Origin of the sequence: Arthrobacter sp. NPDC080082 (genome assembly GCF_040686595.1) — a bacterium.
Taxonomy (GTDB): domain Bacteria; phylum Actinomycetota; class Actinomycetes; order Actinomycetales; family Micrococcaceae; genus Arthrobacter.
This window is the reverse complement of sequence record NZ_JBFBKQ010000004.1, coordinates 397,947-442,238: the sequence shown is the minus strand read 5'-3', so window position 1 is coordinate 442,238 and position 44,292 is coordinate 397,947. Positions and strand designations below refer to the sequence as shown.

Here is a 44,292-nt window from a genome sequence, read left to right as displayed (position 1 = left end):
AGGAGTCATATCCGGTATTAGACCCAGTTTCCCAGGCTTATCCCAGAGTTAAGGGCAGGTTACTCACGTGTTACTCACCCGTTCGCCACTAATCCCCGGTGCAAGCACCGGATCATCGTTCGACTTGCATGTGTTAAGCACGCCGCCAGCGTTCATCCTGAGCCAGGATCAAACTCTCCGTTGAAAACAAACAGACACAACCAACAACCCCGGGAAAACGAGGAAAGAAGGCTGCACAAAATTTGAAACCAGCTAAAACACCAAACCACACCACAGGGGCGGCACGATTCGGCAATTTCAACCAATCAATAAAACAATCGGTATCAACAAACTTGGCACACTATTGAGTTCTCAAACAACAGAAGCATTCGAATACTTTTTGAAACAATTTCTTTTGTTTCGCATTTCTTCGCTGCGATGTTTACAGCTTATTTCATTCATTTCTACTTTGCAAATCCGTATTTTCATCCGGAATTCATCTGTAAAAGTGAATCCGCCCAGCAAAGGAGGATCAATTTCGATTCCCAGCGTTCAGCGCCGGAAGAATTGCTTCTCAGTGTTGGGGGTTGGTCGCCACTCAGCGGCGGCGACTCAGAAAACACTACACGCTCCCCTCCGGACGTGCAAATCCCGCGGGGGACGGACGTCTGGAGAGGAGCGTGCAGGAGGAAACGGCGGCCGTAGCGGCTAGCGGGAAACCTCCACCGTGGCGAGGTTCTTCTTGCCGCGGCGCAGCAGCAGGTAGCGGCCGTGGAGCAGTTCGGCTTCGGACACCACGGCGTCGGGATCGGTGACCTTGACGTTGTTCACGTAGGCGCCGCCCTCCCCCACGGTGCGCCGGGCCGCCGACTTGCTCTCGGCCAGTCCGGTGGCGACCAGCAGGTCGATGATGCCCAAGTCCGAGGCCGGCACGGTGGCGGACGGGAGTTCGGCCGTCGCCGCGCGCAGGGTGTCGGCGTCGAGCCCGGCCAGCTCGCCGCCGCCGAAGACGGCGGCGGAGGCGGCGATGACCTTTTCGGTCGCCTCGACGCCGTGCACCAGGGAGGTCACCTCGTAGGCGAGCTTCCGCTGGCCCTCCCGGGCGAACGGACGCTCGGCCACGGAAGCCTCCAGCGCCTCGATCTCGGCGCGGCTGAGGAATGTGAAGACCTTGAGCCGTGCGGCGACGTCGGCGTCGGCCGTGTTGAGCCAGAACTGGTAGAAGGCGTACGGGCTGCACATCTCCGCATCCAGCCAGATGGCGTTGCCCTCGCTCTTACCGAATTTGGTGCCGTCGGAGTTGGTGATCAGCGGCGTGCCGAGGGCGTGGACGTGCTTGCCCTCCACCTTGCGGATCAGTTCCGTGCCGCTGGTGAGGTTGCCCCACTGGTCCGAGCCGCCGGTCTGCAGCATGCAGCCGTAGTCGCGGAACAGTTGGAGGTAGTCCATGCCCTGCAGGATCTGGTAGCTGAACTCGGTGTAGCTGATGCCCTCTTCCGAGTTCAGCCGGGTGGCGACAATGTCCTTCTTGATCATCGTGCCGACGCGGAAGTGCTTGCCGATGCCGCGGAGGAAGTCGATCGCGCTCAAGGGCGCGGTCCAGTCGAGGTTGTTCACCATCCGGGCGGCGTTCTCCCCCTCGAAGCTGAGGAAGCGCTGCACCTGGCCCTGCAGCCGGCCGACCCATTCGGCGACGGTTTCCGGGGTGTTGAGCACCCGTTCCGCGGTCTGCCGCGGGTCGCCGATCAGGCCGGTGGAGCCGCCCACCAGGCCCAGCGGCTTGTGTCCGGCCAGCTGGAGCCGGCGCATCACCAGCAGCTGGACCAGGTTCCCCAGGTGCAGGCTTGGCGCGGTGGGATCGAAGCCGCAGTAGTACGTAATCGGATCGCCGGCGAGGAGCTTCTCCAGCTCAGTCTCGTCGGTCGAGACGTGGACGAGGCCGCGCCAGGTGAGCTCCTGCCAGATGTTGGCGAAACCCGGGTCGTTCTGCTGGGACTGAAGATCAATTTGCTGGGACACGGAATCAAAGGTAGCAGGGGCGCGCCCCTGCCTACTCCTCGATACCGGCGGGAACCCCGGCGGCGGCGATCAGCCGCAGCCGCTGCGTGGGCCGGGTCATGGCGACGTAGAGGTCCCCCACCCGGCCGTGCTCGTGGTTGAGCATCGCCGAGGGCTCCAGCACCACGACACCGTCGAACTCCAGGCCCTTGGCCTCACGGGGGCTGATCACCACGATGTCCTGCTCGTAGCTGCCCGCCCCGGTGCCGATCCGGCGGCCGTAGACGGACCGCAGCGCCGCCGTCGCCTCGCCGAGCAGCGCGCCGTCGGCGATAACCGCCAGCAGGCCGCCTTCGAGGGCGTCGATCTCCTCGGGCAGGACCTCCACCAGCCGCTCCACGACGGCACCCGGGGCGACCTGGTCAATCACCGGGGCCCAGCGGCCCTCGCGGACGGCCTTTGGCGCGGATACGACCAGACCGGCGGCGTTGGCCATCCTGGCCGCGGCCTCGGCGATCTGGGCCGGGGTGCGGTAGTTGACCGTGAGCTCCTCGAGCTGCCAGCGCTCCCCGAACAGGGGTGCCAGTGCGCTCTGCCAGGACTTGGCCCCGGCGACGGAGCTGGTCTGGGCGATGTCGCCGACGATCGTGAAGGACTTCAGCGGGCAGCGGCGGACCAGCAGCCGCCACTGCATGGGCGAGAGTTCCTGCGCCTCGTCCACCACGATGTGCCCGAAGGCCCAGGTGCGGTCGGTGGTGGCGCGCTCGGCCGCGGTGAGCCGGGCCTCGCGTTCCTGGTTCTGGTCGGCCAGCTCCTCGGCGGTGAACAGGGCGTCCACGCCGGCCGCCTCCATGTTGACCAGGGTCTGCTTGGCGTTGGCCAGGTCCCGGGCCCGGTCGTGCTCCTGCTGGGCCAGTCCGCGTCCGGCCGCCGGGTCGAGTTCGCCGAGGAGCTCGGCGGCCTCGTCCAGCAGCGGCACGTCGGCCTCGGTCCAGGGCGCGTCCGCGGGGCGGAGCAGCAGGGCCCGCTCCTCAGCGGTGAGGTGGGGGGTGCAGGCCTCGAGGATGGCCGGCTTGGAGAAGAGTTCGCTGACGAGCTTCTCCGGCGTCATCGGCATCCAGCACAGGTTCAGGGCCACGCGCACGTCGCGGGCGGAGCGGACGTCCTCGGCCAGGTATGAGCGGTCCGCGTTGTTGCCGATGCTGCCGGCTTCGACCAGCTCGGTCATCTGCTCGGTCAGCTCGCGCAGCAGGATTTTGACGAACGTCACGCGCGCCTCGTTGTGCGGCTTGCCGGTGGCGCGGGCCTTGTCCCGGGCGCGGCGGACCTGCCGCGGGGTGAGCACGAGCTTGCGGCCGTCCACCTCGAGGGTGCGGTTGGCGGGGACGATCCGCTGCCGGTTGGCGACCGCGTTCGCGATCACCCCGGCCATGTCCAGGCGGCCCTTAAGCGCGGCGACGTCGGAATCCTCTTCCGCGACGGCGTGGATGCCGGGCATCAGCCGGCCCAGGCTCGCCATCACGACGCCGGTCTCGCCCAGGGAGGGCAGCACGCGTTCGATGTAGTTCATGAACGACGACGACGGGCCGACCAGCAGCACGCCTGCGGTCTTCAGCCGGTCCCGGTGCGTATAGAGCAGGTAGGCGGCGCGGTGGAGGGCGACGGCGGTCTTGCCGGTGCCGGGACCGCCCTGGACCACGAGGGCGCCCGAGATCGAGGAGCGGATGATGCGGTCCTGCTCGGACTGGATGGTGCTGACGATGTCGGACATCCGGCCGGTGCGCTTGGAGTTCAGCGCCGCAAGCAACGCGCCCTCCCCCTGGAGCGAGTCGTCGTCGGCGAGCATGTCGGCGTCGAGGACGTCATCCTCGATCGCCTTGACCTCCCGGCCCTGCAGGATCAGGTGCCGGCGGCGGCGGACGCCCTGCCGGTCGAACGCGGTGGCCTGGTAGAAGTGGCCGGCCTCGGGGGCACGCCAGTCGACCATCAGCCGCTGCAGGTCCTCGGTGGTCAGGCCGATGCGGCCGATGTATTGCTCCTCGCCGGAGTCGAGGTCGAGGCGGCCGAAGACCAGCCGGTCGTCGACGGCGTCAAGCTGGGCGAGGCGGTCCTCGTACAGGGCGGCGAACGCGTCGCGCTCGGAGACGTTCTGCATGGTGCCGACGGCGCCCGCGCGCCGGACCTGGGCCAGCTGGGCCCGCTTTTCCGCCCGCAGTTCATCCAACCGGGCGTACAGGCCGGCCACGTAGTCGCGCTCGTGGGCCAAATCAGCGTCGTGCATGGAACGTTCCCCTATCGAAAAAGACAGACCAACCATTCTACGGCAATTTCGGCAATCTCTCCCGAAATATGTCGGTTTTCTTCCGGCCGGACTTTGCAGGCATTCTACCGACGCGGCCGCGCCCGTCCAGTGACCCGGGCGGCTCCCCCTGCGGCGTGGCTAGAGCCGCAGCAGGGAGTGGATCTGCTGCTGTCCCAGCGCGGCCCGGCCGGCCAGGTCCTCGAGCTCCATCACGACGCCGACGCCGGCGACGGTGATGCCGCAGCGTTCGAACAGCCGCGCCGCGGCGCCAAGGGTCCCGCCGGTTGCCAGCACGTCATCGAGGATGAGGACGCGGCTGCCAGGTGCAAGGTCGGTGGTGTGCAGTTCGAGGGTGGCGGAGCCGTATTCCAGCGCGTAGTCCTCCGAGACCACGGCGCGGGGCAGTTTCCCGGCCTTGCGGACGGTGATGACGCCGGTGCCGGTGGCGTACGCGGCGGCGGCGGCCAGCAGGAATCCGCGGGCTTCGACGCCGGCGACGGCGTCGAAGGTGCCAAGGAATGGCCGGACCAGGGCATCGACGACGGCCTTGAACGCGGCGGGGTCGGCGAAGACGGGGGTCAGGTCCTTGAAGGTGATGCCGGGCTTGGGATAGTCCGGCACGGTGGCGCAGAGGCTGTCGATCAGGTGCTCGACGGCGGGGCCGGTCTCGGTCGTGCCGTCGACGGCGGGGCCGGTCTCGGCGGTGCCGGTTGCGCTGGCGCCGGTGGACGTACTGGTGTGCTGCTCGGTGGAATTCACCGAATAATTCTACCGGCCGGTAGCCGAGCCGCGGGGCCGGGGTTTCGCGGCCTTGTAGCGGGAGACGGTCGGGTCCCCGCTGAGCCAGAACCGCCACGGATAGTCGCTGGTGCCGCCCGCCCCGGAGACGCCGACGCGCGGCCCGGAGCTGATGCCCGCGGCCGGACCGGCGGGCAGTTCGAGACGGAAGGGCTCGGCCAGCGCGTCCCGGCCGCTGTCCGCCGTCGTCAGTCCCAGCGCCGTGGCGAGCCGGGCGGGTCCGCTGGCCAGGTCCGCGGGGCTCTTCGACGTCGGCCGCCGCGAACGGGCCAGCTCCTCCCCCGTAACCACCTCGCCGGCGCGCAGCAGCAGGGCGGACGCCGTGCCCTCGGGGCCGCAGACGATGTTCGTGCAGTGGTGCATGCCGTAGGTGAAGTAGACGTAGAGGTGACCGGCCGGGCCGAACATCGGGGCGTTGCGCCGGGTCTGTCCCCGGAACGTGTGCGAACCCGGGTCCGGGTGCAGTGAGTCCTCCGGGCCGAGGTAGGCCTCCACCTCAGTGATCCGAACGGCCACGTGCCCGGCATGGCTCTCGTGGGTCAGGACGGCGCCGAGCAGCAGCGGCGCGACGGTCCGGGCGTCCCCGGACAACAGGGCGCGCACGGCCGCGGGCGTCAGCGAGGAGTCCATGCTCAGACCGTAGCAAACACGTCCCCGGGCCGGGTCTGCCGGACGGCCCCGGCCGGACACTGCCGGGAGGCCTCACGCCCGTGTCCGATTTCCGCTAGCTTGGCCGTCCGGCGGCTGGCAGGATGGAGGAATGGATTTTTGGCAGCGCTACAGGGCGATTGACGCGCGGGACACCCGGTTCGACGGGCAGTTCTACACGGCGGTCCGCACCACGGGCATCTACTGCCGTCCATCGTGCCCTGCCCGGACGCCGAAGGCTGGCAACGTCACCTTCTACGAGACGTCCGCGGCCGCCCACGAGGCGGGCTACCGCGCCTGCAAGCGCTGCCTCCCCGAGGCGGTCCCGGGCACCCCGGCCTGGAACGTGCGCACCGACGTCGCCGCCCGCGCGATGCGGCTGATCAACGACGGCGTGATCGACCGCGACGGCGTCGAGGGCCTCGCCGCCCGGCTGGGCTACTCGGCCCGGCAGCTGAACCGGATCCTCAGCCACGAACTCGGCGCCGGCCCGCTGGCCCTGGCCCGGGCCAGCCGCGCGCAGACGGCCAGGACGCTGCTGGTCTCGACGCCGATGAAGGCCACCGACGTCGCGTTCGCCGCCGGTTTCAGCAGCGTCCGGCAGTTCAACGACACCATCGCGGAGGTGTTCGCCATGACGCCGTCCGCGCTGCGCGCCACCGCTTGCCACCACGGCCCTGCCCGCCCGGCACCGGGCTCGACGGCCCTGACCCTGAGCCTGCCGTACCGGGCGCCGTTCGACCCCGGGGTTTTCGGTTTCCTGGCCGTCCGTGCCCTCCCCGGGATCGAGGAGGGCACGGACCGGTCCTACGCCCGCACCCTGCGGCTGGCCCACGGGGACGCCCGGTTCCGGGTGGAGTACGCCGCAGAAGAGGCGGCCCGGCCACTCCGGCTCACCATCGGGGCGGTGGACCTGCGGGACCTGCCGGCCCTGCTCAGCCGTGTCCGCCGGCTGCTGGATCTCGACGCGGACCCGTCGGCGATCGACGCCGCCCTGGGGGCGGACCCCCGGCTGCGGGGCTCGGTGGCCGAGGCGCCGGGGATGCGGATGCCGGGCGCGATCGATCCGCAGGAACTGCTGGTCCGCGCCATGATCGGCCAGCAGATCACCGTCGCGGCGGCCCGCACCGCCCTGGCGCAACTGTCCGCCTGTGGGCAGGACAGCACAGTCCCCGCGGACGGGCTGGACCGGATGTTTCCCACCGCGGCGGAGATCGCCGGGGGCGGCCGGGAGCTGCTGCGCGGACCGCGGCGGCGGATCGACTCGATCCTCGGGGCCGCGGCGGCCATGGCGGACGGCAGCCTGGACTTCGGCTACGGCGACAACCCGGAGAGCCTGCGCTCGAAGCTCCTGCCGCTGGCCGGCGTCGGCCCCTGGACGGTGGGGTACGTGTCCATGCGCGTGCTCGGCGCCCCGGACGTGTTCCTGGCCAACGACGCCGCCGTCCGCAACGGCGTCCGGTCGCTCGCCGCGGCCGCCGGTTCCGTGGCAGGGTCCTCGCCCGACCCCGGCACCGGCACCGGCTCCGGCTCCGTCCCGGGCTCCCCCACCCTGTCCCCCGATTTCAGCGAGGTCAGCCCGTGGCGTTCCTACGCCACCATGCACCTCTGGCGCGCGGCGGCAGCGGCGCAGGCCGCAGCCCGAACCTCCACCAAGCCACGAAAGAAAGCAACGACATGACGGCCCAGCTCCTGACCCTGTCCACCCCGGACGGTCCCTTCACCATCATTGCCCGCGACGGCGCCGTCCTGGCCTCGGGCTGGACGGCGGAACCGGGCGCCCTGACCGGCCAGATCCACCCCACGCTACGGCCCACCGAGTACCAGGATGTGTCCGGCCTGGGTGCCATCTCGGCGGCGGTCGAGGAGTTCTACGCCGGCAGCCCGGAGGCTGCCATGGCGGTGCCGGTGCTGCAGAAATCGGGCCCGTTCCGTGCCCACGCCTGGGACATGCTTCGGACCGTCGCCGCCGGACACCCGGTGACCTATACCGAGTACGCGGAACTCGCCGGCAACGCCAAGGCGGTCCGGGCCGCGGCCAGCGCCTGCGCGTTCAATGCCGCCGCGCTCTTCGTCCCCTGCCACCGGGTCATCCGCACCGACGGGACCCTGGGGGGCTTCCGCTGGGGCCTGCCCGTCAAGGAAAGCCTGCTGGCCCGCGAGGCCGGGCAGGCGCCCCGGGGTTAGGTGCCCCGGGCTCCGCCTGCTACTTCGTGACGGGGACTCCCGCCGGCCAGGGCAGCAGGGCCGGAAGGTCGACGCCGTCGGCCGCCGCGGTGGCGCGCAGGCTGCCCAGGGTGGGGGTTCGCCCGGCGAGCCAGGCCGCGATGTCGGTCAGCATCCCGTTGATGGCGGTAGAGCGGCCGCCCGGCGCGCCGATGGCCACCGAGGGCAGGCCGAGCGGCTGCAGCACGAACCGCTGCCCCTCGGGCACCCGCGCGGCCAGGAAGTCGAAGAGGTGCTCGCAGAACGGCCGGCTCCAGGTCTCCGGGCCGCGGCCCGTCCCAAGGTCCGTGGCGTGGATGGTCAGCTCGCGCCAGAGCGCCAGGCCGCCGTCGAGGACGACGCCGTCCCGGAACGTGATGGGCGCCCGCCAGCCCGCCTCGTCGAGCGAACCGAAGGCGGCCAGCGCCCGATCGATGGCCGTGCCCACGGCGGCGCGGTGCTGGTCCGCGCCGTGGCCGGCGGCCAGTTCAATGGCCCGGTTGCGGCCTTCGAAGCCGCCGTCGTAAAGCTCGACGCGTTCCCCGCGGGTGGCGTGCTCCACCTGCCGGGCCATGGCGGTGGCAATCCCGTTGATGTGGGCCAGGACGTGGCCGCGGGTCCAGCCGGGCAGTTCCGACGGCGCGGACACCGCGGCGTCGTCCAGTCCGGCGGCGACTCCGGTCACGACGTCGGCGGCGCGGCGGAGTTCTGCCAGGAGGTTTTCGGGGGTGATGGAAGTCATGGCGCCCATCCTAACGGAGCACTTTGATTAATCCGGATTAACCGGTGTCCTGCGTCGCGGACGGGATTCGCGCCGGCTAGAACGGGCCGTAGCGGTGCCGGATGTGCCGCCGGTCGTGGCGGGCCTGCCAGAATTCGAGCTCCCTGGGTCGCAGTGCGTACAGCTGCCAGGCAGGGTTGGTGCTGCCGTCGGCTCCGGGCCGGGCGTCCCAGTCGGCGGCGGAGGCCTCGGCGGAGAGTTCCAGGACCTCGCCGGCGACGCGGACCTGGCGTCCCAGCGGCTGCCAGAAGAAGTTGAGCGCGGCGTTGGGGTTTTCGGCCAGTTCCCGGCCCTTGCGGGACTCACGGGAGGTGGCGAAGTGCCAGCCGGCGTCGTCGATGTCCTTGAGGATCAGCATCCTGGCCGAGGGGCGGCCCTGCGCGTCGGCGGTGGCCAGGCTGCAGGCATTGGGCTGCGGCACCCCGGCGGCCAGGGCATCGTCGAACCACTGCCGGAACAGCTGCTCCGGGTCCTCCGGGGCCAGCTCCGGATCGAAGTCGGGAAGCTCGGCCGGGAAGTCTGGCAGGGCGCGCAGCATGCGCCGGAAGGATTCGCTCATTCCGCCATGCTAGAGCGGGAAGCTCCGGCGGCCAACGCAGAACGCTCCCTCACCTTTGGCAGGAAATCCACCGACGCTCCTGCAACGGGTGCAGGAGCGTCGGTGGAAACGCTGCCAGAAGTGAGGGAGCGTCCGGAGGGGCTAGCCGGCGTAGGCGCGCACGCCTTCCAGCTCGGCCTCGAGCGCCTGCAGCTGGCGTTCGACCGCGGCCGGAGCGGTGCCGCCCTGGGAGTTGCGGCTGTTCAGCGACCCCTCCGTGGACAGGACCGTGCGGACCTCCGGCGTGAGGTGCTCCGAGATGGCCGCGTATTCCTCGTCGGTCAGGTCCCAGAGTTCGACGCCGCGGCTTTCGGCCTGCTTGACGGCGGCACCGGAGAGCTCGTGCGCCTCGCGGAACGGCACGCCCTGGCGGACCAGCCATTCGGCGATGTCGGTGGCCAGCGCGAAGCCCTGGGGTGCCAGGGACTCCATCCGCTCGGTGTTGAACGTCAGGGTCGCGATCATGCCGGAGACGGCCGGGAGCAGCAGCTCCAGGGTGTCGGCGGCGTCGAAGACCGGTTCCTTGTCCTCCTGCAGGTCCCGGTTGTACGCCAGCGGCAGGCCCTTCAGGGTGGCCAGCAGCCCGGTCAGGTCGCCAATCAGGCGGCCGGCCTTGCCGCGGGCCAGCTCGGCCACGTCCGGGTTCTTCTTCTGCGGCATGATCGAGGAGCCGGTGGAGTAGGAATCATCCAGGGTCACGAAGGAGAACTCCTTGGTGGCCCAGAGGATCACTTCCTCCGAGACCCGGGACAGGTCCACCCCGATCATGGCGGAGACCCAGGCGAACTCGGCGAAGACGTCGCGCGCTGCGGTGCCATCGATCGAGTTGTGCGCCGCGGAGAAGAAGCCCAGGTCCGCGGCGACGGCCTCAGGATCCAGGCCCAGCGAGGACCCGGCCAAGGCGCCGGAGCCGTAGGGCGAGACGCCGGCGCGCTTGTCCCAGTCGGCGAGCCGCTGCACGTCGCGCAGCAGCGCCCAGGCGTGGGCCAGCAGGTGGTGGCTGAGCAGCACCGGCTGGGCGTGCTGGAGGTGCGTCCGTCCCGGCATCGCCACGCCGTGGTGGGCCTTGGCCTGGTCCACCAGCGCGTCGATCGTGGCGAGCACGCCGCGGGCGATGATCCGGGCGTGGTCGCGCAGGAACATCCGGCCCAGGGTGGCCACCTGGTCGTTGCGGGACCGGCCGGCGCGGAGCTTGCCGCCCAGCTGGGGCCCGGCCCGCTCGATCAGGCCGCGTTCGAGCGAACCGTGCACGTCCTCGTCGGATTCGGCCGGGGTGTACGCGCCGGAGGCGACGTCCGCGTCCAGCCGGTCCAGGGCGTCCAGCATGCCGGCCAGCTCGCCGTCGTCGAGCAGCCCGGCCTTGTGCAGCACGCGGGCGTGCGCCTTGGACCCGGCGATGTCGTAGCGGGCCAGCCGCCAGTCGAAGTGCGTGGACTTGCTCAGGGCCGCGAGGGCGTCCGCGGGGCCGCCGGCGAACCGGCCGCCCCACAGCGCGCCGGTGTTCGTGGCTTCGGACTTATGCTCAGCCACGCGGGCTACTTTCCGGCGACGCGGATGTCGCGGCCGGAGGCGACCTTGGCGGACATGCCCCACAGCTCGATGAAGCCGCGCGCCATGGACTGGTCGAAGGTGTCGCCGGTGTCGTAGGTGGCGAGGTCGAAGTCGTACAGCGAGGTGTCCGAGCGGCGGCCGGTGACGACGGCCTGCCCGCCGTGCAGGGTCATGCGGATGTCGCCGGAGACGTACTTCTGGGTGTCCTCGATGAAGGCGTCCAGGGAGCGCTTGAGCGGGGAGAACCACTGGCCGTCGTAGACCAGCTCGGACCAGCGCTGGCCGACCGTGGCCTTGAAGCGGGCCTGCTCGCGCTCGATCGTGACGTCCTCGAGGTGCTTGTGCGCGGTGATCAGCGCCATGGCGCCGGGGGCCTCATAGATCTCGCGCGACTTGATGCCGACGAGGCGGTCCTCGACGACGTCGATGCGGCCCACGCCCTGGGCGCCGGCGCGGCGGTTCAGTTCCTGGATGGCCTGCAGCGGGGTGACCTTGACGCCGTCGATCGCGACCGGGATGCCGGCTTCGAAGGAGATGATGACCTCATCCGGGGCCGGGGGGAACTCCGGGGTGGCGGTGTAGTCGTAGATGTCCTTGGTGGGACCGTTCCAGATGTCCTCGAGGTAGCCGGTCTCGACGGCGCGGCCCCAGACGTTCTGGTCGATCGAGTACGGGTTCTTCTTGGTGGTCTCGATCGGCAGGCCCTTTTCCTCGGCGAAGGCGATGGCCTTGTCGCGGGTGAGCGCCAGGTCGCGGACCGGGGCGATGCACTTCAGGTCGGGGCCGAGGGTCTGGATGCCGACCTCGAAGCGGACCTGGTCGTTGCCCTTGCCGGTGCAGCCGTGGGCCACCGTGGTGGCGCCGAATTCGCGGGCGGCCTTAACCAGGTGCTTGACGATCACCGGGCGGGAGATCGCGGAGACCAGCGGGTAGTGGCCCTGGTACAGGGCGTTGGCCTTGAGGGTGGGCATGCAGTATTCGTTGGCGAACTCGTCGGAGGCGTCGGCCACGTAGGCCTCGACGGCGCCGCAGCCGAGGGCGCGCTGGCGAATGGTCTCCAGCGACTCGCCGCCCTGTCCGACGTCGACCGCCACGGCGATGACCTCGGCGCCGGTCGCTTCACCGATCCAGCCGATGGCCACGGAAGTATCGAGGCCACCGGAGTAGGCCAGCACAATACGCTCAGTCACTTCAAATGCTCCTTATGTTGGGGAATTCTGTTGGGTCGTTGGTACAAGTGTGCGCCACGGACGGCCGGTCTATTGGCCGGTTTCGTCGGCCATGGCGAGGAAGCGGGCGGCGACGTCGGCCCCGCCGGCCGGGTCGCGGGTGACCAGCAGGACGGTGTCGTCCCCGGCGATGGTGCCCAGGATGGACGGCATCACCGAGTGGTCGATCGCCAGGGCCAGGAAGTTCGCCGCGCCCGGCGGGGTCCGGAGCACCACGAGGTTTCCGGAGGCCTCGGCGGTGACCAGCAGTTCGCCGCAGAGCCGGGCGAGGCGCGCGTCCAGGATTTCCTGGGTGACGCCGCTCTTGGCGCCGCGTTCGCCGCCCTCGCCGGGGACCGCGTAGACCAGGACACCTTCCTTGCCGCGGACCCGGACGGCGCCGAGTTCCACTAGGTCCCGGGACAGGGTGGCCTGGGTGACCTGCACGCCGTCGTCCGCCAGCAGGGCCGCCAGCTCGGCCTGGGAGCGGACGGATTCGCCGGTCAGGATCGCGGCGATCCGGGCCTGGCGGGCCGTCTTGGTGGCCGGGCTGGCGCCCTGCGCGGCGGGCTGGACGGACATCAGTCCGCCCCGTCGACCGGTGCCAGGCCCTCGACGACGGCGAGGCCGGAATGGTGCATCAGCCAGGCCATCAGGGCCTTCTGCGCATGCAGCCGGTTTTCGGCCTCGTCCCAGACCACGGACTGCGGGCCGTCGATCACGCCGGCGGAGATCTCGTAGCCGCGGTAGGCGGGCAGGCAGTGCAGCACGACGGCGTCGGGCGCGGCGAGGGTCATGGCGTCCTCGTCGACGGAGTAGTCCCGGAACAGCTGCATCCGGGCTTCCTTCTCGTCCTCCTGGCCCATGGAGACCCAGGTGTCGGTGGCGACGACGTCGGCGCCGCGCAGGGCCTCGGCGGCGTCGGCCGTGATGAGAACGGAGCCGCCGGTCCCGGCGGCGCGTTCCTCGGCGGCGGCGACGATCTCCGGCGCCGGCAGGTAGCCCTCCGGGCCGCTGATCCGAACGTGCATGCCGGCGGTGACGCCGGCCAGCAGGTAGGAGTTGGCCATGTTGTTGGCCGCGTCGCCGAGGTAGCTCATGGTCAGGCCGGCGAGGGAGCCCTTGTGCTCCTTGATGGTCAGCAGGTCGGCCAGGAGCTGGCACGGGTGGTAGTCATCGCACAGGGCGTTGATGACGGGGACGGCGGAGTTCGCGGCCATGGCGACCAGTCCCTGGTGCGCTCCGGTGCGCCATACGATCGTGGAGACCATGCGTTCGAGGACCTTTGCGGTGTCCTCGACGGATTCCTTGTGGCCGATCTGGGCCTCGCCGGGGTTGATGATCAGCGCGTTGCCACCCATGTCCGCGACGCCGGTGGCGAAGGAAACCCGGGTACGGGTGGAGGTCTTGTCGAAGATGACGGCGACGGTCTTCCGGCCGCTGGCCTCGGCGGCGTAGGGCTGCACGCTGTACGGGGCGGCCTTCATCCGGACGGCCAGGTCCAGCACCTCGGCCTGCTCGGCCGGGGTCAGGTCCGTGTCCTTGAGGAAGTGGCGGGTCTTCGGCTTTGACATGGCAGTCGCAGTCACTGGGCGTCCTTTGCGGTCTGGAGGAGGGCCGGCAGTGCGGCCAGGAAGCTGTCCGCCTGCGCCTCGGTGAGGATCAGTGGCGGGGCCAGGCGGATGGTGTGCGGGCCGGGGCTGTTGATGATGAACCCGGCGTCCAGGGCGGCGGCGACGACGGCGGGAGCGACATCGGCGTCTAGGTCGAAGCCGATGAGCAGCCCTTCGCCGCGGACCTCGATGACGCCGTCGATCCCGGCGAGGCCGGCGCGCAGGTGCTCCCCCACCTCCCGGACGTGGGCGAGCACCTGCTGGTTCTCCAGCACGTGCAGCGTGGCCAGGGCGGCCGCCGTGGCCACGGGGTTTCCGCCAAAGGTGGTGCCGTGTTGGCCGGCGGTGAGCAGCGCCGAGACCTCCGGGCCGTAGGTGATGAGGGCCCCGATCGGGAAGCCGCCGCCGAGTCCCTTAGCGAGGGTCACGGCGTCGGGCACAATCCCGGCGTCCTCGCTGGCGAGCCACTTGCCGGTCCGGCCGATGCCGGTCTGGACCTCATCGAGGATCAGCAGAGCGCCGGTGGCGGTGGTGGCCTCGCGGGCGGCCTTGAGGTAGCCGGCCGGCAGGGGCCGGACGCCGGCCTCACCCTGGATGGGTTCGAGGATGACGGCAGCCGTGGTCTCGTCGATCTCGGCCAGCAGGGCGTCGATGTCGCCGAACGGGACGTGGACGACGCCGCCGGGCAGGGGCGCGAAGGGTGCCCGGTAGGCCTCCTTGTAGGTGAGAGCCAGCGCGCCCATGGTCCGGCCGTGGAAGGCGCCCTCCAGCGCGATGATCTTGGTGCGCGGGGCCTCTCCATTGTCCGGGCCGGCGCCCGTGTTGCGGCGGGCGAGCTTGAACGCGGCCTCGACTGCCTCGGTGCCGGAGTTCGCGAAGAAGACCTTGGACCCGGCGGGGGCCTTGGCGGTCTCCAGCAGCTTCTCGGCCAGGGCCACCTGGGTGGGGCTGGTGAAGAAGTTGGAGACGTGGCCCAGGGTGGAGAGCTGGCTGGAAATCACCGAGGTGACGAAGGGGTGGGCGTGGCCGAGGGCGTTGACGGCGATGCCGCCGAGCAGGTCCAGGTATTCCTTGCCGTCGGCGTCCCAGACCAGGCAGCCCGCGCCGCGCACCAGCACCCGCTGCGGCGCCCCGAAGACCCCCAGCAGCGAGGAAGAGTAGCGGGAAAGCCACTGCGCACCACTACCCTCTCCGGTCATGACGGCCGCTGAGGGCGCCGGAGCCGAGCCGGCGATGGGGCCCCGGGTGTGGTCGGGCACCGCGATGGGGCCACGGTTTCCGGGGTCCTCGCCCGAGCTTGCGAGGTCGGGGTAAAACTGGGGACGGGCGGGGGCCCCATCGCCGGTCGGCGCCGCGTTCAGGGGTTCGTTCATGAGTTCACTTCCTCATCGGGGACGACCTGGGTGCCGATGCCGGCGGTCGTAAAGGTTTCCAGGAGCATCGAGTGGGCCAGCCGACCGTCGACGATGTGGGCGCGCTCGACGCCGTCGTCGACCGCCTTTAGGCAGGCCGCCATCTTCGGGATCATGCCGGACTCCAGGCGCGGCAGCATCCCGCGCAGCTCGGAGGCGGTCAGCGAGGAGATCAGCGAGGACTTGTCCGGCCAGTTGGCGTAGAGACCCTCCACGTCGGTGAGGATGACCAGCTTGGAGGCACCCAGGGCGGAGGCGACGGCCGCGGCAGCGGTGTCCGCGTTGACGTTAAGGACCTGCCCGGTGGTGGAACCGTCCTCCTCGATTTCGGGGGCAACGGTGGAGATCACGGGAATCCGGCCCGCGGCGATGATGTCCAGGATGCCCTCGGGGTTCACGCCGACGACCTCGCCCACCAGGCCCAGGTCCACGTCCTCGCCGTCGACCACGGTGCCGGTCCGGACGGCCTGCAGCAGGCCGCCGTCCTCGCCGGACATGCCGACGGCGTAGGGGCCGTGGGAGTTGATCAGGCCCACGAGTTCGCGGCCCACCTGGCCGGTGAGGACCATCCGGACCACGTCCATGGCCTCGGGCGTGGTGACGCGCAGGCCGCCCTTGAACTCGGATTCGATGCCGAGCCGGCCGAGCATGGCGTTGATCTGGGGGCCGCCGCCGTGCACCACCACGGGGTGGATGCCGACGTGGTGCAGGAAGACCACGTCCTCGGCGAAGGCGCGGCGCAGCTCGTCGTTGACCATGGCGTTGCCGCCGTATTTGATCACCATGGTGGTGCCGGCGAAGCGCTGGATCCAGGGCAGCGCCTCGATCAGCGTGCCGGCCTTGTCCTGCGCGTCCGCCATGGAGGTGGTCTCGCGGGCTTCGGTGTTCATGGGCGGTGGTCCCTTCCGGGTGGTGGGGTGTCCGTCAGTATGTCCGGCGGCCGGTCAGCTGGAGTAGGCGCTGTTCTCGTGGACGTAGTCGTGGGTCAGGTCGTTGGTCCAGATGGTGGCCTCGGCCTCGCCGGCCCGCAGGTCGATCTCGACCAGGACCTCGCGCGGTTCCAGGTCCACCAAGGATCGGTCCTCCCCGATGCTGCCGTTGCGGCAGATCTGCACACCGTTCATCGCGACGTTGAGCTGGTCCGGTTCGAAGGCGGCGTCCGTGGTGCCGACGGCCGAGAGCACGCGGCCCCAGTTGGGATCCTTGCCGAAGATCGCGGTCTTGAAGAGGTTGGAGCGGGCGACGGCGCGGCTGACCACCTCGGCGTCGCGTTCGTTCGCGGCGTTGAAGGTGCGGATGGCGATGTCGTGGCTGGAGCCCTCGGCGTCGCCGATGAGCTGGCGGGCGAGGTCCGCGCAGACTTGGGTCAGGCCGGCGCCGAACGCCGCGGCGGAGGGGACGGCGCCGGAGGCGCCGGAGGCCAGCAGCACCACGGTGTCGTTGGTGGACATGCAACCGTCCGAGTCGGTCCGGTCGAAGGTGACGCTGGTGGCGTCGCGCAGCACGACGTCGAGCAGTTCGGGCTGGACCTCGGCGTCGGTGGTGAGGACCACGAGCATGGTGGCCAGGCCCGGGGCCAGCATGCCGGCGCCCTTGGCCATGCCGCCGATGGTGAACTGCCGGCCCTCGGCGTCGGTGCCGGTGAAGAGAGCCTGCTTGGAGACCGAGTCGGTGGTCATGATGGCGGCGGCGGCGGCCGGGCCGCCGTCGGCGCTCAATTCGGCGGCGGCGGTGCCGATCGCGGGGACCAGCTTGTCCATCGGCAGCTGTTCGCCGATCAGGCCGGTGGAGCAGACGAAAACGTCCGTCGCCGAGGCGCCGAGGGCCTCGGCGGTCTTTTCGGCGGTGGTGTGGGTGTTCTGGAAGCCCTGCGGGCCGGTGCAGGCGTTGGCGCCACCGGAGTTGAGGATGACGGCGTCCACGCGGCCGTCCTTGATGACCTCGCGGGACCAGTGCACGGGGGCGGCGGCGACGCGGTTGGAGGTGAAGACCGCGGCGGCGGCCTTGGCCGGGCCGTCGTTGACCACCAGGGCCAGGTCCGGGTTGCCGGAGGCCTTGAGGCCCGCCTTGACGCCGGCGGCGCGGAAACCCTTCGGTGCGGTGATGCTCACGGTGCGACTCCCTGCAGGTTGAGGCCGGCGGTTTCCGCCAGGCCGAGGGCGATGTTCATGGACTGGACGGCGCCGCCGGCGGTGCCCTTGGTGAGGTTGTCGATGGCGCAGGTGACGATCACGCGGCCGATCCGCTCGTCGAAGGCCAGCTGCATGGCGGCGTGGTTGGAGCCCTGGACGGACTTGGTGGTGGGCCACTGGCCCTCGGGCAGCAGGTGGACGAAGGGCTCCTCGTCGTAGGCCGCGGCCCAGGCCCGGCGGAGCTCCTCGGCCGTGACGCCCGGCCGCACCTTGGCGGTGGCGGTGGTGAGGATGCCCCGGCTCATCGGCGCGAGGGTGGGAGTGAAGGACACCGTCACGGGCGAGTTCAGCGCGTTGGAGAGGCCCTGCTCGATCTCGGGTGTGTGGCGGTGGCCGCCGCCCACGCCGTAGGGGCTCATCGAGCCCATGACCTCGGAGCCGATCAGGTTCACCTTGGCGGCCTTGCCGGCCCCCGAGGTTCCCGAGGCGGCGACGATGACGACGTCGTCGGCCGCCAGCAGGTGGTTGCTGAAGCCGGGCGTCAACGCCAGCAGCGCCGACGTCGGGTAGCAGCCGGGCACGGCGATGCGGGTCGCGCCGCGCAGGGCCTCCCGCTGGCCCGGCAGCTCGGGCAGGCCGTAGGGCCAGGTGCCGGCGTGCGGGGAGCCGTAGAACTTTTCCCATGCCGCCGCGTCCTGGAGCCGATGGTCGGCGCCGGCGTCGATTACGACCGTGCCCGCGGGCAGCTGCGCTGCGATCGCGGCGGAGGCGCCGTGCGGCAGGGCGAGGAAGACGACGTCGTGCCCGGCGAGGTTCTCCACCGTGGTGTCTTCGAGGATCCGGTCCGCCAAACCATGGAGATGCGGCTGGAGTTCGCCTAGTCTGGAACCGGCGTTGCTGTGCGCCGTGATAGCCCCGATGGTGACGTCCGGGTGGCCGGCAAGCAGCCTGAGCACCTCGCCGCCGGCGTAACCGCTGGCCCCGGAGACGGCAACAGAAATAGTCATAGCCCCCAGCATACAGCAAGACTATGCATCGCTGCTGATATTTATGCATGCTCTCGCGGGCTGACGTCTGGACCCTACCGTGCCCTCTTCCCCGTCATGGATGCTGGGCGGAGCCCGGGCCGGTCCCTAGGATGGTCACAGCACCCCGGGCACGGACCGCCCTGCCCGGAAGGCCCACACGAAGGAGTCACATGACGCACGCTATTGTCGCCCGGCAGGCCGGCGGCCCGGAAGTCCTTGAGCTCTCCCCCATCGACCGGCCCGTCCCCGGCCCCGGCCAGCTGCTGATCAAGGTTGCCGCGGTCGGGGTGAACTTCATCGACACCTACAAGCGCAGCGGCGTCTACAAGGTGGACTACCCCTTCATCCCCGGCTCCGAGGCCTCCGGCACCGTCGAGGAAACCGGCGACGGCGTGACCGGATTCTCCGCGGGCGACCGCGTCGCCACCGCCGAGGGCGTCGCCTGCTACGCCGGGTACGCGCTGGTGGACGCGGACAAGGCGCTGCCGGTGCCCGACGGCGTCGACGACTTCACCGCCGCCGCCCTGCCGCTCCAGGGCATCACCGCTCACTACCTGATCAACTCGACCTTCGAGGTGAAGGCCGGCCAGACGGTGTTGCTGCACGCCGGCGCCGGCGGCGTGGGCCTGCTGCTGATCCAGCTGCTCAAGGCCAAGGGCGCGCGGGTCATCACCACCGTTTCCACCGACGAGAAGGAGGCCCTGGCCCGCGAAGCCGGCGCAGACCATGTGCTGCGGTACGAGGGGTTCGGGGCTAAGGTGCGGGAACTCACCAACGGCGAAGGCGTGCACGTGGTGTACGACGGCGTCGGCAAGGACACCTTCGACGATTCGCTCGCGGCGCTCAGGGTCCGCGGCACCCTGGTGCTCTTCGGCGCCGCCTCCGGCCCGGTACCGGCGGTGGATCCGCAGCGGCTGAACTCCGGCGGCTCGCTCTACCTCACCCGGCCCACCATCGTCCACTACCTGCGGGACGCGAAGGAACGCCGTTGGCGCTCGGACGAGCTCTTCGCCGCCGTCGCCGACGGCAGCCTCAAGGTGCGGATCGGCGCGAAGTACGACCTGGCCGACGCGGCGTCCGCGCACACGGACCTGGAACATCGGCGCACCACCGGCAAGGTCCTGCTGGTCCCATAACGCCCAGCGTCACGTCCGCAACGAGAAAAGCTCCCCGCAACCGGCAGGTTGCGGGGAGCTTATTCGTGGTGCCGGTTTGTACCGACGGATCCTGTTAGCCCTGGCCCCCTTTAGCGCTGCGCCTTGTTACCGCTGGACGGCGCCGAAGCGTTCGTGTGCGGCGGCCACGGCCAGATCACGGGCGGCTGAGGCCTCGTCCGCGGTCAGGGTGCGGTCGTCTGCGCGGAAGCGCAGGTTGAAGGCCAGGGACTTCTTGCCGTCCTCGATGCCCTTACCGGCGTAGACGTCGAACAGGGACACCTCTTCCAGCAGATCGCCGGCGCCCTCGCGGAGCGCCTCCAGCACGTCCCCGGCGGGCACATCGGCCGCCACCACGAGGGCGACGTCCTGGGTGGCCACCGGGTAGCCGGAGATGGGCCGGGCGACGATCACGTCGGCGGCCGCCTCGAACAGGGCGTCCGCGTTCAGTTCCAGCGCCACCGAGCGGGCGGGCATGTCGTGCGCCGCGAGCAGCTTGGGGTGCAGTTCGCCGGCGTAGCCGATCACCTCGCCGGTGCGCAGCGCCAGCTGCGCGGCCCGGCCGGGGTGGAATGCCTGGTGGCTGCCCTGGCTGACGACCAGTTCGACGCCGAGCACGTCGCCGGCCAGCCGGGCGATGTCCAGCGCGTCGGCGTAGTCCCAGGCCCGCGGGGTGTGGGCCGGGGCGGCCGGGCTGTCGTGGCCGGTCAGCACGGCCGCCAGGTGCAGCGGCTGGTCCGGGACGCCGTCGAACAGTCCGTCCAGGACCTCCTCGGCGGGGCGGGCGCCGAGCGGCGGGATCGAGGCGGTGCCGAGGGTCTCCCCCGGCAGGAAGACCAGGCCGGTCTCGAAGAGGGCCAGGTCGCGGAAGCCGCGGGAGTGGTTCCGCTTCGCCACCTCGATCAGGCCGGGCAGGATCGAGGTGCGCAGGAAGCCCTGTTCCTCGCTGATCGGGTTGGCCAGCTTGAGCGCCTTCCGGTCCGCCCCGGCAACCGGGGTCCCGAAGGTGTCGTTGGCGGCCTTGGAGACGAACGGGTAGGCCAGCACCTCGGTGAGGCCGGCGTCGGCGAGGGCCTGGACCAGGCGGCGGCGCTGCTGCTGCACGCGGGTCAGGCCGCGGCCCGGCGGGGCCACCGGCAGCGTGGCGGGGATCTTGTCGTATCCCACCAGCCGCGCGATTTCCTCGGACAGGTCTTCCTTGGTCTCCAGGTCCGTCCGCCAGCTCGGGGCCGTGACGGCGTACCCGGCGTCGGTGGTGCGGACGTCGGCGCCCAGGTCCCGGAGCGAGGTGAGGATCTGCTCCTCGGTGAAGTCGATGCCGATCCGCTCCGAGGCGAAGGTTGCCGGGAGGTCCACGGTGACGGCGTCCGGCGCGGTGCCGACGTCGGTGCCCTCGGCGTCGGCCGTTCCGCCGGCGAGCTCCACCAGCAGGTCGACCACGCGCTGGGCGGCCACCGGGGCGACGTACCAGTCGACGCCGCGCTCGAAGCGCTTGGACGCCTCTGACGGGAGCTTGTGGCGGCGGCGGGACCGGGCGATCGAGACCTCGTCGAAGTGTGCGGACTCGACCAGGATGTTGGTGGTGGCGTCGGAGACCTCGGTCGCCGCGCCGCCCATCACGCCGGCGATGCCGATCGCGCCGGAACCGTCCGTGATCAGCAGGTCCTCGGCGTCGAGCGTGCGCTCCTTGTCGTCGAGGGTGGTGATCTTCTCGCCCTGGGCCGCGCGGCGGACGACGATGCCGCCGGTGAGGGTGTCCAGGTCGTAGCAGTGCGTGGGCTGACCCAGCTCGAGCATCACGTAGTTGGAGATGTCCACCGGCAGCGAGATGGACCGGATGCCGGCGAGCCGCAGCCGGGAGACCATCCACGGCGGGGTCGGCTTCGTGGCGTCGACACCGCGGACGGTGCGGACCACGAACCGGTCGCAGCCGGCATTTCCGTAGATCGGGGCGTCGTCGTTGAGCTTGATGTCGAAGCCGCCGGAAAGTTCCGCCGGGGCGGTGACCTTCGACGCCGGGTCCGTGAACGGCGTTCCGGTGGCGTGGGCGTATTCACGGGCCACGCCGCGGATCGAGAACGCGTAGCCCCGGTCCGGGGTGACGTTGATTTCCGCGGCCTGGTCGTAGAGGCCGAGCAGTTCCATCGCATCGGTGCCGATTTCCGGGTCAAGCCCGATGCGGGAGAGCACCAGGATGCCGTCGTGGTCATCGCCGATGCCGAGTTCCCGCACGGAGGCGATCATGCCGGCGGAGAGGTGGCCGTAGGTTTTGCGCGCGGAGATGCGGAAGTCGCCGGGCAGCACGGCGCCCGGAAGGGTGACCACCACCTTGTCGCCCTCGACGAAGTTGTGCGCGCCGCAGATGATGCCCTGCACGCCGGAGGGGTCGATGCCCTCGCCGGTGAGGGTCTGCTGCTGACCCTCGGGGACCACGCGGACCTGGCACCAGTTGATGGTCTTGCCGTTGGACTGGGGTTCCTTGACCAGGGACAGCACCTGGCCGACGACGATGGGACCCTGCAGGGTGTCGGTGGGCCGGTGCACGGCCTCTTCTTCGAAGCCGACCTTCACGAGGTCGGCCATGACTTCCTCGGCGCTCGCACCGGCAGGAACGGCCGCGAATTCACGCAGCCAGGAAAGGGGGATACGCACTGTTAGATCTCCATCCCGAAGTGCTCGCTGAAACGTACATCGCCTTCGATCATGTCGCGCATGTCGCCGACCTCGTTGCGGAACATGAGGGTCCGCTCGATGCCCATGCCGAAGGCAAAACCTGAATAGACGTCCGGGTCGATGCCGGCCGCGCGGAGCACGTTCGGGTTGACCATGCCGCAGCCGCCCCACTCGATCCAGCGGGGGCCGCCCTTGGCGCCGGGGTGCCAGATGTCCAGCTCGGCGGAGGGCTCGGTGAACGGGAAGTAGTTGGGGCGCAGCCGGATCTGGGCCTCGTCGCCGAACATCTGCCGGGCGAAGTGCTCCAGGGTGCCGCGCAGGTCCGCCATGGACAGCTTCTTGTCGATGGCGAGGCCCTCGAACTGGTGGAACACCGGGGTGTGAGTGGCGTCCAGCTCGTCGGTGCGGAACACCTTGCCGGGGCAGAGGACGTAGATCGGGACCTCGCGCTCGAGCATGGAGCGGACCTGCACCGGGGAGGTGTGGGTGCGCATGAGAAGGTGCGCCTCGGGCGGCTCGACGAAGAAGGTGTCCTGCATTTCGCGGGCCGGGTGGTCCGGCTTGAAGTTCAGCGCGTCGAAGTTGAACCACTCGGATTCAACCTCGGGGCCCTCGGCGATCTCCCAGCCCATGCCGACGAAGATGTCAGCGACGCGGTCCTGGAGGGTGGAGAGCGGGTGGCGGGCACCGGCACGACGACGGCGCGGGGCGGCCGTGACGTCGACGGTCTCCTCGACCAGGATGCGGGCGTCGTTCTCGGCCTCGAGTTCCGCAGTGCGGTCCGCGAGCGCCTTGTTGACCCGTCCGCGGGAGGCTCCCATCAGCTTGCCGGCGGCGGCCTTCTGGTCCTTGGGCAGGCCGCCGATTTCGCGGTTGGCCAGGCTCAGGGCGGACTTCTCGCCCGTGTGCGCGAGGCGGGCGGCCTTGAGCTCTTCGAGGGTGGAGGCCGCGGCGATGGCGGCGACGGCCTGCTCTACGGCGGCGTTGATGGCGGCTTCATCCAGAAGGTTCGGGACGGCGGCGCCCGGCAAGGTGTCAGTCATCTACTGTTCTTCGCTACGAGTCGGGTGGTGTCTGAACCAGTCTAGTTGACGGCGCCGGAGCCCCGGCCGGGGTCTAGCATGGCCCCATGGGGACCGGAGCGAGGCTGCGGCAGCTGGCCAACCTGCTCAACGGCAGCACCCTGCTGGGCCTGCTGCTGGCCGCGGGTGCCCGCTGCCATGTGGCGTCCGGACCGCGCGGCCTGATCCTCGCCGCGGGCTACCGGTGGAAACTGCCCTACGCGGCGGCATTCACGGTGGGCAATGTCGTGCTGTTTCGGGCCGACGCGGACCGGGTCTTCGGCGCCGAATCTCCCCCGCCTTCCTCCCCTTCGTCATCCTCCTCTTCTTCGTCCTCCCCTTCCCCTTGCTTCCCTGACGGGGCGGGCTTCCCCGGGCTGCTGGGCCACGAGGAACGGCACAGCACCCAGTACGCGCTGTGCTGCGGAATCCCGTTCCTTCCCCTGTACTTCGCCGCGGCCGGCTGGTCCCTGTGCCGTGCCGGAAACCCCGGCACGGCCAACCCCTTCGAACGGCACGCGGGCCTGGCCGCCGGCGGCTACCCGGAACACGTCGACGCGCGGCCCCGCGGATGGCGGCGTTCCCCCGACCTCCGCGACGAACCCAACAACCGCGGCCTCTCAGGCCGCGACGGCGGAAAGTGAGACCACCATGACCAACTCCCCCAGGACCCTGTCCGTGACGGGCACCGGCACCGCCGAGTCCGCGCCGGACCTGCTGACCCTCTCGATCGGCGTCGAGTCGCGCCGCCCGGGCGTGGAGGCTGCCTACCGGGACGCCGGTGCCGCCGCGACCGCCATCACGGATGCACTTCGGGGCCACGGCGTGACGGATCGGGACATCACCAGCACCGGCCTGTCCCTGCGCGCCGAGTTCACCTGGCAGGAGGGCCAGGGCCAGCGCGTGACGGGCTACCTGGCGACCGGGACGCTCCGGGTCCGGCTCCGCGACCTGGCCGGTTCCGCGGCAGTCGTCGCCGACGCGGTGCGGGCCGGGGCCGACGACGCCCGGCTCCACGGGATCGACCTCGGCTTCGCGGATCCGGCCGCCCTCGAGTCCGAGGCCCGGGAGATGGCCTGGGAAGACGCGCTGACGCGGGCAGGGCAGTTCGCCGCCCTGGCAGGGGCGCGGCTGGGCAAGGTCCTCTCCGTGACCGAGAATCCGGCGTCCCCGCCCGCACTGCCGCCGGTGCCGCTGCTGCGCACGGCCGCGGCCCAGCCCGTCGCGGTGGAGGCAGGCAGCGCCTCGGTCACCGCCGCCGTCGGCGTCGTCTGGGAGCTCCTCGACTGAGCCGCCGCAGCGCGATATCAGGTGTGGTTCCTCCGCGTCAGTGGATGGCGCCGGCGGCCAGCTTGAGGTCGGTGGTGGTCGCCAGGGACGTCCGGACGACGACGGCGAGCGCCTCCCCCATCTGCTCCAGCGGCAGGGAGGCCGCGCCGGTTCCGGGCTGCACCTGATCCGGGCCGAAGGGAACGTGGACGAATCCGCCGCGGATGCCGGGCTCATCGCGGAGGGCGTGCATCAGGCCGAAGAAGACGTGGTTGCAGACGTAGGTTCCCGCCGTCTGAGAAACCTCGGAGGGTATTCCGAGGCGGCGCAGTTCCTGCAGCGCGGCCTTGACCGGCAAGGTGCCGAAGTAGGCGGCGGGGGCATCGGGTAGGACGGGCTCGTCCACCGGAGCGTTCCCGGCGTTGTCCGGGATCCGTGCGTCGTCACAGTTGATGGCGACGCGCTCCAGGGAGATGCCGGTCCGGCCGCCGGCCTGCCCGGCACACACCACCAGGTCCGGGCGGTGCTCCCGGAGCGCGGCGTCCAGCGCCACCAGCGAATCGCCGAAGACGCACGGCAGTTCCACGGTGGCCACCTCCAGGCCCTCGGCCCGCAGCACGCCGGCCGCATGCTGCACCGCCGTCCAGGAGGGGTTGGTCGTTTCGCCGCCGAAGGGTTCAAAGCCAGTCAGGAGGATCATGGGGCCAGCCTAGCAATCGTCGCGGCGGCCCCGGAGGGACAGTGACCGGTGGTGACGGCCGGCCGGCGCAGCCGGGTCGGTGCTTGCCCGGCACGGGGTGAGACGGGACGGGGTAGGACGGGACGGGCAGCCTTGACTTAAGATCGAACATATATTCGAATAAGGTCATGAGGTGGGACGCACAGGCACTCAATGCACAAGCAGTCGATGCAGAGGCACTCAATGCAGAGACGCCCAGGACCGGGACGCAGGCCCCCGACGGCCAGACGGCTCCGCTGCCCGCACCGGCGCTGCTGCCGCTGGCGGGCCTGGTCCGGTCCGTCACCACCCCGGAGTTTGCCGGGGTCACCTTCCACGAGGTCACCGCCAAATCGGTGCTCAACAAGGTGGCCGCCGGTTCCCGGATGCCCTTCGAATGGACCATCAACCCCTACCGCGGCTGCAGCCACGCCTGCGTCTACTGCTTCGCGCGGAAGACCCACACCTACCTCGACTTCGACGCGGGCCTGGACTTCGACAGCCAGGTGGTGGTCAAGGTCAACGCCGCGGAGGTGCTGCGCCGTGAGCTGGCGAAACCGTCGTGGCAACGGCACCAGGTGGCTTTGGGTACCAACACAGACCCCTACCAGCGCGCCGAGGGCCGCTACCAGTTGATGCCCGGCATCATCCGGGCCCTTGCCGACTCCGGCACGCCCCTCTCCATCCTCACCAAGGGCACCCTGCTGGCCCGCGACATCCCGCTGCTGAAGCACGCGGCCACCCAGGTACCCGTGGGCGTGGGCATTTCCCTGGCCATGACGGACGAGCAGTTGTCCGAGGCGGTGGAACCCGGAACACCCGGTCCCCGGGCCCGGTTGAAGCTGATTTCCCGGCTGCGCGAGGCCGGCCTGCCCTGCGGCGTGATGGCCATGCCGATCCTGCCGTGGTTGTCCGACTCGGATGAGGCCCTCGACTCCCTTTTCGGTTCGCTGGCGGCGGCCGGGGCCACGGGAGTCAGCGCCGGGGCCCTGTACCTCAAGCCCGGGACCCGGGAATGGTTCATGCAGTGGATCGCCAGGGAACACCCCCAACTCGCCGGAAAGTACCGCCGGCTGTACGGCGGCGGGTCCTACGCGTCCAAGGAATACCGCGCCTGGCTGGCCGGCCGGGTCCGTTTCTTCAAGGCCCGCCACGGCTTCATCGGCTCCACGGGTTTCAGTCACGAGGACATCGACCAGGACCCGCGCGACGAGGAGGCCCGGTACCCGGCGGGCAGCCTGCCGGGCTCGGCGCGCATCAGGCATGGACGGGGCACCGCGGGCAGCGGCGGTCACTCCGGTACCGGGGAGTCGGCCGCCGAACCGGTGGCCGCCCAGCCCACGCTGTTCTGAGGTCCGGTTACCCATGTAGGGCGGCGTCCGGGCTGCGGATAGAGGGTAGGTCTTGCGAGTTGGGCTTGGCGAGCTGGGCCTGGCGGGTCGCGGCTAGTTGGTTGAGGCTAGTGCGTTGAGGCCTGCGCGGCGACGGCCGCGAGGAGCGCCTCGACGATCGGCAGGTCCGCGGGGATCCAAAGCAGCGCCAGCACCTGTTCCGGGTCGGCCAGGGGCACCCAAAGGAGTTCGTCGTGGTCCTGCAGCGGCTGCGGGGTCCCGCCGTCGAGTTCGGCAAACCAAACCCGCATCACCGCCGTCGGGTTTAACGGCCAGCCTTCCGGCCCGGGTGCGGGTAATTCAGGTCCCAGTACAACCCGGACACCGAGCTCCTCGGACAGTTCCCGGTGCAGCGCCTGCTCCGACGTCTCCCCCGGGTCCACCTTGCCGCCGGGGAACTCCCACATGCCCGCGAAACGGGGCGGCGCGGTCCGCCTCGCCACCAGCAGGGTCCGGGGCCGGGCCAGGGAATCGACGATCGCACCGCCGACGACGTTGATGAGTTCAGTCACGACCCCAGTCTAGGTGCCGCCGCACCCCCGCCCCGGGAGAGAATGGAACGGCCGCGCAGTCCGGATCCGGAATAGCGGGCCGCCCGCCACGCGTTGGCACACACGGAACTGCGCAAACCCCTGATCCACGGCCACGGCCGGGCACTGACCACTCACTGATCGAAAAGCAGATGGATGACTTTAACTAACGACGCCCCCACCACACCCCGGACCGGTTCCTACAACCTGACCCTCGCCATCATTTCGCTGGCCATGGGCGGCTTCGGCATCGGCACCACGGAATTCACGATGATGGGCCTGCTCAAGGAGGTCGAGCACGGTCTGGGCATCAGCACCCCGGAGGCCGGGCACCTGATCTCCGCCTATGCGCTCGGCGTCGTGGTCGGCGCCCCGCTGCTCGCCGCCGTCGGCGCGAAGCTCCCCCGCAAGTATCTGGCCCTGGGCCTGATGCTGTTCTTCAGCCTCGCGAACCTCAGCTCGGTCATCGCCCCAGATTACGGCACCATGCTGGTGTCCCGCTTCGCGGCCGGCCTGCCGCACGGCGCGTTCTTCGGCGTCGCCGCGGTGATCGCCTCCTCGCTGGTTGCCCCCACCCGCCGCGGCTGGGCCATTTCGATGGTGATGGCCGGCCTGACGGTCTCCAACGTCATCGGCGTCCCGTTCGGCACCTGGCTGGGCCAGAACTTCGGCTGGCGGCTGCTGTTCCTCCTGGTCGGCATCATCGGGATCGCCACCATGGCCATGCTGTGGAAGTTTGTCCCGTACCAGGCACCCCACGCTGACGCGAGCATCCGCCGGGAACTCGCATCCCTCAAGCGGCTGCAGGTCTGGCTGGCGGTGCTGATCGGCGTCGTGGGCTTCGGCGGCTTTTTCGCGACCTACACCTATATCGCCCACACGATGACCGACGTCGCCGGGATCCCGGCCGAATGGCTGCCCCTGGTCGTCGCGCTCTACGGTGTCGGCATGGTGGTGGGCAACATTGTCGGCGGACGCATCGCCGACAAGTCCGTCATGGGCACCATCTACTGGGTACTCCCCGGCGTCGCCGTGGCCCTGGTGGTGTACGCCGTAGCGGTGCACTGGCCGTGGTCCGCGTACCTGATGGTCTTCGTCGTCGGCGGCGCGGGTTCCATGCTGGTCCCGGCGCTGCAGACCCGTTTGCTGGACGCCTCCCCCGACGCGCCGTCGCTTGCCTCCTCGCTGAACCACGCCGCCCTGAACGTGGCCAACGCCCTCGGCGCCTTCCTCGGCGGCCTGGTCATCGCCTGGGGCTGGGGCTACGTGGCCCCCGCCCTGGTCGGCGCGGTGCTGGCGCTGCTGGGCCTTGGCGTCGCCGTCCTCAGTGGGGCCGTGGAACGCCGGAGGCCGCTGGTCCGGTAACCGCGACCGCCGTTCGGTCCAACGGCCTGCCGGCTGCCCGGACCGGTGATTCGGTGGTGCGGCGCGGCCTAGACGGCCGCGCCGCGCCGCAGGTCCGGTTCCAGGTAGATCAACCGGGCGGTGGGGACCGCCTCTCGGATCCGGGCCTCGGCGGCGTCGATCGCGGCGGCAATCTCACGGCCGGAGTCTGCCGCGCCGACGCTGATCTTCGCCGCGACCAGGAGTTCCTCGGGTCCCAGGTGCATGGTCTTGAGGTGGATGATGCCGGTGCCATCTGACTCGATCGCGCCGCGGATCTTCGCGATGTCCGCCTTCGTGGCCGACTCGCCCAGCAGCAGCGACTTGGTTTCGATCGCCAGAACCGCGGCGATCGCCACCAGCAGCAGGCCGATCATGCCGGTGCCCAGGGCGTCCCAGATGCCGTTGCCGGTGATGAGGGTCAGCCCCACGCCCAGGAGGGCAAAGAGCAGGCCGAGCAGCGCGCCGAAGTCTTCCAGCAGGATCACGGGCAACTCGGGCTGCTTGGCGTTGCGGATGAAGCGGATCCAGCTCTGGTTGCCGCGCAGGGGGTTGGACTCGCGGATGGCCGTGCGGAAGGAGAACGACTCCGCGATGATGGCGCCGAGGAGAACGGCCAGCGGAACCCACCAGAACCCGCCCTCGATGCCGTGCGGGTGCTGCAGCTTGCCCCACGCCTCGTACAGCGCGAACAGGCCGCCGACGCTGAAGAGCACGATGGCGACGATGAAGGCGTAGATGTAGCGTTCCCGTCCGTAGCCGAAGGGGTGCTCCGGGCTGGCCTGCTTGGTGGCGCGCTTGCCGCCCAGAAGCAGCAGCAGCTGGTTGCCGGAGTCGGCGACGGAGTGGATCGCCTCCGCCAGCATCGACGAGGACATCGTCAGGAGGAAGGCGACGAATTTCAGGACGGCGATCGTGAGGTTGGCGGTCAGCGCCGCCACAATCGCCTTGGTACCGCCGTTAGCAGCCACGGGCCGTTCTCCTTTAGACAAATGATCGGCGCCGCCGGGCGTTTTCGAGGCCCCCGACTCCAGGGGTCAACCGTACCGGGAGGGACCCGGATTCCGCGTGCCGGCGGGGCCAAAGAGGGCACATAACGATTGAGGGTGGGACTGCTGACAGGCCGTGGGCCGTGTGTTAGCTTGAAGCCATAATCGGGATTCCTAAGGTGAATGCCGACGAATATGTAGGAGGAGACATGGGCTTTCTAGGCTGGATCATTCTCGGACTCATTGTAGGTGCAATCGTTAAGGCAATCATGCCTGGCCGGGTTGGCGGCGGCTGGGTCACCAGCCTCGTTCTCGGTGTGGTTGGTGCCATTGTCGGCGGCTGGATCGGCGACCTGCTCTTCGGCGGCGGCAAGATGGAATTCTGGAACCTCGGCTCCTGGATCCTGGCCATCGTCGGCGGCCTCGTCGTCGCCGGAATCTACGGCGCCATCACCGGTCGGAACCGGACTACGTAATTCTCATCCCCCGCCCGGGCCACTGAGCCCCGCGGGACACATACGACGGCGGGGGCCCACCACACGGTGGGCCCCCGCCGTCGTTTGTTCGCGTCGTGGGAGTTAGAACACGTCTCGTCAGCCTGCGGCGCGCTGGGAGCGCGCACTCGCGTACAGGCAGACGGTGGCGGCGGTCCCGAGGTTGAGGCTCTCCGCCGACCCGTAGACAGGCACCGCTACCCGGTGGCCGGCCAGCGCCAGTTGCTCCTCGGACAGGCCCTGGGCCTCGTTGCCGAACAGCCAGGCGGTGGGGTGGGCCAGGTCGTAGTCCGATCCCGTGTCCGCGCCGCCGAGCCGCCGGGCGGCGCTCTCGTCCTGCAGCCGGTCCAGGTTCAGCTGTCCGTAGCCGTCCGCTGCGAGGACTCCGATGCCGCGTTCGGTGCAGGCTGCGACGGTGTCTGCGATGTCTGCGCCGAGGACCACCGGGAGGTGGAAGATCGAGCCCGCGGTGGACCGCACCGCCTTGGGGTTGTAAATGTCCACGCTGGAGGAGCTGAGAATGACGGCGTCCGCTCCGGCGGCGTCGGCGGCACGAAGCACGGTGCCGGCGTTGCCGGGGTCCCGGACCTCGCACAGGACGGCCAGGAGGCGGGGTTCGGCGTCGAGGACGTCGGCCAGTTCGACGTCGAGGAAGCGGCAGACGGCCAGGATGCCCTGCGGGGTGACCGTGTCCGCCATGGCAGCGAGAACCTCATCTGTGGCGAGGAACGCGCGGGTGCCCTCCGCGAGGGTTTCGAGTTCCGGGTGCCGGTCCAGGCAGTCCTCGCTGGCGTAGACCTCAAGGACGACGCCGTCCCTGCCGTCGGCGAGCCGCTGCTGGTGCAGGGTCAGGGCCTCGCGGACCGCCTGCGGGCCTTCGGCCAGGAACTCCCGGCGCTTTAAACGCGCCGGGCGCCCGGCAAGCTGCGCCACCTTCCTGACCCGATCGGCTCGGGGATTGGACAGTGGTTCAGCGTGCGGGCGCCCGGTTTCGTTCATATAAGAACCTTAGTTGCTCCGAAGAGCGGTTCCTGAACTGAGCCGCGAGGCTCGGAGCGGAGCTCCGGTACTACTTGGCAGCCTTCTCGGCGGCGGTCTTCTTGGCAGCCGGCTTCTTCGCAGCCTTGGGGGCGGCGGCAGCCTCGGCCTGCACGGCCGGCGCGGAGGTGTCGGCGGGCAGCGAGTCCTTGGCGACCTGGACCAGCGCGGCGAAGGCGGTGGCGTCGGAGACGGCCAGCTCGGCCAGCATGCGGCGGTCAACCTCGACCTCAGCGGCCTTCAGGCCCTGGATCAGGCGGTTGTAGGTCAGGCCGTTGGCGCGGGATGCAGCGTTGATGCGCTGGATCCACAGGCGGCGGAAGTCGCCCTTCTTCTTCTTGCGGTCGCCGTAGCTGTACACGAACGAGTGCAGCAGCTGTTCCTTGGCCTTGCGGTACAAGCGCGAACGCTGACCGCGGTAACCCTTTGCGCGTTCAAGAACAACCCGGCGCTTCTTGTGGGCGTTTACCGCCCTCTTCACACGTGCCACGTGCGTACTCCTTCAAAATCTGATCCCAAGCGTCTACTGCCGGGAAGCCCGGCTGGCCTGAGAAGCCTTAGTGGTAGGTGGACCGTTGCCGGCGGCAATCGGTCCGGGTACTTGGAACTTAGATGCCGAGCATCTTCCGGATGACCTTGGCGTCGCCCTTGAAGACGATCTTGTCGCCGGCGAGGCGGCGGGTCAGCCTGGAGGACTTGTGCTCGAGGTAGTGGCGGCGATTGGCCTGCTGGCGGCGCAGCTTGCCGCTACCGGTCAGCTTGAAGCGCTTCTTAGCACCGCTGTGGGTCTTCATCTTCGGCATGGGAACCGATCTCCTTACGTATCCGCAGAACGGGTCTGCAGTCTTTCGGGCAGCCGCCCCTCGGGGCGGCGTGCTGGTTGACTGCCACCGGACCTTGCGGTCCGGCGGCCGTGAATCAGTTGGTCTTCTTGCTGCCAGGCTTCGGCGCGGCCTTGGGGGCCGCGGGCCGTGCCGCCGGCTTGGGAGCCGCGGGCCGTGCTACCGGCTTGGGCGTGGCAACAGGCTTCGGAGCGGGCTTCGCGGCGGATGCCTCGGCGGCCGGCTTCGCGGCCGGAGCCTTGGGTGCCGCAGCCTTCGGAGCCGCGGCCTTGGGAGCTTCCGCCTTCGGGGCTTCCGTCTTCGGAGCCGCAGCCTTGGGAGCTTCCGCCTTCGGGGCCTCCGCCTTCGGAGCCGCAGCCTTCGGGGTCTCAGCCTTGGCGGCTTCGGTCTTCGGAGCGGCTTCCGTGGCAGCCTCAGCCTTGGGGGCCTCGGGGGCCGGCGCCTCGGCAGCGGGTGCCTCTTCGGGTTCCGCAGCCTCGGTCCGGACCTGGTAGCCCTCCGGCAGCAGGTCCGCGAGGGACTGCGTCAGGGGGGCTTCGCCGCCGTTGGTGTTGACCCGCGCCGCCTTGGCCTCATTCTCGGCCTTAGCCTCGGCGCGCTGGGTGGCGCGGCGGGCTTCCGCCTTGGCTTCGGCCTTGTTCTTGAGCGGGCCGACCACCATGACCATGTTGCGGCCGTCGATGCGGGGGCTGGATTCCACCACGCCCACCTCGGCGACGTCCTCGGCGAAACGCTGCAGCAGGCGGATGCCCATCTCGGGGCGCTGCTGCTCACGGCCGCGGAACTGGATCATGGCCTTGACCTTGTCGCCGGCGCCGAGGAACCGCAGCGCGTGTCCACGCTTGGTCTCGTAGTCGTGCTTGTCGATCTTGAGGCGGAAACGGATTTCCTTCAGCACCGTGTTGGTCTGATTCTTCCGGGCCTCGCGTGCCTTGACGGCGGCTTCGTACTTGTACTTGCCGAAGTCCATCAGCTTGCACACCGGAGGCTTGGCCTGCGGTGCAACTTCAACGAGATCCAGATCAGCCTCGGCAGCCAGACGCAGGGCATCCTCAATACGGACGACTCCTACCTGTTCACCTGCAGGGCCGACCAGCCGCACCTCGGGGACGCGGATACGCTCATTGATTCTTGGCTCGCTAATGTTAAAGCTCCTGTGATCGTGGGGGTACTTCTCCGGCAAAAGAAGAAGGCCTCCCATTGCCGGTAGCAATCGAAGGCCTCGAAGATCGGAACTGCCGCCCGGTGGGGCAACATGCGCTTGTCCGGCACGCAGTGCGTGGGTCAAGCGCCCGACCAGGTACCCGGCAACCTTGACTCCCGAGGGAATTCGCGCGGCTGACGCGGGTGGGAGAGATCTCCGCTTGCAAACTGGACGCCGTCTTCACTGGAATCTGTGCGATTCCGGCAAAATAACGACATCCAGTCGGTCTGTGACAAGCTTACCAGCATGAGTACACCAGAACGTAATTCGCACGTCTTCCAGCCGGCGGGCGAGCAGGCGGACGTCTCCCAGCAGATCCGCGACATTTCCGAGGTCCCCGCGATCGAGGTCATCACCACCGCCGCCGTGCACCTGATGAGTGCCGCCGCCGTGAAGCTCGGCCTCGCCGCCGAGGACAATGCCGAAGAACTCAAAGACCTGGACGAGGCCCGCAAGCTCATCACCGCACTGGCGGGCCTGGTCACCGCGGCGGCGCCGGAGATCGGTTCCCAGCACGCCGGACCGTTGCGCGACGGCCTGCGCTCCCTGCAGCTGGCCTTCCGCGAGGAGTCCGTCATTCCGGACGCTCCCGGCAAGGGCCCGGGCGAGAAGTACACCGGCGCGGTCAACTGACCACAAATACACGGCGGTAACGACGACGGCGGGCGGACCAGTGCGGTCCGCCCGCCGTCGTCGTTAAGGCCGGGAGGCACTGGGCCCTCGTCAGGCGGCGGCGAGCCGGCGCCTGCGCCGCCGCTGGAGCACCAGACCCACGAGGCAGAGCAGCACCCCGGCCGCGCCGACCGAGACGAAGCCCGCCCCGGCGCCCTCGCCGTCGATGAAGAGCCCGGCCAGCGGCGCGCCGAGAGCCACTCCGCCGGTCAGGGCCGAGCCGTACCAGCCCATCGCCTCGCCACGTCGTTCCTCGTCAACCAGGTCGGCCACCTTCTCCGAGGCGGCGGAGAGTACCGGGGCGCAGAGCACGCCCGGCAGCAGGGACAGGAACGCGAGGGCCCAGGTGTCGTGGGCGAACGCCATCGGCAGGGTCAGGGCGGACATGCCGAGCAGCAGGAGCACCGGGGAAACGGGCCGGTGCATGGCGCCGTAGACCACGCCGCCGATCACCGAGGCGGCGCACCAGAACAGGAAGACGATGCCGATCTCGGCCTGGTGGCCGCCGGTCTGCAAGGCGGCGACGATGCCGACGTCGGTGCCGCTGAGGACCATGCCGGAGCCGGCGGCGACGGCGAAGACTGCGGCGACCGAGGCAGTGAACCAGGCGAAGTTGTGCCGCACCTTGTGCCGCAGCCCCAGCCGGTCCTGACGGCGGTGCTCGGCGGCGGCGAGGGGAGCCAGTTCCGCCGCTGCCTCCTGCAGGTGCGCGGGGGCGGCCGCGACGACGGCGGCCTCGGCGCCCTGCTGCTGGTCCGCTTCGAAGGCGGCCTCGGGCTCGGCGTCGGTGGCGACGGACCGCGTGGGCGGGTTCATCCACATCAGGAAGAGCCCGGAGAGTGAGGTGGCGACGCCCACGATGCCGAGGCCCAGCACGGAGTAGCCGGCGGTGGCGACGATCGCGCCGGCGGCCGGACCGATCATGAAGACCAGTTCGGTGCTAATGGCGTCCAGGGCGAACGCGGTGCGGCGCTGGTCCCCGGTGGCCAGGATGCCCAGGGACTGCCGGACCACGCTGAAGATCGGCAGGGTCAAGAGGCCGCCGACGAACACCAGGGGCAACAGCAACTGGTAGCTGACGTGCGGGGCGATGGTCCAGATCACCGTCTCCGAGAGGACGGACGGGATCAGTGCCCGGCGCAGGCCCACGGTATCCACCCGGCGGCCGCGCCACGGGGCGCCGACGGCGATGCCGATGGTCATGACGGCGGCGGCGGTCCCGGCCGCGGCGTAGCCCTGGCCCAGGGTGAGGACGATGTGCAGGGTCAGGAGCACGCCCGCGGCCGAGTGCGGGATGCGGGCCACCATCCCGACAATCAGTAGGTTCCTGATGGGCCGCACTGCCAGCAGCTCACGGTAAAGCGCGAAGTTCACGGGACGGCGTTCCTTTGCCTTGCATTTCTCTCGGTGGCGCGGCCCGTGACCGGCACCGCGGGAGAGGCGGGCCGCCGGTCAGGGTGCTGCGCGCTGCAGCTTGATTTCGATCGAGTCAACCCGCTCGGCGAAAGCTTCATTCCGGGCCCAGTCCTCGTTCAGGCCGGCCACCAGGGATTGCACCTCGGCGGCACTGAGCCCGTCTTCAAGGTACAGCACCACGCGCAGTTCCGGCCCGGCACCGCCGCCGGGCAGCTGCGTCCCGTCGGCCTGCGCCGAGGCCACTCCCCCGCCGGGGCGCAGTTCGACCCGGCGCAGCGCCCTTACCCCGGCCGCGGAGGCGGCGACGGCGTCGGCCACCGCTTGGTCCCGGTAGCTTGGGACCCAGCCGTGCTGCTTGGCCAGCGCCCATACGGCCGGGCGGCGCACCACGAACGTGGCGGCCGAGCCGGGGTCCAGGACCAGCAGTTCGGCATGCTCGGCGACGGCGGAGAGCGCGGCGCGGGCGGCGTAGACGGCCACCGGGCGGGCCTCGGGGTGCCAGGCGGTGAGGTTCTCCGCGGAGGTGAAGACCGGCAGGGCGGTGCGGCCGTCCGGCGCCTTGAGGGTCACCAGCGCCATGTCGGCCTGCTTGTCCCCGTGCAGCCCGGTCCCGTGGGCCCCGGCCACGGCGTCGCCCTCCTCCGCGAGGCTGGCGACGATCGGCACGAAGACCCGGGCCGTGGCGAGGGCCGCGACGACACCGGCTTCGTCCCCGGTGCCTGCCGCGAGGGCGGCGACGGCGGCGAGGTAGCCGGCGTCGGCCGTGCCGTCGTCGTCCTCGAAGTTATGGATGGTCGCTCCGTCGCCGGCCAGGCTGCGGCCTGCCCAGGGCTGCCCGGCGGAGTCCGTCGCTCCCCCGGCGCCGGCGAGGGCGGCGGCGATGTGGCCGGGGAGGGCGCGGTGGCCGGGCTGGGGTTCCTGCGGCACTGGTTCCTGCGGCATGAAGGGACCGGCCTAGCGGCGGCCGGCGACGTCGAGGGCCTCGGGCAGGGTGAAGTTGCCGTTGTAGAGCGCCTTGCCAATGATCGCGCCTTCGACCCCGAGCGGGACCAGGGAGCGGAGGACCTTGAGGTCCTCGAGGCTGGAGATGCCGCCGGAGGCGACGACGGGCTTGCCGGTCTTCTCGACCATCTGGCGCAGCAGTTCCACGTTGGGGCCCTGCAGGGTGCCGTCCTTTGTGACGTCGGTGACGACGTAGCGGGCGCAGCCGGCTTCCTCTAGGCGGCCGAGGACCTCCCAGAGGTCGCCGCCCTCCTTGGTCCAGCCGCGGCCGGCGAGGGTGGTGCCGCGCACGTCGAGGCCGACGGCGATCTTGTCGCCGAAGCGTTCGATCACCCGGTCTGTCCACTCCGGGTTCTCCAGCGCGGCGGTGCCGAGGTTGACGCGGCCGACGCCGAGGTCCAGGGCGCGTTCGAGGGATTCGTCGTCGCGCAGGCCACCGGAGAGTTCCACCTTGATGTCCAGCCGGCCGACCACCTCGCGCAACAGCTCCGCGTTCGAACCGCGGCCGAAGGCAGCGTCCAGGTCCACCAGGTGGACCCACTCGGCGCCCTGTTCCTGCCAGTTCAGGGCCGCTTCGAGGGGGGTGCCGTAGCTTGTTTCGCTGCCGGCCTCGCCCTGGACCAGGCGCACGGCCTGGCCATTGACGACGTCGACGGCGGGGAGCAGTTCCAGGGCCGGCAGCGGGTTTTCGGTGGTCATCGTGAAGTCCTCACAAGGTAGGTGGCAGGGGCGGCGCGGGGCGTCAGGCGCCGGGCAGGGTCAGCAGGTAGGCGGCCAGCAGGGACATGCCGGCCAGGATGTAGAAGACGATCTGGACCCAGAGCGGGCTTTTCTGCTGGCGAAAGGAGAGCGCTCCGCCCACCAGCAGTCCGGCGAGGCCCATCAGTACCAGGGACCACATTCAGGCGGTCGCTTCCGGGGTTGCCGGGGCTTCCGCAGTGGTGCCTGCGCCGGCGTTGCGGGCGGGGCGGAGGCTACCGACCCAGTTGCGCAGCAGGCGGGCGCCCGCGTCCCCCGACTTCTCCGGGTGGAACTGGGTGGCGCAGAGCGGTCCGTTCTCCACCGCGGCGATGAACGGGGCGCCGTGCTCGGACCAGGTCACCAGCGGTGCGGCCATCCGCGGCTGGATCACATCGAAGTCCCAGTGCTGGACGCCGTAGGAGTGCACGAAGTAGAAGCGTTCCTTCTCCACACCGTCGAACAGCAGCGAGCCCTCCGGCACGTCGACGGTGTTCCAGCCCATGTGCGGGACGACGTCGGCGGGCAGCAGCTCGACCTTTCCGGGCCACTCCCCCATGCCTTCGGCGACCGTGCCGTGCTCCACGCCGGCTTCGAAGAGGACCTGGAGGCCGACGCAGATGGCCAGCACCGGCCGGCCGCCGGCGACGCGGCGGCCGATCATCCGGATGGCATCGACGGCCTTCAGTTCGTTCATGACGGTTTCGAAGGCGCCGACGCCGGGGACCACCAGGCCGTCGGCGTTGAGGACGTCCTCGGGCTTGGAACTGAGGATGACCTCGGCGCCGGCGCGCTCGAGGGCGCGGACGGCGGAGCGGACGTTGCCGGAGCCGTAGTCCAGGACGGTGACGGTGGGCTTGCCCTCCGGGGAGGCGGGCTTGCGGCTGGCCTCCGGATCGATGATGGCGCCGTCGCGCAGCACCTTCCCGGTCACAGTGCGCCCTTGGTGGAGGGAATGCCCTCGACGCGGGGGTCCGGCTCGACGGCGGCACGGAGCGCCCGGGCGAACGCCTTGAACTGAGCCTCGACGATGTGGTGCGGGTCGCGGCCGGCGGTGACGTTCATGTGCAGGCAGATTCCGGCGTGCAGCGTGATGGCCTCGAAGACGTGGCGGGTCAGCGAGCCGGTGAAGTGGCCGCCGATCAGGTGGTATTCCTGCCCGGCGGGTTCGCCGGCGTGGACCAGGTAGGGTCGGCCGGAGACGTCCACGACGGCGTGTGCGAGGGCCTCGTCGAGGGGCACGGTGGCCTCGCCGAAGCGGCGGATCCCGGCCTTGGTGCCCAGCGCGGTCTTGAGGACCTCGCCGAAGGTGATGGCGACATCTTCGACGGTGTGGTGCACGTCGATGTGGGTGTCACCCGTGGCCTTGACGGTCATGTCGATCAGGGAGTGCTTGCTGAGGGCGGTCAGCATGTGGTCGTAGAACGGCACCGAGGTGCTGATGTCCGAGACGCCGGTTCCGTCCAGGTCGATCTCGACCAGGACGGAGGATTCGCTGGTGGTCCGTTCCAGGCAGGCGGTTCGGGCCTGGGCAGCGGCTGATCCGGTGGTGCTCATATGGGTGTCCTTTTGGCTAAGTGGCGGTCGCCCGGCCTGTGACGGCGGCGCGCGGGTCCTGGATCAAGTCTAGGGCCCGGCACACCCGGGGCGCCCGGCGGCCGGCGGGGCGGTCGCGCGGGGCCGGCGGGGCTGACCCGGCGGTGCGGAATGTGGGGGGACGCGGGCTCAGCCGCGGTGGGCGGTGAGGATCCGTTCCAGGGCCTCCAGGAAGGCGGTGGTCTCCGCCTCGGTTCCGGCGGTGACCCGGAGATGGCCGGGGATGCCGACGTCGCGGACCAGCACGCCGGCGTCGAGGAGTTCCTGCCAGACCCGGTGCGGGTCCGTGAGCCCGCCGAAGAAGACGTAGTTCGAGTCCGACGACGCCGGGGTAAGGCCCATTCGGGTCAGCTCGGTGACGATCCGGTCGCGCTGCCGCTTGATGTCCTCGACATCGGCCATCAGCGCCTCGCGGTGCCGGAGGGCGGCGAGGGCGGTGGCCTGGGTGATGGCGGAGAGGTGGTACGGCAGGCGCACCAGGCGCAGCGCGTCGGTGACCTCGGGAGCCGCGGCCATATAGCCGATCCGGGCACCGGCGAGGGCGAAGGCCTTGCTCATGGTGCGGGAGACGATCAGCCGTTCCCGGCCGGGCAGCAGGATCAGGGCGCTCGGGGTGCCCTCGTGGGCGAACTCGTGGTACGCCTCGTCGACGATGATGATGGCCTGGCTGGCCTCCCCCGCCTCGTAGACGGCTTCGACGACATCAAGGCCAAGGCCCGTGCCGGTGGGGTTGTTGGGCGAGCAGAGGAAGACGATGTTCGGCTGCAGCTCGCGGACCTGCCGGGCGGCGGACTCGGCGGTCAGGCTGTAGCCCTCGCCGCGGACGCCGGCGACGTAGCCGGTGTCCGTTCCGGCAGCGAGCAGCGGGTACATGGAGTACGTGGGAGGGAAACCGAGGGCGTTGCGGCCCGGACCGCCGAAGGCCTGGAGAATCTGCTGCAGCACCTCATTGGAACCGTTGGCGGCCCAGATGTTCGTGGCGTCCAGCCCGTGGCCAAGGTATTCGGCCAGCGCCCCGCGGAGTTCGGTGAACTCCCGGTCCGGATAGCGGTTGAGCCCGGCAGCCGCCTCAGAGACGGCCTCCGCGATCGCTGCCCGCACGTCGGCGGGGACACCATGGGTGTTCTCGTTGACGTTCAGGAGAATCGGAACGTCCAGCTGGGGAGCACCGTAGGGGCGCAGGCCCCGCAGGTTGGTCCGGAGGGGAAGTCGGTTGAGTCGCTCAAGCTGGTCAGTCACGTCCCCAGTTTAAGTGAGAGGACTGTCTGGCCGGAAACCGTGACCAACGACGGCCCATCCCGCGGCCGGCGAATGGCCTTACCAAGTTCGGCGGACGCTCCGTCCCGGGGATTCAGCTTAGGGGGTCGGAACGAAGAGCTGCTGGCCGGGCAGGACCGGCGCGGCGTCGAGGTTGTTCAGCTGCACGATCTCGGCGACCACGTCCCTCGGATCCCGTTTCGGGTCGACGGTGCCGGCGATGGTCCACAGGGACTCCCCGGGCTGCACGGTCACGGTGACCGTCGGGGTGGTTGCCAGCGATGCAGGGGAATCGGCGGCCTTCGCCGGCGCGGTCAGGGAGCCTGCCAGGGACAGCAGCAGGGCCGCGAGCAGGATCAAGGGCAGTCCGAAGAAGACGAAGCGTCCCCGCCGGGTCAGCCGCAAGGGAGCCTGGGCCGAAGAGTGGGCCCGGCGTACAGCTGACGCGCTCCCGGCGGTCGCGTCAGCGTCGGCCGGGGCCGCGAACGGAGCTACCGCCCCGGAGAAGGCCGTGGCAGTATCCGGCACGAGATACAGTGCCGGCCTTCCGGCGTCGGAAAACTGCGAACCGGCGAAAGCGATTCTTGCTGACATGAACTGAGCCCTCCTGGACTTGTCGTTGCCGCCCGGCGTACTCCTCGTACCTGCCGCCAACCGGCTGAACCATCATTCGCTTCGAACACAAGGCCGAAACCGGCCGTGGTTCTCCACTTGCAATCTTCGAACACATCTTCGAATCTTGCTGTTCTCTTTTTAGCACCTATGAACGAACTCTGTCGAGACTCGCTAGAACAAATGTTTGAAAAACACCGGCGGCTGACCTATTTTTGAAGCACGGAACCGGTCCCTCGAAGGACCCGCACTCCGCACCTGCAGTCTGAAACCTGTCGAACACCCGCCAGCGGTGATCAAGAGCAGTCAAACGGCAGGCACTGACATTTTTAGGATTCGCAGCAATCGGGCCGCTTCACTCGGTCCGCCGGCCACGGATCCGCACCACGAACGGAAGGCACGGGGACCATGGCAGCACAAGCCACCGGCGGGAGGGCAACCCGGCGCGGCGCCCAGCCTGCCCGGGCGCCCAAGAGCCTCACCGTCCGTCAGAAGAAGATCCTCGAAACCATCCAGCGGTCCGTGACGGACAACGGCTATCCGCCGTCGATGCGCGAGATCGGGGACACGGTGGGGCTGGCCAGCCTCTCCAGCGTGACCCACCAGCTCTCCCAGCTGGAGAAGCTGGGCTACCTACGCCGGGACCCCAAGCGTCCCCGCGCCATGGAAGTGTTGATGCCGCTGACCCTGGACGAGGGGTCCACCCCGATTTCCGGCGTCGAACAGCCCCGCGGGCTGAAGGCCGTCGGCGGACTCGCGGTGTCGGAACTGGCCAGCGCCACGGACACGGCGATGGTCCCGTTTGTGGGCCGGATCGCCGCCGGTGGCCCGATCCTGGCCGACCAGGTGGTGGAGGACGTCCTCCCCCTGCCGCGCCAGCTCGTGGGCCACGGTGAGCTGTTCATGCTCAAGGTCGCGGGCGATTCCATGATCGACGCCGCGATCTGCGACGGGGACTGGGTGGTGGTTCGCCGGCAGAACGACGCCGTCAACGGCGACATCGTGGCCGCCCTCCTCGATGACGAAGCCACGGTCAAGACGTTCCGGCAGCGCGACGGCCACACCTGGCTGCTGCCGCAGAACACCCAGTACGAACCGATCCTGGGCGACCACGCCGTCATCATGGGCAAGGTCGTCTCGGTCCTCCGCTCCCTGTAGCGCGGGCAACGCCGCCGGCCAGGGGCCCGGCTGAACGCGCTGAACGCCCGGAGCTGGGGACCCCACCCCGCCCGGACGCCGAGGCCTGAGCGCCGCCAAACCCCGCCGAACGTCCCTGCCCCGGGGGCCTACGACCCCTGCGCGGCCTCTTTCGCGAGCCGCTCCAGCGACGCCACGGCCACCGCCGGGTCCGTGGTGGCCCAGAACGGCGGCAGCGCGGCCCGGAGGAAGCCGCCGTAACGCTCGGTGGACAGCCGTGAGTCCAGCACCGCCACCACGCCGCGGTCCGACGTCGAACGGATCAGCCGGCCCGCGCCCTGCGCCAGCCGGATCGCCGCGTGCGTGGCCGAGACGCTCATGAAGCCGTTGCCCCCGGCCTGCGCCACGGCCCGGGAGCGGGCCGTCATCAGCGGATCGTCCGGCCGCGGGAACGGGATCCGGTCGATCACCACCAGCCGGCAGGAGTTGCCGGGCACGTCAACGCCCTGCCACAGGGACATGGTGCCGAAGAGGCAGGTGTCCGGTTCGTCCGCGAACTGCTTGACCAGCGCGGTCATGGTGGATTCGCCCTGGCAGAGGATGCTCAGGCCCAGCCGCGGCCGGAGCGCGTCGGCGGCCTCCTCCGCGGCGCGCCGGGAGGAGAAGAGGCAGAGCGCGCCGCCGCCGGAGGCGCGGATCAGCTTCTCGAGCTCGTCCAGGGCCTCGGGCGCGGTCCCCCGGCCCGGTTTGGGCAGGTGCTTGGCGACGTAGAGGATGCCCTGTTTGGGGTATTCGAACGGCGACCCGACGTCGACGCCGGTCCAGCTCGGGGCGCCGGGGCCCACCAGGCCCAGGCCCCCCGCGGCCGGTTCGAAGGCCGAGCCGATGGCGAGGGTGGCCGAGGTCAGCACCACGGTGTGGTCCGCGAACAGGCCCTCCCGCAGCCGCCCGGCCACGCTGAGCGGGGCGATGTTGATCAGCGCGGGCGCCGAATCGTCCGGCTGCGAGTAGCCCTGCTGCGGGTCGAAGGTGCTCTGCCGCGAGAACCACACCACCTCGCGGTTCTCGCGGGCCGCGAGCAGGCGTTCGCAGAGCTCCAGGATCACCATCAGCCGGGAGCGCGCAAGCTGCCGGCCGCCGTCGGCCGTGGTGGAGCCGTCTCCCTTGGAGTCGGAGAGCGCCGCACGGCAGGCGTCCCGGAGCTGGTCCACGCAGTCGAGCTGTTCGCTGTTCAGGCCGTTGGGCATCAGTCCGCCGGGAACCCCCGCGACGGCGAGCTCGAGGTTCGCGGCGGCGTTGTTCAGCGCGTCCACGGTGATGCCGGTGTGCTTGCGGGCGCCCGAGGCGGCGGCGTGGACCATGGCCACGGAGAGCTGGCCGGAGACGGCCCCGGTGACCCGGTCCTGGAGTTCGTGCGCCTCGTCCACGACGACGACGTCGTAGTCGGGCAGCACGGCCAGGCCCTCGAAGGCGCTCACGGCCAGCATGGCGTGGTTGGTGACCACGACGTCGGCGTCCGCCGCGTCCTGGCGCGCCAGTTCGCTGAAGCATTCGGCGGCCGACGGGCACTTCTGCGCGCCGAGGCATTCCATGGCGGTGACGGACACCTGCCGCCAGGCGCGGTCGGTCACGCCGGGGAGCAGTTCGTCGCGGTCGCCGGTGGCCGTGTTCTCGGCCCATTCCCGGAGCCGGACCACTTCCCGGCCCAGCTGCGAGGCCGGACCGCCCATGGCGGCGGCGAAGTGCGGGACCGAGGTGTCCTCACCCAGGGAGAAGAGCTGGCCCTCGGCGGGTTCCTCGGACGGGAACCCACCCTCGAGCTTGTGCCGGCACACGTAGTTGGACCGGCCCTTGACCAGGGCGATCTTGACGGGCCGCTTCAGGGCAGGGGTGATGGCCTTGAGCAGTCGCGGCAGGTCCCGGCCGACGATCTGGGTCTGCAGGGCCAGGGTGGCCGTGGAGACCAGGGTGGGCTTGTCGCTGTCCAGCGAGTGGGCGATCAGCGGGATCAGGTACGCCAGGGACTTTCCGGTGCCGGTGCCGGCCTGGACCAGCAGGTGGTCGCCTGTGTCGATGGCGCGGGCCACTTGGCGGGCCATTTCGTGCTGGCCGTCACGGCTCTGCCCGCCCATCGCGGCGACCGCCCGGTCGAGGAGCTCGATCACGAGCTCCTCGCCGGTGGCGCCACCGGGGGCCGGGCGTGCGTCGCTGTCCGCTTCCGCCACGGCCGGTTCAGTCATTGCGGACGAAGGGATCCAGCTCGGCCGCCAGGCCTTCGCGCACCATGACCACGGCGCGCGTGCCGGTCTCCTCGTGGTCCAGGCTGACGATCTCCGCCTCGGTCTCGTGCAGCTTGCTGAGCACGTCGCCGCGGCTGTACGGGATCATCAGTTCCAGCTTCACGCTGGGCCGCGGGATGCCCTCACTGACGGCCCGCAGCAGCTCGGGGATGCCCTCGCCGGTACGGGCGGAGACCACCACGTGGCGCGGTTCGCGCTGCTTCAGGCGCTCCACCACGAACGGGTCCGCGGCATCGGCCTTGTTCAGGACGATGATCTCGGGCACCTTGCGGGCGTCGACCTCGCTGAAGACGGACCGGACGGCCGCGATCTGGCCCTCGGGGTCCGGGTGCGAGACGTCCACCACGTGCAGGATCAGATCCGAGTCGGCGACCTCTTCCAGGGTGGACCGGAACGCCTCCACCAGCTGCGTGGGCAGCGAGCGGACGAAGCCAACGGTGTCGGCCAGGGTGTAACCCAGGCCGTCGGAGGTCTCGGCCTTGCGCACGGTGGGGTCCAGGGTTGCGAACAGGGCGTTCTCCACCAGCACGCCGGCGTCGGTCAGCCGGTTCAGCAGCGAGGAC

43 protein-coding genes and 1 rRNA gene (1 of these 44 cut by a window edge) are annotated in these 44,292 nt (G+C 70.1%); 10 read left to right on the top strand and 34 right to left on the bottom strand.

The window, feature by feature from the left end; translation table 11 throughout:
- From AB0O44_RS11065 to AB0O44_RS11045, 5 genes are all read right to left on the bottom strand, one after another.
- Positions 1-184: ribosomal RNA gene (locus AB0O44_RS11065) — 16S ribosomal RNA — on the bottom strand; the annotation flags it as partial.
- Positions 185-687: 503 nt separating this feature from the next.
- Positions 688-1,998 (bottom strand): tyrosine--tRNA ligase, encoded by a 1,311-nt coding sequence (tyrS, locus tag AB0O44_RS11060; RefSeq protein WP_364137289.1) that lies wholly within the window; start codon positions 1,996-1,998, stop codon positions 688-690.
- A 31-nt stretch (positions 1,999-2,029) separates the two neighbouring features.
- Entirely contained in the window at positions 2,030-4,258 is a 2,229-nt protein-coding gene (locus tag AB0O44_RS11055; RefSeq protein WP_364137287.1) for an AAA family ATPase, read from the bottom strand.
- 159 nt (positions 4,259-4,417) lie between these two features.
- The gene (locus tag AB0O44_RS11050) at positions 4,418-4,924 is read right to left on the bottom strand and encodes an adenine phosphoribosyltransferase (RefSeq protein ID WP_364137334.1); all 507 of its coding nucleotides are present in this window, start codon (positions 4,922-4,924) and stop codon (positions 4,418-4,420) included.
- Between the two features lie 123 nt (positions 4,925-5,047).
- On the bottom strand, positions 5,048-5,707 hold the full coding sequence (locus AB0O44_RS11045; RefSeq protein WP_290258265.1) for a DNA-3-methyladenine glycosylase: 660 nt from the start codon (positions 5,705-5,707) through the stop codon (positions 5,048-5,050).
- A 130-nt stretch (positions 5,708-5,837) separates the two neighbouring features.
- On the opposite strand from AB0O44_RS11045, the gene AB0O44_RS11040 reads away from it, so the two are divergent.
- Positions 5,838-7,406: an AlkA N-terminal domain-containing protein gene (locus tag AB0O44_RS11040; protein ID WP_364137285.1), complete on the top strand. Its 1,569-nt coding sequence runs from the start codon at positions 5,838-5,840 to the stop codon at positions 7,404-7,406.
- Positions 7,403-7,912 carry a methylated-DNA--[protein]-cysteine S-methyltransferase gene (locus AB0O44_RS11035; protein WP_364137284.1) on the top strand — a complete coding sequence of 170 codons (510 nt, stop codon included), beginning with the start codon at positions 7,403-7,405 and terminating at the stop codon, positions 7,910-7,912. The genes AB0O44_RS11040 and AB0O44_RS11035 overlap by 4 nt, the downstream gene beginning before the upstream one ends.
- A gap of 19 nt (positions 7,913-7,931) precedes the next feature.
- On the opposite strand, the gene AB0O44_RS11030 is transcribed toward AB0O44_RS11035, so the two are convergent.
- The 10 genes from AB0O44_RS11030 to argC all read right to left on the bottom strand — a co-directional run bounded on the left by AB0O44_RS11030 (position 7,932) and on the right by argC (position 18,232).
- Positions 7,932-8,672: a maleylpyruvate isomerase family mycothiol-dependent enzyme gene (locus AB0O44_RS11030; RefSeq protein ID WP_364137282.1), complete on the bottom strand. Its 741-nt coding sequence runs from the start codon at positions 8,670-8,672 to the stop codon at positions 7,932-7,934.
- 76 nt (positions 8,673-8,748) lie between these two features.
- Complete coding sequence (locus AB0O44_RS11025; RefSeq protein ID WP_364137280.1) at positions 8,749-9,270, bottom strand: pyridoxamine 5'-phosphate oxidase family protein; 522 nt, start codon at positions 9,268-9,270, stop codon at positions 8,749-8,751.
- Positions 9,271-9,411: 141 nt separating this feature from the next.
- Positions 9,412-10,839: an argininosuccinate lyase gene (gene argH / locus AB0O44_RS11020; protein WP_364137278.1), complete on the bottom strand. Its 1,428-nt coding sequence runs from the start codon at positions 10,837-10,839 to the stop codon at positions 9,412-9,414.
- A 5-nt stretch (positions 10,840-10,844) separates the two neighbouring features.
- The gene (locus AB0O44_RS11015) at positions 10,845-12,050 is read right to left on the bottom strand and encodes an argininosuccinate synthase (RefSeq protein ID WP_290258272.1); all 1,206 of its coding nucleotides are present in this window, start codon (positions 12,048-12,050) and stop codon (positions 10,845-10,847) included.
- Positions 12,051-12,119: 69 nt separating this feature from the next.
- Positions 12,120-12,650, bottom strand: coding sequence for an arginine repressor (locus tag AB0O44_RS11010; RefSeq protein ID WP_290258273.1), 531 nt, complete (start codon positions 12,648-12,650; stop codon positions 12,120-12,122).
- Positions 12,650-13,642, bottom strand: coding sequence for an ornithine carbamoyltransferase (gene argF / locus AB0O44_RS11005; RefSeq protein ID WP_364137333.1), 993 nt, complete (start codon positions 13,640-13,642; stop codon positions 12,650-12,652). The genes AB0O44_RS11010 and argF overlap by 1 nt, the downstream gene beginning before the upstream one ends.
- Positions 13,643-13,653: 11 nt before the next feature.
- Positions 13,654-14,880, bottom strand: coding sequence for an acetylornithine transaminase (locus tag AB0O44_RS11000; RefSeq protein WP_364137331.1), 1,227 nt, complete (start codon positions 14,878-14,880; stop codon positions 13,654-13,656).
- A gap of 170 nt (positions 14,881-15,050) precedes the next feature.
- Complete coding sequence (gene argB / locus AB0O44_RS10995) at positions 15,051-15,983, bottom strand: acetylglutamate kinase (RefSeq protein WP_364137275.1); 933 nt, start codon at positions 15,981-15,983, stop codon at positions 15,051-15,053.
- Positions 15,984-16,037: 54 nt separating this feature from the next.
- On the bottom strand, positions 16,038-17,204 hold the full coding sequence (argJ, locus tag AB0O44_RS10990; RefSeq protein WP_364137274.1) for a bifunctional glutamate N-acetyltransferase/amino-acid acetyltransferase ArgJ: 1,167 nt from the start codon (positions 17,202-17,204) through the stop codon (positions 16,038-16,040).
- The gene (gene argC, locus AB0O44_RS10985) at positions 17,201-18,232 is read right to left on the bottom strand and encodes an N-acetyl-gamma-glutamyl-phosphate reductase (protein ID WP_364137272.1); all 1,032 of its coding nucleotides are present in this window, start codon (positions 18,230-18,232) and stop codon (positions 17,201-17,203) included. The genes argJ and argC overlap by 4 nt, the downstream gene beginning before the upstream one ends.
- A gap of 191 nt (positions 18,233-18,423) precedes the next feature.
- Between argC and AB0O44_RS10980 the strand changes: the two genes are divergently transcribed.
- On the top strand, positions 18,424-19,389 hold the full coding sequence (locus tag AB0O44_RS10980; RefSeq protein ID WP_364137270.1) for a quinone oxidoreductase: 966 nt from the start codon (positions 18,424-18,426) through the stop codon (positions 19,387-19,389).
- Positions 19,390-19,515: 126 nt separating this feature from the next.
- On the opposite strand, the gene pheT is transcribed toward AB0O44_RS10980, so the two are convergent.
- Entirely contained in the window at positions 19,516-22,059 is a 2,544-nt protein-coding gene (gene pheT, locus AB0O44_RS10975) for a phenylalanine--tRNA ligase subunit beta (RefSeq protein ID WP_364137268.1), read from the bottom strand.
- 2 nt (positions 22,060-22,061) lie between these two features.
- On the bottom strand, positions 22,062-23,123 hold the full coding sequence (gene pheS, locus AB0O44_RS10970) for a phenylalanine--tRNA ligase subunit alpha (RefSeq protein ID WP_364137266.1): 1,062 nt from the start codon (positions 23,121-23,123) through the stop codon (positions 22,062-22,064).
- An 86-nt stretch (positions 23,124-23,209) separates the two neighbouring features.
- On the opposite strand from pheS, the gene AB0O44_RS10965 reads away from it, so the two are divergent.
- Positions 23,210-23,785 carry a hypothetical protein gene (locus tag AB0O44_RS10965; RefSeq protein WP_364137264.1) on the top strand — a complete coding sequence of 192 codons (576 nt, stop codon included), beginning with the start codon at positions 23,210-23,212 and terminating at the stop codon, positions 23,783-23,785.
- A 7-nt stretch (positions 23,786-23,792) separates the two neighbouring features.
- Entirely contained in the window at positions 23,793-24,431 is a 639-nt protein-coding gene (locus AB0O44_RS10960; RefSeq protein WP_364137262.1) for an SIMPL domain-containing protein, read from the top strand.
- 37 nt (positions 24,432-24,468) lie between these two features.
- On the opposite strand, the gene pcp is transcribed toward AB0O44_RS10960, so the two are convergent.
- Positions 24,469-25,110 (bottom strand): pyroglutamyl-peptidase I, encoded by a 642-nt coding sequence (gene pcp / locus AB0O44_RS10955; protein WP_364137260.1) that lies wholly within the window; start codon positions 25,108-25,110, stop codon positions 24,469-24,471.
- Between the two features lie 167 nt (positions 25,111-25,277).
- Here pcp and AB0O44_RS10950 point away from each other — a divergent pair, with 167 nt between their 5' ends.
- Complete coding sequence (locus AB0O44_RS10950; protein WP_364137258.1) at positions 25,278-26,480, top strand: Rv2578c family radical SAM protein; 1,203 nt, start codon at positions 25,278-25,280, stop codon at positions 26,478-26,480.
- Between the two features lie 107 nt (positions 26,481-26,587).
- On the opposite strand, the gene AB0O44_RS10945 is transcribed toward AB0O44_RS10950, so the two are convergent.
- On the bottom strand, positions 26,588-27,031 hold the full coding sequence (locus tag AB0O44_RS10945; RefSeq protein ID WP_364137256.1) for a (deoxy)nucleoside triphosphate pyrophosphohydrolase: 444 nt from the start codon (positions 27,029-27,031) through the stop codon (positions 26,588-26,590).
- A 174-nt stretch (positions 27,032-27,205) separates the two neighbouring features.
- On the opposite strand from AB0O44_RS10945, the gene AB0O44_RS10940 reads away from it, so the two are divergent.
- A complete protein-coding gene (locus AB0O44_RS10940) occupies positions 27,206-28,414 on the top strand; it encodes an MFS transporter (protein ID WP_364137254.1) in 1,209 nt (402 codons plus the stop codon).
- A 68-nt stretch (positions 28,415-28,482) separates the two neighbouring features.
- On the opposite strand, the gene AB0O44_RS10935 is transcribed toward AB0O44_RS10940, so the two are convergent.
- Positions 28,483-29,403, bottom strand: a complete 921-nt coding sequence (locus AB0O44_RS10935; RefSeq protein WP_364137252.1) for a cation diffusion facilitator family transporter — start codon at positions 29,401-29,403, stop codon at positions 28,483-28,485.
- Positions 29,404-29,630: 227 nt separating this feature from the next.
- Here AB0O44_RS10935 and AB0O44_RS10930 point away from each other — a divergent pair, with 227 nt between their 5' ends.
- Positions 29,631-29,897 (top strand): GlsB/YeaQ/YmgE family stress response membrane protein, encoded by a 267-nt coding sequence (locus AB0O44_RS10930; RefSeq protein ID WP_056740672.1) that lies wholly within the window; start codon positions 29,631-29,633, stop codon positions 29,895-29,897.
- Positions 29,898-30,014: 117 nt separating this feature from the next.
- On the opposite strand, the gene AB0O44_RS10925 is transcribed toward AB0O44_RS10930, so the two are convergent.
- The 4 genes from AB0O44_RS10925 to infC all read right to left on the bottom strand — a co-directional run bounded on the left by AB0O44_RS10925 (position 30,015) and on the right by infC (position 32,996).
- Complete coding sequence (locus AB0O44_RS10925; RefSeq protein ID WP_364137250.1) at positions 30,015-30,914, bottom strand: RNA methyltransferase; 900 nt, start codon at positions 30,912-30,914, stop codon at positions 30,015-30,017.
- Positions 30,915-30,984: 70 nt separating this feature from the next.
- Entirely contained in the window at positions 30,985-31,443 is a 459-nt protein-coding gene (gene rplT, locus AB0O44_RS10920) for a 50S ribosomal protein L20 (protein ID WP_290258288.1), read from the bottom strand.
- 118 nt (positions 31,444-31,561) lie between these two features.
- Complete coding sequence (gene rpmI / locus AB0O44_RS10915) at positions 31,562-31,756, bottom strand: 50S ribosomal protein L35 (protein WP_009358635.1); 195 nt, start codon at positions 31,754-31,756, stop codon at positions 31,562-31,564.
- A 115-nt stretch (positions 31,757-31,871) separates the two neighbouring features.
- Positions 31,872-32,996, bottom strand: a complete 1,125-nt coding sequence (gene infC, locus AB0O44_RS10910; protein WP_364137248.1) for a translation initiation factor IF-3 — start codon at positions 32,994-32,996, stop codon at positions 31,872-31,874.
- Positions 32,997-33,245: 249 nt separating this feature from the next.
- Between infC and AB0O44_RS10905 the strand changes: the two genes are divergently transcribed.
- Entirely contained in the window at positions 33,246-33,632 is a 387-nt protein-coding gene (locus AB0O44_RS10905) for a DUF1844 domain-containing protein (RefSeq protein ID WP_290258291.1), read from the top strand.
- Between the two features lie 90 nt (positions 33,633-33,722).
- On the opposite strand, the gene AB0O44_RS10900 is transcribed toward AB0O44_RS10905, so the two are convergent.
- The 8 genes from AB0O44_RS10900 to AB0O44_RS10865 form a co-directional block, all read right to left on the bottom strand.
- Positions 33,723-35,045, bottom strand: a complete 1,323-nt coding sequence (locus AB0O44_RS10900) for an MFS transporter (protein WP_364137246.1) — start codon at positions 35,043-35,045, stop codon at positions 33,723-33,725.
- A gap of 78 nt (positions 35,046-35,123) precedes the next feature.
- Positions 35,124-36,029, bottom strand: a complete 906-nt coding sequence (locus AB0O44_RS10895; RefSeq protein WP_364137244.1) for an SseB family protein — start codon at positions 36,027-36,029, stop codon at positions 35,124-35,126.
- A 12-nt stretch (positions 36,030-36,041) separates the two neighbouring features.
- Positions 36,042-36,788, bottom strand: coding sequence for a bifunctional 1-(5-phosphoribosyl)-5-((5-phosphoribosylamino)methylideneamino)imidazole-4-carboxamide isomerase/phosphoribosylanthranilate isomerase PriA (priA, locus tag AB0O44_RS10890; protein ID WP_364137242.1), 747 nt, complete (start codon positions 36,786-36,788; stop codon positions 36,042-36,044).
- 43 nt (positions 36,789-36,831) lie between these two features.
- Positions 36,832-36,990 (bottom strand): hypothetical protein, encoded by a 159-nt coding sequence (locus tag AB0O44_RS10885; RefSeq protein ID WP_290258295.1) that lies wholly within the window; start codon positions 36,988-36,990, stop codon positions 36,832-36,834.
- Complete coding sequence (gene hisH / locus AB0O44_RS10880; protein WP_364137240.1) at positions 36,991-37,761, bottom strand: imidazole glycerol phosphate synthase subunit HisH; 771 nt, start codon at positions 37,759-37,761, stop codon at positions 36,991-36,993.
- On the bottom strand, positions 37,758-38,384 hold the full coding sequence (hisB, locus tag AB0O44_RS10875) for an imidazoleglycerol-phosphate dehydratase HisB (RefSeq protein WP_364137238.1): 627 nt from the start codon (positions 38,382-38,384) through the stop codon (positions 37,758-37,760). Before hisB ends, hisH begins: the two co-directional genes overlap by 4 nt.
- Positions 38,385-38,552: 168 nt before the next feature.
- Complete coding sequence (locus AB0O44_RS10870) at positions 38,553-39,662, bottom strand: histidinol-phosphate transaminase (RefSeq protein WP_364137236.1); 1,110 nt, start codon at positions 39,660-39,662, stop codon at positions 38,553-38,555.
- A gap of 117 nt (positions 39,663-39,779) precedes the next feature.
- Entirely contained in the window at positions 39,780-40,085 is a 306-nt protein-coding gene (locus tag AB0O44_RS10865; protein ID WP_364137234.1) for a LysM peptidoglycan-binding domain-containing protein, read from the bottom strand.
- 615 nt (positions 40,086-40,700) lie between these two features.
- Here AB0O44_RS10865 and lexA point away from each other — a divergent pair.
- The gene (gene lexA, locus AB0O44_RS10860; RefSeq protein WP_290258299.1) at positions 40,701-41,450 is read left to right on the top strand and encodes a transcriptional repressor LexA; all 750 of its coding nucleotides are present in this window, start codon (positions 40,701-40,703) and stop codon (positions 41,448-41,450) included.
- A 128-nt stretch (positions 41,451-41,578) separates the two neighbouring features.
- Here the strand turns inward: lexA and AB0O44_RS10855 are convergent, their stop codons facing one another.
- A complete protein-coding gene (locus tag AB0O44_RS10855) occupies positions 41,579-43,669 on the bottom strand; it encodes an ATP-dependent DNA helicase (RefSeq protein ID WP_364137232.1) in 2,091 nt (696 codons plus the stop codon).
- Positions 43,662-44,292 carry the 3' end of a GTPase HflX gene (hflX, locus tag AB0O44_RS10850; RefSeq protein ID WP_364137230.1) on the bottom strand. 947 nt of this gene lie beyond the right edge of the window, so 631 of the gene's 1,578 nt are visible here — the last part of the coding sequence; its start codon lies beyond the right edge, outside the window; the stop codon is at positions 43,662-43,664. Before hflX ends, AB0O44_RS10855 begins: the two co-directional genes overlap by 8 nt.

Excerpts from the sequence above, each read along its gene's own strand:
- argF (WP_364137333.1), bottom strand. The coding sequence starts at position 13,642 with ATGTCAAAGCCGAAGACCCGCCACTTCCTCAAGGACACGGACCTGACC.
- argB (WP_364137275.1), bottom strand. The coding sequence starts at position 15,983 with ATGAACACCGAAGCCCGCGAGACCACCTCCATGGCGGACGCGCAGGAC.
- rpmI (WP_009358635.1), bottom strand. The coding sequence starts at position 31,756 with ATGCCGAAGATGAAGACCCACAGCGGTGCTAAGAAGCGCTTCAAGCTG.
- AB0O44_RS10925 (WP_364137250.1), bottom strand. The coding sequence starts at position 30,914 with ATGAACGAAACCGGGCGCCCGCACGCTGAACCACTGTCCAATCCCCGA.
- AB0O44_RS10965 (WP_364137264.1), top strand. The coding sequence starts at position 23,210 with ATGGGGACCGGAGCGAGGCTGCGGCAGCTGGCCAACCTGCTCAACGGC.
- AB0O44_RS10905 (WP_290258291.1), top strand. The coding sequence starts at position 33,246 with ATGAGTACACCAGAACGTAATTCGCACGTCTTCCAGCCGGCGGGCGAG.
- pheS (WP_364137266.1), bottom strand. The coding sequence starts at position 23,123 with ATGACTGACACCTTGCCGGGCGCCGCCGTCCCGAACCTTCTGGATGAA.
- AB0O44_RS11010 (WP_290258273.1), bottom strand. The coding sequence starts at position 12,650 with ATGTCCGTCCAGCCCGCCGCGCAGGGCGCCAGCCCGGCCACCAAGACG.
- AB0O44_RS11030 (WP_364137282.1), bottom strand. The coding sequence starts at position 8,672 with ATGACTTCCATCACCCCCGAAAACCTCCTGGCAGAACTCCGCCGCGCC.
- infC (WP_364137248.1), bottom strand. The coding sequence starts at position 32,996 with ATGGGAGGCCTTCTTCTTTTGCCGGAGAAGTACCCCCACGATCACAGG.
- AB0O44_RS10950 (WP_364137258.1), top strand. The coding sequence starts at position 25,278 with ATGAGGTGGGACGCACAGGCACTCAATGCACAAGCAGTCGATGCAGAG.
- AB0O44_RS10980 (WP_364137270.1), top strand. The coding sequence starts at position 18,424 with ATGACGCACGCTATTGTCGCCCGGCAGGCCGGCGGCCCGGAAGTCCTT.
- AB0O44_RS10930 (WP_056740672.1), top strand. The coding sequence starts at position 29,631 with ATGGGCTTTCTAGGCTGGATCATTCTCGGACTCATTGTAGGTGCAATC.
- AB0O44_RS10885 (WP_290258295.1), bottom strand. The coding sequence starts at position 36,990 with ATGTGGTCCCTGGTACTGATGGGCCTCGCCGGACTGCTGGTGGGCGGA.
- AB0O44_RS10960 (WP_364137262.1), top strand. The coding sequence starts at position 23,793 with ATGACCAACTCCCCCAGGACCCTGTCCGTGACGGGCACCGGCACCGCC.
- hisB (WP_364137238.1), bottom strand. The coding sequence starts at position 38,384 with ATGAGCACCACCGGATCAGCCGCTGCCCAGGCCCGAACCGCCTGCCTG.
- lexA (WP_290258299.1), top strand. The coding sequence starts at position 40,701 with ATGGCAGCACAAGCCACCGGCGGGAGGGCAACCCGGCGCGGCGCCCAG.
- AB0O44_RS11000 (WP_364137331.1), bottom strand. The coding sequence starts at position 14,880 with ATGACCGGAGAGGGTAGTGGTGCGCAGTGGCTTTCCCGCTACTCTTCC.
- argC (WP_364137272.1), bottom strand. The coding sequence starts at position 18,232 with ATGACTATTTCTGTTGCCGTCTCCGGGGCCAGCGGTTACGCCGGCGGC.
- AB0O44_RS10895 (WP_364137244.1), bottom strand. The coding sequence starts at position 36,029 with ATGCCGCAGGAACCAGTGCCGCAGGAACCCCAGCCCGGCCACCGCGCC.
- priA (WP_364137242.1), bottom strand. The coding sequence starts at position 36,788 with ATGACCACCGAAAACCCGCTGCCGGCCCTGGAACTGCTCCCCGCCGTC.
- AB0O44_RS11045 (WP_290258265.1), bottom strand. The coding sequence starts at position 5,707 with ATGGACTCCTCGCTGACGCCCGCGGCCGTGCGCGCCCTGTTGTCCGGG.
- AB0O44_RS11040 (WP_364137285.1), top strand. The coding sequence starts at position 5,838 with ATGGATTTTTGGCAGCGCTACAGGGCGATTGACGCGCGGGACACCCGG.
- AB0O44_RS10855 (WP_364137232.1), bottom strand. The coding sequence starts at position 43,669 with ATGACTGAACCGGCCGTGGCGGAAGCGGACAGCGACGCACGCCCGGCC.
- AB0O44_RS11025 (WP_364137280.1), bottom strand. The coding sequence starts at position 9,270 with ATGAGCGAATCCTTCCGGCGCATGCTGCGCGCCCTGCCAGACTTCCCG.
- AB0O44_RS10940 (WP_364137254.1), top strand. The coding sequence starts at position 27,206 with ATGACTTTAACTAACGACGCCCCCACCACACCCCGGACCGGTTCCTAC.
- AB0O44_RS11055 (WP_364137287.1), bottom strand. The coding sequence starts at position 4,258 with ATGCACGACGCTGATTTGGCCCACGAGCGCGACTACGTGGCCGGCCTG.
- pcp (WP_364137260.1), bottom strand. The coding sequence starts at position 25,110 with ATGATCCTCCTGACTGGCTTTGAACCCTTCGGCGGCGAAACGACCAAC.
- AB0O44_RS11035 (WP_364137284.1), top strand. The coding sequence starts at position 7,403 with ATGACGGCCCAGCTCCTGACCCTGTCCACCCCGGACGGTCCCTTCACC.